At 45.7% G+C, this 56,218-nt stretch carries 59 protein-coding genes; 14 read left to right on the plus strand and 45 right to left on the minus strand.

The genetic code is table 11. From position 1 onward, the window contains the following. The 4 genes from OMP94_RS00005 to OMP94_RS00020 form a co-directional block, all read right to left on the minus strand. The coding region (locus OMP94_RS00005) for an ABC transporter transmembrane domain-containing protein (protein ID WP_266274649.1) at positions 1 to 1,041 on the minus strand (1,041 nt) is incomplete at its 3' end. After that, positions 1,038 to 1,463 carry an ExbD/TolR family protein gene (locus OMP94_RS00010; RefSeq protein WP_266274651.1) on the minus strand — a complete coding sequence of 142 codons (426 nt, stop codon included), beginning with the start codon at positions 1,461 to 1,463 and terminating at the stop codon, positions 1,038 to 1,040. The genes OMP94_RS00005 and OMP94_RS00010, both read right to left, overlap by 4 nt. Beyond that, the gene (locus tag OMP94_RS00015) at positions 1,460 to 2,095 is read right to left on the minus strand and encodes a MotA/TolQ/ExbB proton channel family protein (RefSeq protein WP_266274656.1); all 636 of its coding nucleotides are present in this window, start codon (positions 2,093 to 2,095) and stop codon (positions 1,460 to 1,462) included. The genes OMP94_RS00010 and OMP94_RS00015 overlap by 4 nt, the downstream gene beginning before the upstream one ends. A 54-nt stretch (positions 2,096 to 2,149) precedes the next feature. Further along, positions 2,150 to 4,417: a DNA internalization-related competence protein ComEC/Rec2 gene (locus OMP94_RS00020; RefSeq protein ID WP_266274658.1), complete on the minus strand. Its 2,268-nt coding sequence runs from the start codon at positions 4,415 to 4,417 to the stop codon at positions 2,150 to 2,152. A gap of 43 nt (positions 4,418 to 4,460) precedes the next feature. Between OMP94_RS00020 and OMP94_RS00025 the strand changes: the two genes are divergently transcribed. Then, complete coding sequence (locus tag OMP94_RS00025) at positions 4,461 to 4,985, plus strand: DUF2062 domain-containing protein (protein WP_266274660.1); 525 nt, start codon at positions 4,461 to 4,463, stop codon at positions 4,983 to 4,985. On the opposite strand, the gene lolD is transcribed toward OMP94_RS00025, so the two are convergent. From lolD to rpiA, 3 genes are read right to left on the minus strand one after another with little or no spacing between them, the layout of a single operon-like run. After that, positions 4,975 to 5,655: a lipoprotein-releasing ABC transporter ATP-binding protein LolD gene (gene lolD, locus OMP94_RS00030; protein ID WP_266274664.1), complete on the minus strand. Its 681-nt coding sequence runs from the start codon at positions 5,653 to 5,655 to the stop codon at positions 4,975 to 4,977. The two genes, OMP94_RS00025 and lolD, sit on opposite strands and share 11 nt — an antisense overlap. Then, positions 5,648 to 6,895: a lipoprotein-releasing ABC transporter permease subunit gene (locus OMP94_RS00035; protein ID WP_266274666.1), complete on the minus strand. Its 1,248-nt coding sequence runs from the start codon at positions 6,893 to 6,895 to the stop codon at positions 5,648 to 5,650. The genes lolD and OMP94_RS00035 overlap by 8 nt, the downstream gene beginning before the upstream one ends. Before the next feature lie 48 nt (positions 6,896 to 6,943). Beyond that, the gene (gene rpiA, locus OMP94_RS00040) at positions 6,944 to 7,609 is read right to left on the minus strand and encodes a ribose-5-phosphate isomerase RpiA (protein WP_266274668.1); all 666 of its coding nucleotides are present in this window, start codon (positions 7,607 to 7,609) and stop codon (positions 6,944 to 6,946) included. Between the two features lie 112 nt (positions 7,610 to 7,721). On the opposite strand from rpiA, the gene ilvA reads away from it, so the two are divergent. After that, positions 7,722 to 9,236 (plus strand): threonine ammonia-lyase, biosynthetic, encoded by a 1,515-nt coding sequence (gene ilvA / locus OMP94_RS00045; protein WP_266276406.1) that lies wholly within the window; start codon positions 7,722 to 7,724, stop codon positions 9,234 to 9,236. A 2-nt stretch (positions 9,237 to 9,238) separates the two neighbouring features. Here ilvA and OMP94_RS00050 read toward each other — a convergent pair whose 3' ends face one another. Then, positions 9,239 to 9,940, minus strand: coding sequence for an SIMPL domain-containing protein (locus OMP94_RS00050; protein ID WP_266274670.1), 702 nt, complete (start codon positions 9,938 to 9,940; stop codon positions 9,239 to 9,241). Positions 9,941 to 10,086: 146 nt separating this feature from the next. On the opposite strand from OMP94_RS00050, the gene pgl reads away from it, so the two are divergent. Genes pgl through apaG form a run of 3 tightly spaced genes read left to right on the plus strand, consistent with a single transcriptional unit; the run spans position 10,087 to position 12,146 of the window. Then, on the plus strand, positions 10,087 to 10,797 hold the full coding sequence (gene pgl, locus OMP94_RS00055) for a 6-phosphogluconolactonase (protein WP_266274672.1): 711 nt from the start codon (positions 10,087 to 10,089) through the stop codon (positions 10,795 to 10,797). 3 nt (positions 10,798 to 10,800) lie between these two features. After that, positions 10,801 to 11,769: a glucokinase gene (locus OMP94_RS00060; RefSeq protein WP_266274674.1), complete on the plus strand. Its 969-nt coding sequence runs from the start codon at positions 10,801 to 10,803 to the stop codon at positions 11,767 to 11,769. Further along, positions 11,766 to 12,146, plus strand: coding sequence for a Co2+/Mg2+ efflux protein ApaG (gene apaG / locus OMP94_RS00065; RefSeq protein WP_266274676.1), 381 nt, complete (start codon positions 11,766 to 11,768; stop codon positions 12,144 to 12,146). Before OMP94_RS00060 ends, apaG begins: the two co-directional genes overlap by 4 nt. On the opposite strand, the gene OMP94_RS00070 is transcribed toward apaG, so the two are convergent. Continuing rightward, the gene (locus OMP94_RS00070; RefSeq protein WP_266274678.1) at positions 12,147 to 13,055 is read right to left on the minus strand and encodes a pentapeptide repeat-containing protein; all 909 of its coding nucleotides are present in this window, start codon (positions 13,053 to 13,055) and stop codon (positions 12,147 to 12,149) included. It lies immediately after the preceding gene. A gap of 39 nt (positions 13,056 to 13,094) precedes the next feature. Between OMP94_RS00070 and OMP94_RS00075 the strand changes: the two genes are divergently transcribed. The 3 genes from OMP94_RS00075 to OMP94_RS00085 all read left to right on the plus strand — a co-directional run bounded on the left by OMP94_RS00075 (position 13,095) and on the right by OMP94_RS00085 (position 17,001). Continuing rightward, the gene (locus OMP94_RS00075; protein ID WP_266274680.1) at positions 13,095 to 14,708 is read left to right on the plus strand and encodes a flagellar hook-length control protein FliK; all 1,614 of its coding nucleotides are present in this window, start codon (positions 13,095 to 13,097) and stop codon (positions 14,706 to 14,708) included. Beyond that, positions 14,705 to 14,998 (plus strand): EscU/YscU/HrcU family type III secretion system export apparatus switch protein, encoded by a 294-nt coding sequence (locus OMP94_RS00080; RefSeq protein ID WP_266274682.1) that lies wholly within the window; start codon positions 14,705 to 14,707, stop codon positions 14,996 to 14,998. The genes OMP94_RS00075 and OMP94_RS00080 overlap by 4 nt, the downstream gene beginning before the upstream one ends. Before the next feature lie 119 nt (positions 14,999 to 15,117). Continuing rightward, entirely contained in the window at positions 15,118 to 17,001 is a 1,884-nt protein-coding gene (locus OMP94_RS00085) for a putative bifunctional diguanylate cyclase/phosphodiesterase (RefSeq protein WP_266274685.1), read from the plus strand. Here the strand turns inward: OMP94_RS00085 and OMP94_RS00090 are convergent. The 24 genes from OMP94_RS00090 to OMP94_RS00205 form a co-directional block, all read right to left on the minus strand. Next, the gene (locus OMP94_RS00090) at positions 16,998 to 17,372 is read right to left on the minus strand and encodes a DUF2802 domain-containing protein (protein WP_266274687.1); all 375 of its coding nucleotides are present in this window, start codon (positions 17,370 to 17,372) and stop codon (positions 16,998 to 17,000) included. The genes OMP94_RS00085 and OMP94_RS00090 overlap by 4 nt on opposite strands. A 23-nt stretch (positions 17,373 to 17,395) precedes the next feature. After that, complete coding sequence (locus OMP94_RS00095; RefSeq protein WP_266274689.1) at positions 17,396 to 17,575, minus strand: hypothetical protein; 180 nt, start codon at positions 17,573 to 17,575, stop codon at positions 17,396 to 17,398. Positions 17,576 to 17,581: 6 nt separating this feature from the next. After that, a complete protein-coding gene (locus OMP94_RS00100; protein WP_266274691.1) occupies positions 17,582 to 18,058 on the minus strand; it encodes a chemotaxis protein CheW in 477 nt (158 codons plus the stop codon). Positions 18,059 to 18,151: 93 nt separating this feature from the next. Then, entirely contained in the window at positions 18,152 to 18,766 is a 615-nt protein-coding gene (locus OMP94_RS00105) for a chemotaxis protein CheW (RefSeq protein ID WP_266274693.1), read from the minus strand. Then, positions 18,759 to 19,556, minus strand: coding sequence for a ParA family protein (locus OMP94_RS00110; protein WP_266274695.1), 798 nt, complete (start codon positions 19,554 to 19,556; stop codon positions 18,759 to 18,761). The genes OMP94_RS00105 and OMP94_RS00110 overlap by 8 nt, the downstream gene beginning before the upstream one ends. Then, positions 19,553 to 20,464 (minus strand): flagellar motor protein MotD, encoded by a 912-nt coding sequence (motD, locus tag OMP94_RS00115; RefSeq protein WP_266274697.1) that lies wholly within the window; start codon positions 20,462 to 20,464, stop codon positions 19,553 to 19,555. The genes OMP94_RS00110 and motD overlap by 4 nt, the downstream gene beginning before the upstream one ends. 2 nt (positions 20,465 to 20,466) lie before the next feature. Beyond that, positions 20,467 to 21,207 carry a flagellar motor protein gene (locus OMP94_RS00120; RefSeq protein WP_266274699.1) on the minus strand — a complete coding sequence of 247 codons (741 nt, stop codon included), beginning with the start codon at positions 21,205 to 21,207 and terminating at the stop codon, positions 20,467 to 20,469. Between the two features lie 7 nt (positions 21,208 to 21,214). Next, entirely contained in the window at positions 21,215 to 22,237 is a 1,023-nt protein-coding gene (locus OMP94_RS00125; protein ID WP_266274701.1) for a protein-glutamate methylesterase/protein-glutamine glutaminase, read from the minus strand. A gap of 9 nt (positions 22,238 to 22,246) precedes the next feature. Beyond that, positions 22,247 to 24,226, minus strand: coding sequence for a chemotaxis protein CheA (locus OMP94_RS00130; RefSeq protein ID WP_266274703.1), 1,980 nt, complete (start codon positions 24,224 to 24,226; stop codon positions 22,247 to 22,249). A 12-nt stretch (positions 24,227 to 24,238) separates the two neighbouring features. Further along, on the minus strand, positions 24,239 to 24,970 hold the full coding sequence (locus OMP94_RS00135) for a protein phosphatase CheZ (protein ID WP_266274705.1): 732 nt from the start codon (positions 24,968 to 24,970) through the stop codon (positions 24,239 to 24,241). Between the two features lie 18 nt (positions 24,971 to 24,988). Further along, positions 24,989 to 25,378 carry a chemotaxis response regulator CheY gene (cheY, locus tag OMP94_RS00140; RefSeq protein WP_266274707.1) on the minus strand — a complete coding sequence of 130 codons (390 nt, stop codon included), beginning with the start codon at positions 25,376 to 25,378 and terminating at the stop codon, positions 24,989 to 24,991. A gap of 16 nt (positions 25,379 to 25,394) precedes the next feature. Then, positions 25,395 to 26,120 carry an RNA polymerase sigma factor FliA gene (locus tag OMP94_RS00145; protein ID WP_416240440.1) on the minus strand — a complete coding sequence of 242 codons (726 nt, stop codon included), beginning with the start codon at positions 26,118 to 26,120 and terminating at the stop codon, positions 25,395 to 25,397. Between the two features lie 6 nt (positions 26,121 to 26,126). Continuing rightward, positions 26,127 to 26,999: a MinD/ParA family protein gene (locus OMP94_RS00150; RefSeq protein ID WP_266274711.1), complete on the minus strand. Its 873-nt coding sequence runs from the start codon at positions 26,997 to 26,999 to the stop codon at positions 26,127 to 26,129. Then, positions 26,992 to 28,188: a flagellar biosynthesis protein FlhF gene (flhF, locus tag OMP94_RS00155; protein ID WP_266274713.1), complete on the minus strand. Its 1,197-nt coding sequence runs from the start codon at positions 28,186 to 28,188 to the stop codon at positions 26,992 to 26,994. Before flhF ends, OMP94_RS00150 begins: the two co-directional genes overlap by 8 nt. A gap of 12 nt (positions 28,189 to 28,200) precedes the next feature. Then, on the minus strand, positions 28,201 to 30,282 hold the full coding sequence (gene flhA / locus OMP94_RS00160; RefSeq protein ID WP_266274715.1) for a flagellar biosynthesis protein FlhA: 2,082 nt from the start codon (positions 30,280 to 30,282) through the stop codon (positions 28,201 to 28,203). A gap of 3 nt (positions 30,283 to 30,285) precedes the next feature. Further along, positions 30,286 to 31,425: a flagellar biosynthesis protein FlhB gene (gene flhB, locus OMP94_RS00165; RefSeq protein WP_266274717.1), complete on the minus strand. Its 1,140-nt coding sequence runs from the start codon at positions 31,423 to 31,425 to the stop codon at positions 30,286 to 30,288. Beyond that, positions 31,418 to 32,200, minus strand: coding sequence for a flagellar biosynthetic protein FliR (gene fliR, locus OMP94_RS00170; protein ID WP_266274719.1), 783 nt, complete (start codon positions 32,198 to 32,200; stop codon positions 31,418 to 31,420). Before fliR ends, flhB begins: the two co-directional genes overlap by 8 nt. Positions 32,201 to 32,203: 3 nt before the next feature. Then, on the minus strand, positions 32,204 to 32,473 hold the full coding sequence (gene fliQ / locus OMP94_RS00175; protein ID WP_266274721.1) for a flagellar biosynthesis protein FliQ: 270 nt from the start codon (positions 32,471 to 32,473) through the stop codon (positions 32,204 to 32,206). A 1-nt stretch (position 32,474) separates the two neighbouring features. Continuing rightward, the gene (fliP, locus tag OMP94_RS00180) at positions 32,475 to 33,206 is read right to left on the minus strand and encodes a flagellar type III secretion system pore protein FliP (RefSeq protein ID WP_266274723.1); all 732 of its coding nucleotides are present in this window, start codon (positions 33,204 to 33,206) and stop codon (positions 32,475 to 32,477) included. After that, positions 33,206 to 33,613: a flagellar biosynthetic protein FliO gene (fliO, locus tag OMP94_RS00185; protein ID WP_266274725.1), complete on the minus strand. Its 408-nt coding sequence runs from the start codon at positions 33,611 to 33,613 to the stop codon at positions 33,206 to 33,208. The genes fliP and fliO overlap by 1 nt, the downstream gene beginning before the upstream one ends. Next, the gene (fliN, locus tag OMP94_RS00190; RefSeq protein ID WP_266274727.1) at positions 33,610 to 34,080 is read right to left on the minus strand and encodes a flagellar motor switch protein FliN; all 471 of its coding nucleotides are present in this window, start codon (positions 34,078 to 34,080) and stop codon (positions 33,610 to 33,612) included. The genes fliO and fliN overlap by 4 nt, the downstream gene beginning before the upstream one ends. Further along, the gene (fliM, locus tag OMP94_RS00195) at positions 34,077 to 35,099 is read right to left on the minus strand and encodes a flagellar motor switch protein FliM (protein ID WP_266274729.1); all 1,023 of its coding nucleotides are present in this window, start codon (positions 35,097 to 35,099) and stop codon (positions 34,077 to 34,079) included. The genes fliN and fliM overlap by 4 nt, the downstream gene beginning before the upstream one ends. A 2-nt stretch (positions 35,100 to 35,101) precedes the next feature. Further along, complete coding sequence (locus OMP94_RS00200) at positions 35,102 to 35,608, minus strand: flagellar basal body-associated FliL family protein (RefSeq protein WP_266274731.1); 507 nt, start codon at positions 35,606 to 35,608, stop codon at positions 35,102 to 35,104. Positions 35,609 to 35,656: 48 nt separating this feature from the next. Next, positions 35,657 to 36,055: a flagellar basal body-associated FliL family protein gene (locus OMP94_RS00205; RefSeq protein ID WP_266274733.1), complete on the minus strand. Its 399-nt coding sequence runs from the start codon at positions 36,053 to 36,055 to the stop codon at positions 35,657 to 35,659. An 85-nt stretch (positions 36,056 to 36,140) separates the two neighbouring features. Here OMP94_RS00205 and asd point away from each other — a divergent pair, with 85 nt between their 5' ends. Next, the gene (asd, locus tag OMP94_RS00210) at positions 36,141 to 37,025 is read left to right on the plus strand and encodes an archaetidylserine decarboxylase (protein ID WP_266274735.1); all 885 of its coding nucleotides are present in this window, start codon (positions 36,141 to 36,143) and stop codon (positions 37,023 to 37,025) included. Between the two features lie 70 nt (positions 37,026 to 37,095). Here the strand turns inward: asd and zwf are convergent, their stop codons facing one another. Continuing rightward, positions 37,096 to 38,565, minus strand: coding sequence for a glucose-6-phosphate dehydrogenase (gene zwf, locus OMP94_RS00215; protein WP_266274737.1), 1,470 nt, complete (start codon positions 38,563 to 38,565; stop codon positions 37,096 to 37,098). 76 nt (positions 38,566 to 38,641) lie between these two features. Between zwf and glgA the strand changes: the two genes are divergently transcribed. Both glgA and ppc read left to right on the plus strand, forming a co-directional pair. Continuing rightward, a complete protein-coding gene (gene glgA, locus OMP94_RS00220; RefSeq protein ID WP_266274739.1) occupies positions 38,642 to 40,102 on the plus strand; it encodes a glycogen synthase GlgA in 1,461 nt (486 codons plus the stop codon). Between the two features lie 12 nt (positions 40,103 to 40,114). After that, positions 40,115 to 42,949, plus strand: a complete 2,835-nt coding sequence (ppc, locus tag OMP94_RS00225) for a phosphoenolpyruvate carboxylase (RefSeq protein ID WP_266274741.1) — start codon at positions 40,115 to 40,117, stop codon at positions 42,947 to 42,949. Here ppc and OMP94_RS00230 read toward each other — a convergent pair. The 7 genes from OMP94_RS00230 to trxA all read right to left on the minus strand — a co-directional run bounded on the left by OMP94_RS00230 (position 42,946) and on the right by trxA (position 49,549). After that, positions 42,946 to 44,151 carry a DEAD/DEAH box helicase gene (locus OMP94_RS00230; protein ID WP_266274743.1) on the minus strand — a complete coding sequence of 402 codons (1,206 nt, stop codon included), beginning with the start codon at positions 44,149 to 44,151 and terminating at the stop codon, positions 42,946 to 42,948. The two genes, ppc and OMP94_RS00230, sit on opposite strands and share 4 nt — an antisense overlap. Before the next feature lie 73 nt (positions 44,152 to 44,224). Further along, positions 44,225 to 45,094, minus strand: a complete 870-nt coding sequence (locus OMP94_RS00235; protein WP_266274745.1) for an EamA family transporter — start codon at positions 45,092 to 45,094, stop codon at positions 44,225 to 44,227. After that, a complete protein-coding gene (locus OMP94_RS00240; RefSeq protein ID WP_266274747.1) occupies positions 45,094 to 45,609 on the minus strand; it encodes a DUF411 domain-containing protein in 516 nt (171 codons plus the stop codon). The genes OMP94_RS00235 and OMP94_RS00240 overlap by 1 nt, the downstream gene beginning before the upstream one ends. 1 nt (position 45,610) lies before the next feature. Next, entirely contained in the window at positions 45,611 to 45,820 is a 210-nt protein-coding gene (locus tag OMP94_RS00245; RefSeq protein ID WP_266274749.1) for a hypothetical protein, read from the minus strand. Between the two features lie 39 nt (positions 45,821 to 45,859). Beyond that, positions 45,860 to 46,951, minus strand: a complete 1,092-nt coding sequence (locus tag OMP94_RS00250) for a TRAP transporter substrate-binding protein (RefSeq protein ID WP_266274751.1) — start codon at positions 46,949 to 46,951, stop codon at positions 45,860 to 45,862. A 16-nt stretch (positions 46,952 to 46,967) separates the two neighbouring features. Beyond that, positions 46,968 to 49,130 carry a DNA helicase II gene (uvrD, locus tag OMP94_RS00255; RefSeq protein WP_266274753.1) on the minus strand — a complete coding sequence of 721 codons (2,163 nt, stop codon included), beginning with the start codon at positions 49,128 to 49,130 and terminating at the stop codon, positions 46,968 to 46,970. Between the two features lie 92 nt (positions 49,131 to 49,222). Beyond that, the gene (trxA, locus tag OMP94_RS00260; protein WP_266274755.1) at positions 49,223 to 49,549 is read right to left on the minus strand and encodes a thioredoxin TrxA; all 327 of its coding nucleotides are present in this window, start codon (positions 49,547 to 49,549) and stop codon (positions 49,223 to 49,225) included. A gap of 100 nt (positions 49,550 to 49,649) precedes the next feature. Between trxA and rhlB the strand changes: the two genes are divergently transcribed. Genes rhlB through OMP94_RS00275 form a run of 3 tightly spaced genes read left to right on the plus strand, consistent with a single transcriptional unit; the run spans position 49,650 to position 51,922 of the window. Then, complete coding sequence (gene rhlB, locus OMP94_RS00265) at positions 49,650 to 50,945, plus strand: ATP-dependent RNA helicase RhlB (protein ID WP_266274757.1); 1,296 nt, start codon at positions 49,650 to 49,652, stop codon at positions 50,943 to 50,945. Further along, a complete protein-coding gene (locus tag OMP94_RS00270; protein WP_266274759.1) occupies positions 50,932 to 51,261 on the plus strand; it encodes a hypothetical protein in 330 nt (109 codons plus the stop codon). The genes rhlB and OMP94_RS00270 overlap by 14 nt, the downstream gene beginning before the upstream one ends. Then, positions 51,248 to 51,922 (plus strand): hypothetical protein, encoded by a 675-nt coding sequence (locus OMP94_RS00275; protein WP_266274761.1) that lies wholly within the window; start codon positions 51,248 to 51,250, stop codon positions 51,920 to 51,922. Before OMP94_RS00270 ends, OMP94_RS00275 begins: the two co-directional genes overlap by 14 nt. Here the strand turns inward: OMP94_RS00275 and OMP94_RS00280 are convergent. Genes OMP94_RS00280 through OMP94_RS00295 form a run of 4 tightly spaced genes read right to left on the minus strand, consistent with a single transcriptional unit; the run spans position 51,919 to position 56,157 of the window. Continuing rightward, complete coding sequence (locus tag OMP94_RS00280) at positions 51,919 to 53,085, minus strand: UbiH/UbiF/VisC/COQ6 family ubiquinone biosynthesis hydroxylase (RefSeq protein WP_266274763.1); 1,167 nt, start codon at positions 53,083 to 53,085, stop codon at positions 51,919 to 51,921. The two genes, OMP94_RS00275 and OMP94_RS00280, sit on opposite strands and share 4 nt — an antisense overlap. Further along, complete coding sequence (gene ubiH / locus OMP94_RS00285) at positions 53,082 to 54,293, minus strand: 2-octaprenyl-6-methoxyphenyl hydroxylase (RefSeq protein ID WP_266274765.1); 1,212 nt, start codon at positions 54,291 to 54,293, stop codon at positions 53,082 to 53,084. Before ubiH ends, OMP94_RS00280 begins: the two co-directional genes overlap by 4 nt. Before the next feature lie 7 nt (positions 54,294 to 54,300). After that, positions 54,301 to 55,608 carry a Xaa-Pro aminopeptidase gene (gene pepP / locus OMP94_RS00290; protein ID WP_266274767.1) on the minus strand — a complete coding sequence of 436 codons (1,308 nt, stop codon included), beginning with the start codon at positions 55,606 to 55,608 and terminating at the stop codon, positions 54,301 to 54,303. Further along, complete coding sequence (locus OMP94_RS00295; protein ID WP_266274768.1) at positions 55,609 to 56,157, minus strand: UPF0149 family protein; 549 nt, start codon at positions 56,155 to 56,157, stop codon at positions 55,609 to 55,611. Between the last annotated feature and the right edge of the window lie 61 nt (positions 56,158 to 56,218).

Raw genomic sequence — 56,218 nt, forward strand, 5'->3', positions numbered from 1 at the left:
GCGGTCATATTGAATATCACCTTTGGCACGCTCCATATGACGTGTGCCGTTATCTACTTCAGTTTCTTCATCAAGCAGCGAAAAAATACTATCCGCAGCAGCAATACCCGCTTGCAGTTTGGCGTTGACCTTGGTCAGACGTTTTAATGGTGTCAGCAACATCATCATGGCAGTAACAAATGAGATAAAGCCACCCACAGAAATTTCTTCAAGTAACTGTGGCATGGTGGCGATATAAATCACCAACGCCAAACCGCAAGCCGTGATCAACGCAATCAAAGGCTGGCTAATCGCATCAGTGGCGATTTTTTTCATTTGCTGGCTACGGTTCTGCTGATTGACCTTGTCAAAACGCTTAGCTTCATATTGTTGACTACCAAAGGTTTTCACCTCTCGGTGTCCGTCAATGATCTCGCTAGATACGTGACTGACGCTACCCATAGAGTTTTGAATATTTTTACTTAAACGGCGGAAACGAATGCTGACCACATACACAAGAAAGGCGACAAATGGCACGGTGATAAGAATGAATAGGGACAAGAAACCGTTGAGATAGAACATCCAAATCAACAGGCCAAGAATAGTCAGACTGTCACGGATCATGGTCAGTACTGCATCGGTTGCTGCACCAGCAACTTGTTCAACGTCGTAGAGCAATTTGGACATTAGTTGACCAGACGTACTGTGGTCATAGTAGCTGGCTGGTAACATCAGCAGCTTATTAAACATCTCTTCACGTAAGGTTTTAATGACATTACGTGCGATCCAACCTAAACCATAAGTGGTAAAAAAGTCAGCAAAACCACGAACTATAAACAGGCCAATAATGGCAAAAGGAATCAACACGATAACGCTACGATCGCGTTCAACAAAACCACCATCCATTAAGGGTTTCATCACCATCGCAACGCCAGTTTCAGTCGCGGCGTAGACAATCATGGCGATGATGACAGCAACAAAGGCAGGCCAATAAGGTTTTACATATTTCAGCAGTCGCTTGTACAACTGCACAGCGCTCATTTCGTCGTTTTTTTCGGTCATTTATTTTCGTTCTGTGTTTGTCTGGTCGCCAATGTTAGGCGGCTATAACCAAGTTGTTGCGCAACATCCATGGCGGTGACAATTTGTTGGTATTCGGCAGCCGAGTCGGCACTGATGATGATATGTGGATCAGCAATATCACCAACGGCCGCACGCAAGGCATTTTGGAAGTTGTCACGATTATTGACGATAAGCGGTGAGTTATTGATTAATACATCACCATTTGCCTGAATCACGATATCAATAGGATCAACCTGTTCAGCCAATGGTTCCCCAGTGGCTTGTGGCAAATCGACTTTTAGAGAGGTTTCACGGATGAAGCTCGTCGATATCATGAAAAACAATAACAGCAAAAACACAACGTCAATCATCGGTGTTAGATTGACATCTGGCTCCTCTGAATAACGTGGCAGCAGTTTCATGAGTTTTTGGCCTCATCGGGATCAAACTCACGGTCACCATGCAAAATCTCGATTAATTGCATGGCTTGTTCTTCCATATTCACTACAAGGCGATTAATTTTGCCACGGAAATAACGGTAGAAAATGACACTTGGAATTGCGACAACCAAACCTGCTGCGGTAGTGATCAATGCTTCAGAAATACCGCCAGCCAAGGTCTCAGGGTTACCTACACCTTCTGTTGTGATAACTGCAAAAACCTTGATCATACCGACCACGGTGCCAAGCAAACCAATCAGTGGCGAAATTGCCGCGATTGTTCCCAAGGTATTGAGATTCTTTTCCATCAATGCGGTGACATGACGGCCGGTGTCCTCAATACTTTCTTTTGTGATATCACGTGCAGAGTTACGGTCTAATAAACCCGCCGCCAAGATGCGACCAAGCGGGGAGTTTTTTTGCAGGTTTTTGATACGTTCTTGATCAACCTGGTTATAACGAAGCCATTGCCAAATTTGGGTGATTAACTCAGGAGGGGCAATGCGTTTGGTCTGAAGACTCCAGAAGCGCTCAGCAATAATCGCAATTGCAATTATTGAACAGGCAAATAAGGGAAACATTAGCCAGCCACCGGCTTTAAACAATTCCAGCATGGTTTCGAGTCCTGCAGTCTTAAAAAATTGACACCATGATACGTGAAAAAGCGTTTAGTCAGTAGCGTTGGCGCGCCATAGTCTCCTGTCATAAAGCCGCCACTGGATTGGAGTAAATGTTTTGGTGTTATCCAGGGTAAAGATTAAGGCGCCACTCTTTGCAGTATTAAACAGCGGAATTGATCGTTGTTGATACCGCTTCACAACATCAGGTGCAGGAAAACGATAGCGATTATTATAGCCACTGGCGACAATAGCAACCTTGGGCGAGACGGCATTAATAAACGCCTCAGACGATGAGCTTTTGCTGCCATGATGCGGCACTAACAAAACATCTGCAGCTAATTCATCAGGCTTATTCTTAACCAAATATTGCTCAGCCTGACGCTCAATATCACCGGTCAATAAAACACTGCCAAACTGGTTCGAAATTTTTAACACACAAGAACGCTCGTTGGTTGAGCCTGAGGCATTTTTTTCTGGGTGCAGGAACATAAAGTTGACCTGATCCCACGACCATTGATAACCAGCGTAACAATCATTTGCCATCGATAATCTTTCAGGCGCACTGGTGAATTGCTGCGTGACAGGGATATTGTCTATAAGCGAATGGGCACCACCAATATGATCATTATCACCGTGACTGATGATGAGCTTATCGATAGTTTGAGTACCTCGGTATTGCAAATAGGGGATAACCACGGCATCACCGGTATTGAATTCACCAAAAGCGGGGCCAGTATCAAAAACCAGTGTTTTAGATTTGGTTTCGACAACGACGGACAAGCCTTGCCCCACATCTAGGACTGTCAACCTGACCGTTCCTAGTTCAGGTTTATCTGGCAAAAAGGAAAGGCTAGGCAGTAATAAAACTAGACCAAGCCATCTTGCCGGCCATCCCTTTGGCGCTAGTAACCAGACAAAACCAATTAGACTCAGCAAAAGTGCTGGCCATGATAATTCGGGAGTTTGCCAAAGAGCGTTTGGCGAGCCAGCGAGGTATTCCAGTGGCCACCAAAGCCCAGATAGTAAATAGTCAGCTAGCTGCCACAGTGGCTGGCTCCAACTTGGCAGAATAGCCATGACTGCCAAACTTAACAGTAACAAGGGCACAACAAGCAAACTAACAAAAGGCACAGCAAAGAAATTCGCAACCGGCGAGAGCAGGGCGGTGCTATTAAAAAAGATAAACAAAAATGGTGTCAGGCCAATCGCAATCCAAATATGGACAGTTGCCCAATGCCATTTACTGGTTGGGTAACGGTTCTGGCTGACATAAATAATGATGCTGACCGCAGCGAAGGAAAGCCAAAACCCTGGTGATAAAACTGCTAGCGGATCCCAAATTAATACTGCCAATAAGGCTACCGAAAGCATTTGATAACTTAACACCCGACGGCGAATTAAGATGGCACTCATTGCTACAATAACCATGATGAGTGCTCTTTGGCTAGGAACCGACATCCCTGCTAATAGGGCGTAAATCAGAGCAAATAAAATCGCAGTCATCGCACCAAATTGCTGAGCCGGTAATTTGAGACATAGTCTAGGGATGCTTGACCAAAACCAGCGCCCTAAAAAGAACCCAAGTGCGGCAGCAAGTCCGATATGTAACCCTGAAATTGCTAATAAGTGACTGGTGCCGGTATTACGAAGTACATGCCATTGTTCAGGTGACATATTCTCTCTGTAACCAATGGTGAGTCCTTCGACTAAAGCCCGTTGAGGCGAGTCAGCCATATTGGCGTGTAACATCGAGAGTATTTTTGCCCGCCAGACATCAATATTGAACCACTTGGCTTCTGTTAAGCGATGATTATCCTTAGTATCTCGAACATAACCAGTTGCGCCAATTCCTTGTTGGAATAACCAACCTTCATAATCAAAACTGCCGGGATTCACCATACCGTAGGGCGGTTTAAGTCGAACCTTTAACTGCCAAGTTTCGCTTGTTTGCGGAATTTTTTTTGGTGGGTAATACCAATTAAGACGAATCAGATTTGGTAATTGAGCAGAGTTATTTTCTGGTGAAAAGAGAAATCTGAGACGATTGGATTCTTGTTGAGGTAAATCAACGACTGTGCCAGTGATACTTATATCTTTTCCAACCAGCGTTGTTGGTAATGTTTGTTGAAGTGTAAACCAAGCAGTAAAACTCGCCCAACACAAAGCAATACAAAAGCTTAATAGCCAGCTCAGTTTCTTATGGGTGGCAAAGAGCAATACCAAAGCAACAGCTAACCAGATTGGCCAACTGGGTAGGCTCGCTAGCTGTGAAATAACAACACAGCCCAGTAAAAACGCGATGGCAGAGTAAACCATATATCCCTATAATGGCTGCGTTGTTCAGTTAGACTGAGTCGCAATGCCTCGTAAATTCCTAAAAAGAATCATGCCAGATCACAACACGATGCGCGAACATCCGCACTTACAGCGGTTCGGGCAGCGTATTCTTGATCCTAAGCTTTGGCACTTAAATCGCAAACGTGTCGCGCTTGGTGTGGCAATTGGCTTATTTATTGGCTTGATACCATTGCCATTGCAGATGTTAATTGTGGTGCCCATCGCATTGCTTATCAGAGCGAATCTGCCATTTTCGGTGATGGGCGTTTGGATCACTAATCCTTTAACCGTCGCGCCAATCTACTACTTTGAATATAAGTTGGGCGCCATGATTTTGGATATGCCGATAGGGCAATATGCCTTTAGCTTAAGCTGGGAGTGGTTTAGTCGGGAGTTTGCCATGATTTGGCAGCCACTGCTGTTAGGCTCATTTATCTGTGCCACAGTAGCCGCCATTTTAGGCGTGATTTTTGTGCGTATCGCTTGGCGCTTAGTCGTTATTCGTAACTGGTTACAGCGTAAAAAGAAAGTACTGTCTAAAGACTAAGCTTACCGTCAACTAAGGTATAAACCTTATCCATTCTGGCCGCCAGTTGGCGATCATGTGTGACAATTACCAGCGCTGTATTCATCTGCTGATTTAATTCCATAATCAAATCAAAAATTCCTTCAGCAGTCCGATGGTCCAGATTACCTGTAGGTTCATCAGCCAATAAACAAGCTGGATTGGTGATTAACGCCCTAGCCAGAGCCGCACGTTGGCGTTCACCACCAGATAACTCACTTGGCTTGTGCGCTAAACGGTGACTTAACCCGACTTTTTCCAACAATGCTTCGGCCGCTTTTTTGGCTGCCGATGGTTTCTGACCACCAATTACCAATGGCATCGCCACATTTTCGACTGCACTAAACTCGGGCAGCAAGTGATGAAATTGATAAACAAAACCTAGTGACTGGTTACGCAATTGGCTCAACTTACCAACAGATAATGCTGCTAAAGATTGGCCTAATACTTCAATATCACCACTAGTAGGGCTATCTAGACCACCTAATAAGTGCAGCAGCGTACTTTTACCAGAACCAGAACTTCCGACAATCGCAATACGATCGCCGGCGTTAATGGTTAAATTAACATCGCTCAGAACCGGGGTTTCCAACTGGCCATCTTTATACCGTTTGGCCAATTGCCGGCAAACAAGAACAGGCGTATTAGTCATAACGTAAAGCCTCAGCCGGACGTACTTTTGATGCACGCCATGATGGATAAATTGTAGAAAGCACAGACAAGACGAATGCCGTGATACCGATCACGGTGACATCATGCCATTGCAATTGAGACGGTAAGTCACTGATGTAATAGACGTCAGCTGGTAGGAATTGATAGCCCAGAATTTTTTCAATCCAAGCAATGATGTTGGAAACATTCAGCGCTAACGTCACACCACCGATAATGCCGAGCAGGGTACCAATGAGCCCAATTACTACCCCTTGAACCATAAAGATTCCCATAATGCCGCCGGGAGACATCCCTAGAGTACGAAGAATCGCAATATCAGCGCGTTTGTCAGTCACCATCATGACTAAGGTTGATACGATGTTAAAAGCGGCCACAGCAACAATCAGCATCAAGATCACAAACATCACGGTTTTTTCGGTTTTTAATGCCCGGAAAAAGTTAGCGTGTTGATAAGTCCAATCTGCAGCGCGGTATTCCGGCGGTAAACTCATCAAAACATCACGAGTGATTTTTGGTGCTTGATAAACATCATCTAATTGAAGACGTAGACCACTCACACGGCCCGGAATACGGAATAGCGTTGCAGCATCTTCAATGTGCATGATGGCTAAAGCACTGTCGTATTCATACATGCCGATTTCAAACACACCAATAACATTCAACCGCTTTAGACGTGGAATAACGCCAGCAGGGGTCGGCGTAACATGAGGGGTGATCACGGTGATTTTATCGCCCGCCGTCACGCCCATCGCTATCGCTAGGTCTTTACCAAGGACAATGCCAAACTCGCCTGCTTTCAAATCGGTGAGTTCACCAATAACCATCTTGTCACCGATGGTCGAGACTTTGGGCTCTAAAGCAGGGTCAACACCACGAACCATACTGCCGCGTACTTTACTGCCTTGATTGAGCATTGCCTGACCTTCAACGAAAGGCGCACTGCTTTCAACGCGAGGGAAACCATCAATTTGTTTTTCGAGGGTTTGCCAGTCACGTAACGTGCCATCAGCACCCGTGACCCAAGCATGGGAGGTCATGCCGAGAATACGTTCACGTAACTCTTTTTCAAAACCATTCATCACAGAAAGAACAGTGATTAGGGCGGCGACACCTAAGGCCACACCCAGCATGGAAGTCAGTGAAATAAAGGAAATAAAGTGGTTACGCCGTTTTGCTTTGGTATAGCGTGCACCGATATAGACACTCAGTGGTCTGAACATAATCAGCTCATGTAAAGAAAGGCCGGTGAGTCACCGGCCTTAAACTAGTTAGGATTTTGCGTGAACAGTCTTGGTACCGTCTTCACTACCCAGAAGCAGTACATCAGCTGGACGCATGGCAAACAAGCCATTAGTCACTACACCAACGATATCGTTCAGTGTTTTTTCTAATTTAATCGGTTCCATCACTTCCCAACCATGCACGTCTAAGATGACATTGTGGTTATCAGTGATAAAACCTTCGCGGTAAACAGGTTGACCGCCCAATTTGACGATTTCACGTGCGACGTAGCTGCGCGCCATCGGAATAACTTCAACTGGTAATGGGAATTTACCCAAAACATCAACCAATTTGCTGGCATCCGCAATACAAACAAATTTGTCAGCAACTGCTGCGATGATTTTTTCACGGGTTAACGCACCGCCACCACCTTTGACCAGTTGCAGGTTGTGGTTAGACTCATCGGCGCCATCAACATAAACCGCGACTTCACTAACTTCGTTCATGTCAAAAACTTGAATGCCGTGCGCTTTTAGACGCTCTGTTGATGCATTTGAGCTAGAGACAGCACCTTCGATGCGGTGTTTGATTGTCGCAAGCGCATCAATAAAGTGATTGACCGTTGAGCCAGTGCCAACACCAACTACACCAGATGTAGTGATGTATTCGAGCGCAGCCCAAGCTGCTTGCTTTTTCATTTCATCAGCAGTCATTGCTAATCCTTTTACTTTGTTACAGGCAATTTAGCCGGCAATTATAGAGATAAAACCTCGGCAATGGTAACGTACACGCTTTGTAATGTTAAATGACGCCATGCCCAAGCCAATGCTGACCGAATATGTAGAAAAGATCCTCAAAGCCCGAGTGTACGATGTCGCCATCGAAACGCCACTCGAGCCAATGCCACGCTTATCAGCAAGGTTAGACAATCAGATTTTGCAAAAGCGTGAAGACTTACAACAGGTGTTTTCGTTCAAATTGCGTGGCGCTTACAACCGGATGAGTCACCTGACCGCTGAGGAGCGTCAAAAAGGCGTGGTTGCAGCTTCTGCTGGTAATCATGCGCAAGGCGTTGCTTTAGCGGCAAAAAAAATGGGTATCTCGGCATTAATCGTGATGCCAAAGACCACACCGCCAATTAAGGTTGAAGCGGTAAGAGCTTATGGTGCCGAGATTGCATTACATGGCAACAGTTATGACGATGCATATGCCTACGCACAAGAGGCCGTAGCAAAACAAGGTCGGGTATTTATCCATCCTTATGATGATCCTGAGGTCATTGCCGGTCAGGGCACGATTGCGATGGAAATCATGCGTCAGCATCCGGAACCGGTATATGCCATTTTTATTCCTTGTGGTGGCGGTGGCATCCTCGCCGGCATGGCTGCGTATATCAAAGCTTTTTGGCCACAGATCAAAATTATTGCGGTTGAGCCAGCCGATGCAGCGAGTTTGAAAGCAGCATTAGATGCAGGTGAGCGTGTCACTTTAGATCAGGTCGGTTTATTTGCTGATGGCACTGCTGTTCGCCAAGTGGGTGAAGAACCATTTCGTATTGCTCAGCAAACGGTAGACCATGTGGTCACGGTTGATACCGATGAGATTTGTGCGGCTATCATGGATATCTTTAATGATACTCGTAGCGTGGCAGAGCCTTCTGGTGCTTTAGCCGTGGCGGGTGCAAAAAAATATCTGACCAAAAATGGCCTTAAAGATAAAACCGTTGTCGTCATCAATAGCGGTGCCAACACTAACTTTGATCGTTTGCGATATATCGCTGAACGCTCAGAAATTGGTGAACGCCGAGAAGTTCTTTTTGCAGCGACCATTGATGAACAGCCTGGTAGCTTTCAACGTTTTTGCAAAACCTTAGCCGACCGCGGCATAACTGAATTTAATTATCGTTTTGCCGACCAGCAGCAGGCACAAGTATTTGTTGGTGTTCGTATGAGTGGCCGGGATGAAGAGCGTCAAATGCTTTTCGAAAGCCTAGATAAAGCAGGTTATCAGTGGGTGGATTTTACTGATAATGAAATGGCCAAGCTGCATGTTCGATATATGGTTGGTGGTCATGCTCCACAGGCGGAAAATGAACGACTGATCCGCTTTGAGTTTCCAGAGCGACCTGGGGCATTGCTGCGCTTTTTAACCCATATCGGCAAACGCTGGAATATCAGCTTATTCCATTATCGTAATCATGGTGCGGCGTATGGTCGTGTGCTGGTGGGAATTCAGGTAACGCCGGAGTTTGATGCTGAATTCCAGCAGTTCCTTGATACGCTGGGCTATAACTATTGGCATGAAACCGATAACCCAGCGTACAACCTGTTTTTAAAATAACGTTAGTTGAGTTTGCTGCCGTCGGTAATCAATTGGATCTGACCGTTAACATCAACGGTCACTTCATTGCTACCAGCTTCAATTGCAACAGGGGTTGATTTAACCATGGCGTCCATACGCATACCGGCAGCTTCCATGTAGCGTGGCGCATAGCCACCTTGGTTGACGGATAAGCTAACGAGTTGGTACCCATTTGCTGCAAATTGTTCTTGAATTGCTTGGGCTTGTGAACGGAATTTTTCGATAGCCTGTTTTGCCAATTCTTGGCGAGTCGCTTCTAAACGCTCATCAGAAATTGAAAACTGCATCGACTGAATATTGCCATAGGTTTGCAACTCAGCCAGTAACTCGCTCATTTGGGTAAAGTCACCACTTTCTAAGTGCAAACGCTGACTGACTTGCCAGTTGGTAATACGACCCTCCTTGTAAATTGGCTGAGTGCTGTAACCTTGGGTTTGGATGTCTACATTTTTATATGCCTTGGCAACCCGAATAGCATCTTGGGCACTTTTGTTGACTGCTTCACCAAGTTTTGCAGTATCCGTTCCGCTGCGGATGATCTGCAGGTAAGCTGTCACTTCATCATTACTGACTTCTGTTTTTGCATTGGCACTGAGATTAATTAAGTTGTAGTGAATATCTTGGTCAGCTATCGCACTCATGCTGAATAACATGGTGAAAACAAACAGCAGATTTTTGAACATATATCGCTCCCTGTGGGGTAATAAAACAATTAAGGCAGTTTTGAAACTTGCCGTAGCGGGTTGACCACTGCAAAATTAACGTAATCTCTCGGGCATGTCATGTGTCCGGATCGCAAAATTAAGTAAAAAAATAAAAAGGAAGATGGATGAAAGCTCAAGCCAAAATTCTGCCCGATGCGGCGCAATTAATTACAGCAGCGACAGAACACTTTGTGGCCACAGCACGAAATGCCATTGCTAAACGAGGTGTTTTTTATGTTGCACTGGCTGGCGGTTCAACCCCTAAAGGCCTGTACGAAAAATTAGCCACAGAACCCTATCGTCAGCAGATTGACTGGTCGCGTGTGCAATTATTTTTTGGTGATGAGCGTTGTGTTCCTGCTGATCATGATGACAGCAACTATAAAATGGCGCGTTTGGCGATGTTAGATGCGCTGCCAATTCCTGCCGAAAACATCCATCGCGTGCCAACAGAAGCAGGTGATGCGACAACAGCTGCTGAGGCTTATGCCACAACGCTTAAGCAGGTTATGGCTGACGCGAACTTTGACTTAGTTTTATTAGGTTTAGGCCCAGATGGTCATATCGCATCACTGTTCCCTGAAACACCGGCTTTAACAGTTACCGATACATTAACTACTAGTGTTTATGTTGAGAAGTTTGATTCATGGCGTGTGACCTTAACGTATCCGGTCATTAATGCGGCGAAACAAGTCATTGTCTTTATTGCCGGTGCTGCGAAAGCCGACATTGTTAAAGACATCACCACAGACGCAGTGACAGGTTTGCCTGTTCAACAGTTAGCACCTCAAGGTGAATACTTCTGGTTTATGGACCAAGCGGCAGCTGGTCAATAAGCTATGGCAACACTGCTGGCTGCAGATATTGGTGGGACAAAAACCTTAATTCAGTTGCAGACTGTTGAAGGTGAGGTTGTTTTTCATCAAGAGTTTGCCAGCAGTGATTTTGCAAGTTTTGATGATTTGCTTGGCGATTTTCTAAGGCAGTTAGCGCCTGAGAATCTGCCAATTTCTTCTGCTTGTTTAGCTATTGCCGGGCCGGTTGCCAATGGACATGCCAATGTGACAAATCTGCCTTGGCAAATCAGTGCTGATGCACTTTGCCGTGATTTCGATTTGCAACAGGTATTGTTAATCAATGACTTTGCTGCAGTCGGTGAGGGGATTGCCTGTCTAACCGACGATGACTTATTGGTTTTGCAAGAGGCTGAGCCTGATTCAGCGGCGCCAAGAGCCGTTATTGGCGCGGGCACCGGGCTTGGTCAAGCGTTTTTGACACCTCAAGCTGATGGCTGGCAAGTTTGGGCAACAGAAGGTGGGCATTGTGATTTTGCGCCTAACAATGCCACACAACAGCAATTACTGACATGGTTATTTAGCCAATATCAGCATGTTTCCTATGAGCGATTAGTCTCGGGTATGGGGCTTGAAGCTATCTATCAGTTTATCGCTCAGCAAACAGGTAGTGAGGTCATTCATCTATCGGCCTCAGAGGTGAGTTTACGTGCTCAACAAGGTGAACATCTTGCAGAACAAGCATTGCAATTGTTTATTGATATTTATGGCGCTCAGGCCGGTAATTTAGCCTTGACAGTGATGCCGAGAGGCGGGCTATATCTTGCTGGTGGTATCGCTGCCAAAAATCAGACAGCTTTTGTTGATGGCCGGTTTATGCAGGCCTTTTTGGCTAAGGGGCGTATGCAATCATTACTCACCTCAATTCCCGTTTATTTAATTAAAGCCACTGATGTTGGTCTAAGAGGGGCGGCATTGCTTGCGCAAAAAGCCCTGTATAATAATTCGCTATGACAGATCAAATAAACAATATTAATGTTGCCGTAGAGGCAACCTACCTTGATGATGAATCAGATCCAGCAAAGGCACGTTATTTATTTGCCTATACGATCACTATCAAAAACCAAGGCCAATTAGCAGCGCGTTTATTGTCACGCTATTGGAAAATTACTGGTGGTGATGGTCATGAACAAGAAGTCGAAGGTGATGGTGTCGTCGGTAAGCATCCCTATTTAGCGCCAACTGAAAGCTTTACTTATACCAGTGCTGCCATGTTGGATACGCCAGTTGGCATGATGCAAGGCCATTACACAATGCTAAATGATGACGGTGAGCGTTTCGCAGTTGATATTCCGCCGTTCACTTTGGCAGCACCCCAAAAATTACACTAGCTACAAACAGTCGCCGACACTTTGTGGCGCACAGATGCGGCCATCTATCCAAATCGTTTGATTGAGAATGGTGTTGTCTAGCACAACACCACCGAGATTAGCACCACGTAAATCTGCAAATGATAAGTCGGCAGCTGTTAAATCACTGTTGCTTAAATCGCTATTTCGTAAATCTGCGCCTTTAAGTTGAGCTCTTGATAAGTCACTGTAACTTAAATCATTGTGACTTAAGTCGGTATACATCAGGTTGGCATTTGAGAAATTGGTATTTAGCAAAATGCTGCGGCGTAACACACCATTGCGGATATTGCTGCCACTGAGATTTTTCGATGTTAAATCCATCGGTGCTAACACACAGTTTTCCCAGTTTACACTGGGTTCAGCTGACGCCTCGCAATCGGCATTTGTTTCTGGAATGGATGTGGGATAAAGAATTGCGGTCATAAAGATAGCAATGACAATAAACACCAAAATACAGATTGGCCAAAACCATCGCTCGTGTTGAGCCCGATAGCCGGCGAGTAATAATGTTCTTAATTGCCTCTGGGCAATGACTTCATGAGGTTCACGCGCTCGGCGTTGTTGAACCCGCTGCTGAATTTCGGCTTCGGTCGCTTCTTGGTTTTGACGACGATCAAAGCCATCACGCTCATCAAGGTAGCGTTTTGCTTGTTCATTATCAGCCGGCAATATCGAGGTCGGTTCTGCAACCGTTAATTCCAGAATATCGCCAATGGGACGCCAATGCGCGCCATCTTCACTGACTTCGTCTTGCGCCTGTAAGCGACCGAGTAGCCAATTACTTTTTATAAGCGCCAGCGTAAATGGTCCTTTTACTTCACCATTTTGCCGGGTAAACCATTTTTGTCGGTTTGTTCGCATCTTGCTGACTTTCTTATCAGAATCCATTGCTATACTAGCATTGAGCTATCAAAAAGGGTGTAAGCCATGCAGGTGACCATAGCGCCAGCGGCTGACAATAAAATTCAACTTGCAGAGCCTACGCAAATATTGCGTGGCATAGCTGTGGGACAACAAGTTGAAGCCGTTGTTACCCAAAATGCTCAAGCCGGGCAGTTGGTCACTTTACAATTGGCAGATAGGCAAATCCAGATTCGTGCGGAAATTGCCCTCAAGCAGGGGCAAACATTGGTGCTTGAGCGTTTGTCCTCAAACGAAAGTGCTGCACTTAAATTATTATCACTGCTACCTGCCCCCGCTCAAGAAATGCCGCCTGTTGCTTTGAAGCCTGGTGTGCAAATTCCTGTTGAAGTCATGAAAATATTCGCGCAACAAAATGTACTGGTGAGGCTCTTAACACCATTGCCAAATATGTCTAGCGAAGTTGAAGTAGATATTTCTCAGCTTCCTGTAGCGCAGAGAAATATTCGCGCTGGTGATAATTTAGTTATGGAAGTGATTAGACTTCAGCCGTTAAGTATTGCACTGAAAATGCCACCACCAGTGGATGTACCAGCATTACAACGCCAGCTTCTCCCTCAAGTTACCACGCCACCTGCGAAGTTATTAGGGTTAATGACGCCTGTTAGTGAGCCTAACCTTCAACGTTTAGTTCAACCTGCTATGACTCAGTTGCTACAAGCAGTGCCTCCAGTTCAGGTGGTACAAACACCGGAAGGATTACAGCAAGCGGTCAGACAATCAGGTGTTTTTTTAGAGTCACAAATCGCTGCGCAAACCCCTTTAGTTAGAGACTTAAAAGCAAACTTACTCACCTTAGCTGCAGCTTTAAAAACAGCTTTACAAACACCTAATGTGGCCAATTTAACCTCGAGCCAAGTAAATCAATTACCAGAGGTGGTTCGCCAAAATTTGGTAGCCATATTGAGTCAGCCTCAAGGATTACAACAGTTACCCGGGCAAGTACCGAGTTTATTAACCAGTGTCGGTAAAACGCCAACACAATTAATCATGCAACTTTTGGCAGGGCAAACAACCTTGTCAGCGTTACCGCAGCAGTCATCATTAACTCAGCCTGCCCAGACGCTGCCCCCGGTTATTACTCCGCCAAACCAAACGGTGCCAACTCAGGTAGCGGAACTGGCACGGTTGCAATTGTTATTGCGAGAAGTGGAAAGCACATTGGCGCGTGTGCAGCTAAATCAGCTATCAATGCTTAGAGATGTTGATACCAACCCACCAACAGCGCAGACAAATCAATTATGGCTGACAGATTTGCCGGTGAGAGACAAGCAACAACTCCAATGGTTACAACTGCAGGTTGAGCGTCAGGCTAACAAAGAAAAATCTCATGCAGAGGGCGAAGATCATTGGCAGGTAACACTTAATCTAGACACATTGACGTTAGGTAAATTGCAGGCGGCAATCAGTTTGCAAAGTCATTCAGTTCAGGTCATTTTGACTGCCGACTCAGCAGATACAGTGAAATTATTGGAAGAAGACTTGGACTGGCTTTACGCCAAGCTGGCGGCATTAGATTTAACTGTTGGGCAATGTCGTTGTCGTTTGGGGGAGGTGGAGTGGTTGACGCCTGTACCTGATGAAGAGCAGAACCAAGCCTTGTTGGATATTTCCGTATGAGTCGCGCTAAACAACCTTTACGTGCCATCGCACTGCAATACGATGGTGAAAATGCACCAACAGTTTCGGCGACGGGAGAAGGTGCGCTTGCCGAAGAAATTATCAGAATTGCACGCGAAAATAATATTCCACTTCGGCAAGATGCGGATCTCACCGCATTATTAAAAGATTTACAGTTAGGTGAGGAGATCCCGCCGGTGTTGTATCGCGTGATAGCGGAAGTCATCGCTTATGCCTACTGGGTTTCGGGCAAAGTCCCTGTTACTAAAGGGAAAAATTCAAAAATGTGATGCGCGTCACATTGTTGCACATGGTTGATTGTAAACACCTTATCGCAAAGAAACTTTATAAACAGCATTACAAAAATGCTATTAAGTGTTGATTTTAAAATATAAAACGGCTATTTTCATTGGCAAGTCAATGTCCGGATGCTGATGATAACGCCGTGGATGAAGCGCCAATACTTAAACGGGAAGTGTCGACAGTGAAAGCTGTAACGACAGATGCGCCGTTAACAACAGCGGATGTTTCACATTTGCTGGATAAAACCATCTTGTTGGCTGGTGATAACGCCGCGGATTTGGTGTTCCTGCAAACTATGCTGTCATTGAGCGGCTTTCGTCGGGTATTTGTTGCTAATGGTGCTGATGATTTGATGCTGGCTATGCGGCATGCTATCAACCAAGAAAAATGTGACATCGATCTCGTTATCCTCGATACCCAGCTAAGTGGTATTACCCCCCAAGATTTACGTTTAACCCTTGATCAATTTGATGAGTGGCGATTAATTCCCATTATCGCGCTGCGTGCCCAATCACAATGGGACCATGCACAAATCCTGACAGATTTAGGCCATGGTGTGACGAGCCTCTTATATCGTCCATTGACTGCTGAAAGCTTGCCGCCAACAGTGATGACAGCTTTGGCGGTCAAACAAGAGCGTGATCTGACCTACCAGAAGCAACAACAAATCGAAGATGAAAATGCGCAGTTAAAAGTGATGGAAGCGCGTTTACAGTTTTCGGTCAATCATGATGATTTAACTGGACTCGCCAACCGACGGCGTTTGGAACATGCACTTGAACTTAGCCTGACTCAAGTTCGACATTTTCATACATCGAGTGCTTTGTTTTACATTGATCTTGATAGCTTTAAGGTACTCAATGATGCCGAGGGACATGAAGCTGGCGACAATTTGTTAGTTCAAGTCGCTAATTCACTGAGGCGTTTCTTTAAAGTGCAAGATACGCTGGTGCGAATTGGCTCAGATGAGTTTGCGGTATTAGTCGATAACCTTGATAGACAAACGGCATTAAATCGCGCTGAGGGCTTAAGAAACCTATTTGATGGTTATAGTTTTGAACATCATGGTCATCAATATCATTTGTCAGCCAGTATCGGGGTTAAATGCATTACTGATAGTGACAAAACTACCGTAGGTGAAGTGTTATCACACGCTAATCAAGCCTGTTATACCGCGAAAAAACGGGGAAGAAATAGGGTCCATGTTTATAGTCCTGAAGATCGTGAAATGCATACACTGCGGCACAGCGTTGAGTGGGCACCAAGAATTCGCGCTGCTTTAAAGCAAGGTCACTTTATCCTCGCGTTTCAACCCATTTACGGTTTGTCAGAGGAGCGAGTGAATCATTACGAATGTTTAATTCGTATGCGTGGCGACGATGACACTTTGTATTACCCGAATGATTTTATTCCTGTCGCTGAAGCAATGGGCTTAATTCATCAAATTGATCTTTGGGTGGTGAATCGAGCGTTTGATTTAATGCGAACCCTACCAAATGATATTTCTGTTGCAATTAACTTGTCGGGAAATATTTTCCTAGATCAGAACTTATATCCGCTGGTGAAGCGCAAGTTAGCAGAAACGGGCATTGATCCATCACGGATAGTCTTTGAGATTACCGAAACATCTGCAATTTCAAATTTTGAACAATCTAAAAAAATGGTGATTCGCCTGCGAGAATTAGGTTGCCGTTTTGCTTTAGATGACTTTGGCGCTGGTTTTAACTCTTACAGTTACCTAAAACATTTCCCAGTCGATATTTTGAAGATTGATGGTGGTTTTATTATCGATCTTGATAATGATCCAGTTGATCAGCTACTTGTGAAGTCGATGATTGATATTGCCCATAGTCTGGGCAAAAAAGTTGTTGCTGAATATGTTGAGCGGGCCAGCACTATGTCGCTGCTTAAAGCCTATGGCGTTGACTTTGTTCAAGGCTACCTCATTGGTAAACCGCAAGCCGGTTTACCCAGTCCTGAAGACGTTTAATGTAACTCACCGCCGGGCTGTTGTAGACCATGCAGGCGACTGATTAATCTCGCTTCTTCATCACTAAGATTACAGTTATCCACGATTTGATCGACACTCACGCCTTTACGTGCAAGGCGAATAGCATGCTCATAACCTTGCTGGCGGCCTGTGCCAACATCCAGTGTATTTTGCTGCTCTTTGAGTTTATTGAGCGTTTGCTCAAATTTTACGACACGTTCATCAGCGCCTACAGCCGCCGCACATAATCCAGCAAGTTGTTGTTCCAGTGCGATGATCTGTGCACTTTGGGCTTTATGCAGACGATAAAAACGCATGGCCATTAAGCCGATTAAGACTAAAGTCAAGCCAAGTAAACTGTATATCAACATATCAACGCTCCCATTTGGCGTGATCACACATATTCATCAATCAGGTTTTCTGGTGGTCGCCGTTTTGGCGGCGGCTTTTTTTCCTCGGCTGTTGGTTTATCCCGAGGTGGGGTGTCAGGTTTTTGGCGATGATCGTCAGCTGAGGGATCAATCGGCAAACCCGGACTTAATGGCTGCGTCGGTCCAATTTCGTCGGCAGCCATAATGCATTAGTAACTTGCTAAGTCAGCGATTTCATCATCGCTGAGTAGTTTGTTAACATCGACTAGTATCAGTAATGATTTATCGCGACTACACACACCTTGGATAAACCGCGAACTGTCATCACTACTCACATTAGGGGCTGAATCGATTTCTGACTGGTGTAAGTAAACCACTTCAGTGACTTTATCGACCAACATGCCGACAACATTGCCTGCGACTTCAACGATAATGATTCTTGAAGCATCATCAGGCTCAATGCTTGGCAAGTTAAAGCGGCGACGTGCGTCAATCACTGTGACTACATTGCCGCGTAAATTAATAATACCGAGTACATAATCAGGCGCACCGGGTACCGGTGCAATTTCTGTCAGGCGCAGTACTTCCTGCACTTGAATGACATTAATGCCATAAGTTTCATCTGCCAGATGATAAGTGACCCACTGTAATACGGGATCGGTTATTGCGTTATCTTGTTCGCTCATCAGTTTAGTCCTTAGCCAATCAGTTTCTGACTGTCGCCAATTTTATGACATTCATAACTGAAAATATTAATGCACGCTTTGTGCCAGCTTAAATTATAACGCTTTGAGTAGTGCGGGTAAGTCCAGAACATGGGTTAAACCAGAGAGTAGGGTGCCAGAGAACCATGGTCTTTGACCGGGTTGGCGCCATTTGCAATCTTCTTCTGTGATGGTCATGACTTTTTTGACGCTAGTGACTGCAAGTCCCCAGCGTTTATCATCAACTAACAAAATATAACGAGCTGGGCGCTGGTCTTGTGATTCTGGCTGTAATACCACCGATGGGTCCACTACTTGGGTATGTAAGCCGGGCTGGCTTAATAATCCAATGTAATGGGCAGGTTTATCGGCAATTTTATGTAGAGGTGTTTCAGGCCACTTTTCGATGCCATTGAGTTGTTCAAGTGGCAGCGCAAGTGAGATGCCTTGAACTTCGAAAATCAGTGCCTGAAATGGCGTGCTGATGGTCGGTTCAACAGGCGCTGATTCTTCAGACTGTTGATCATTAATGACCTCAGGGGGATCTATAACTACGTCAGTTGTTAAGGGAATACTTGGCGCTGGAGACGTCTCAACTAATTCATTAGTTGTAATGCTTTCGTTCAGCATATCTTGAAGATACTGCTGTAAGGCATCTTGATGATCTAATAAACGTTTTGGTTCAGACATAAGCTTGCGCCACAGTTTGTTCTGTTGTCTTTTGCAAATATTTTAGCAAGCTTGAATAGGCTTCGCTCCCACGTGACTCCGGCGCGATAATCGGTAATGGAATACCGGCTTTGCTGGCATCACGAAAGCGTGTGTCTTCCGGAATATTTTGTGGCCATATCGCGTCAGGATATTGCATCTGTAATTGCAGTAAACTCTGGTTGGCTGCACGTGTCCGTTTATCGTACATCGTTGGCACAATCACATAAGGAATTTTTTGCCGGCGGGAATGATTAATCATTGCCATGGTATGCAGCATCTTCTCTAGGCCTTTAATGGCTAGAAATTCTGTCTGTACCGGGATTAATAGTTTGTCACAGGCTGCGAGGGCATTAATCATCAAAACCCCGAGCATGGGGGGACAGTCAATCAGCACGTATTCAAAACGATCTTGTAGATGTTGCAACGTTTGTTTGATGACCAAACCCTTGCCACTTTGTACGCCGAGTTGTCGGTCTAATGTCGCCATTGCGGTTGCCGCTGGCAACAAAAATAAATTGGGTACCCGTGTTTTCTTGAGTGCTTGCAAAATAGCGCTATTCGGATTGCTGTCTAACTGTTGAAACAGCGTGTAAATACTGCTTTCAAGTTGGTCTGGGTCGTAGCCAAGATAGGTGGTTAATGAACCATGTGGATCCATATCAAGCACTAAGGTGCTATGACCTTTTTGGGCCAATATGCTGGCCAGGCTAATAACGCTTGTTGTTTTACCCACACCACCTTTTTGATTGGCGACAGCCCAGACAATCATGGCGTTTCACCATCAATTAGTGTGTCTATCGGCGATTCAATCGGGTTGATAATATCCGGTAAGGTAATGATGTCATCGTCATTGAATACATCTATGTTGCGGCGGCTTTCTGTGCCACCCAAAATAACAAGAACAACACGGCGATTTTTTTGGCGACCTTCTTCAGTACTGTTATCAGCGATGGGTTTGAATTCACCATAACCAATAGCTGCCATGCGCTCCGGATCGATGCCATAGCGGCCTAATAAATTAACCACGCTGGCGGCACGAGAAGCTGATAATTCCCAGTTTGAGGGAAAGCGTGGCGTGCTTATCGGAATATTGTCAGTAAAACCTTCAACTTGAACCGGGTTGGTGCCAGCAACCAAAACATCGGCAATCTGACCAATGACGGGCACGGCTTCATTTGCCAGTCTTGTTTCGCCGCTACCAAATAAAAAGTTGGATTTGATTTCAACTTCAAGCCAACTTTCGCCTTGTTTTATAATCACATCTTCATTTTCAATCAATATCGAAAGCGCACTGGTCAGTTGTTCATTAAGTTGATCAAGTGTTTGTGCTTCAGGCCCGGATCCATCGGTACCGGTGTCAATATCAACAGGCTCAGGCTTTTGTGGTATCTCAGGTAATTCGATTTCATAGTAGGTATTATCGGGGGCACTTGGTTGTGCCAAAACAGGACCTTCACCGCGGCTTAACTCACCCACCTGAATCGGATCTACACTGCGGTTAGGGCTGGTAAAAACACTTTCCAGTGTTTCTGACAAAACACGGTATTTGCCTTCATTCACTGAGGAAATGGCGTACATCACCACAAAGAATGCAAAGAGCAGGGTGATGAAGTCAGCATAAGAAACTAACCAACGTTCGTGATTTTCGTGCTCTTCGTGTTTTTTACGCCGTGCCATATTTAGCCCAAGTAGGCCTGCAAACGGCTCTCAATATTTCGTGGATTATCACCATCAGCAACACTGATGAGTCCATCAATCAGCATCATCTGTAGTTCAGAGCGACGTTGAATTAACGTTTTAAGCTTATTACCGATGGGTAAAAATAATAAGTTAGCGAAGCCAACACCATAGATGGTTGCCACGAATGCAACCGCAATACCTGAACCGAGGGATGAGGGATCGGCAAGGTTACCCATTACATGAATCAGACCTAATACCGCACCCAAAATACCAATTGTTGGGGCATAACCACCCATAGCTTCATAAACTTTGGCTGCAGCGAGATCGCGAGTTTCCATTAAATCGAGATCAGTTTCCAAAATCTCACGAATCAGTTCACCTTCAGCACCATCTGCGATTAATTGCAGACCTTTTTGGGTAAATAAATCGCTTTCTTCTAAGGCCAAGCTTTCTAGTTTTAGTAGCCCTTCACGACGAGCAACTTGATTCCATTCTAGAATTTTGGCTAATAAAGTGTCAGCCGACTGCACGGGCGGTTTGAATACCCAACTGGTAATTTTCAATGCCCGCATAAATGTTTTCATCGGGGTTTGTAGCATCACCGCACCAATAGTACCGCCCAGTACAATCAGTAATGCAACAGCATTGAGGATAGTCTCGAGGTGACCACCTTCAAGATGCTGGCCAACGACGATAGCGCCGAAGCCTAATAAAATGCCGAGAATGCTGAGAATATCCATAATTCGATTACATCGCCGCTAATTGGTGACCAATATCGTTTAAGGCCAGAATTTTATCGGCTACACCGGCCTTGGCTACCGCCATAGGCATGCCATAGATAGTGCTTGTTTGTTGATCTTGTGCCCATACGCTACCGCCCAAAGCATGCATTTTTTTACTACCTTCACAGCCATCAGAGCCCATACCAGTCAAAATGATAGTTAACGTGCTGGCAGGACAAATTTTGCTTACAGAAGTTAGTGTCACATCAATGCTAGGTTTATAGGTTTCGGCTTCGTTGCCACGTTCAATTTGTAAATAAAGTCGCCCAGTGCGACCTTTGAGTTCTAATTGATTACCCCCTGGAGCGAGGTAAGCGACACCTGCCTCCAGCGTATCATTGTTTGCCGCTTCTTTGACTCTTATCTGGCATTGACTGTTAAGCCTTTCAGCAAATGAGGGTGTAAAGGTGGCAGGCATATGCTGCAATAAAATGATCGGGTAGGGAAAGCTCGCAGGTAACTGACTTAATACTTTTTGCAGAGCGACTGGCCCCCCAGTAGAGGTACCTATCACGACGAGGTCGAGTTTTTTGTGAGTGCGTGATGCTGTGTTTGCTCTGGCAGTGCTTTCATTATTGAGATGAGCTGCTTGGCTAGGGCGAGCATTAGTGACCAACTCATAAATACGATCACATAGCTTTTTTTGAGACTCTGCTAGATTTTCAAATCGTTTAGGCAGAAAGTCCATCGCACCGGCTTCAAGGGCATCGAGAGTGGCTTTTGCTCCTTCTGTTGTCCAAGTAGACAACATCAACACTGGCGTTGGCCTGCGGCGCATAATTTGCCTAACCGCAGCAATGCCATCCATCACCGGCATTTCAAGATCCATGGTGATGACATCTGGGCGATGTGTGCTAGCTAATTCAACGGCTTCCTTACCATCTGAAGCGGTAGCAACAACTTCAAGCCGGGGATCATCATTAATGAAGTCGGTCAGGCGTCGCCGAAAAAATGCTGAATCATCAACAATGAGAACTTTTACTGTCACGCTATTCCTTTAGTATCCGCGGTGGGCATAGGCTGCCATGAGTTCTGGAAAGTCCAGAATCAGCGCTATACGGCCGTCACCGGTAATAGTCGCGCCAGCGAGTCCTTTAGTCCCATGCAGCAATGCACCCAATGGTTTGATAACCACTTCTTCTTGTCCAATCAACTGGTCAACAACAAAACCAACCTTTTGTGTACCGACATTCACAATAACAACATGTTCGGTTTCTGGTTTTTCAACGTCACCAATGTCACGTGTTAACCATTTTCTTAAATAGAATAGCGGTAAGGCTTTATTCCGAACCATGACAGTTTGTTGACCATCAACAGTATTGGTTTTTCGTAGGTCGAGATTAAAGATTTCATTAACGCTGACTAATGGGAAAGCGAAAATTTGGTTTCCTAACATCACCATCAGTGTTGGCATGATTGCCAAGGTCAATGGGACTTTAATAGATAGAATTGTGCCTTTGCCAACCTCAGATTGAATATCAATCACACCATTTAATTTGGCAATACTGGTTTTAACAACATCCATACCGACGCCGCGGCCAGAGATGTCTGAAATCTCTTGTTTCATCGAGAAGCCGGGGGCAAAAATCAACGCAAAACACTCTGACTCAGTAAGGCGCGATGCGGCATCTTCATCCATCATGCCTTTTTCAACAGCTTTACGACGCAGTATTTCTGGATTCATACCGGCACCATCATCAGAGATGGTGAGTAAAATATGATCACCTTCCTGAGCGGCCCCTAAGATGATTTCACCCGTTCTTGGCTTGCCAGCGGCTTCACGAACATCCGGCATTTCAATGCCGTGATCGACTGCATTACGAACTAAATGCACTAATGGGTCAGCAAGTGCTTCAACCAAGTTTTTGTCTAAATCGGTTTCTTCACCACGCAGTTCGAGATTGATATCTTTTTTCAGGTTACGCGCCAAATCTCGGACAACCCGTGGGAAACGACCAAAAACCTTTTTGATCGGCTGCATACGGGTTTTCATAACTGCTGTTTGCAGATCCGCAGTGACGACAGCCAGATTATTGACGGCCTTAGCCATTTCTTCATCTTCAAAAGCGGCTTCGAGCGTATTAATGCGGTTACGAACTAAAACCAGTTCGCCAACCATATTCATAATTTCATCTAGTCGCGCGGTATCAACACGCACACTGGTTTCAGCAGCAGGAGCTGCCGGCTTAGCTGGTGCTGCTTTATCTTTTGCGGCTGGTTCAGCACTTGGCGCAGGAGTAGGGGGTTCCGCTTTAACTGCCTCGACTTTAGGCTCTGGTTTCGGCGCAGGAGCGGGTTGTGCTGCGGCTTTCTTACCTTGTAATTCATCTAGGAGTGCTTCGAATTCCTCCTCAGTCATCTCATCATCAGCTGCAGCTGAGCTCGAGCTTGCAGGTGGTTCAGGAGTAGCAGGTTGTGATGCACTGCCGGGAGCATTATTACCGTGTAACTGGTCAAGTAGTGCTTCAAACTCGTCATCGGTAATATCATCACTCGCGCTTGCTGAGATCTCAGCTGCCGGTGCTTCAATAACTGGCTCTGGTTTTGGCGGTGGAGGCGGCGCAGGTTGCGCGGCTGGAGCTGGTGCATCACCATCAAGATAAGATGACAAATGACTTAAGATCGCTGGATCAGCTGGGCTTGGAAACTCGCCACCTTTCACTTCGGCAAACATACCATTCAAGCTATCCAGGACCTTGAGGAAAGTATCCATCATGTCGGCGTCAACTTGACGCTCACCCTGACGCAGCAGATTAAAAACGTCTTCGCCTTTATGACACAAGGTAACCATGGCTTCTAAACTTAAAAAGCCAGCGCCACCTTTGATGGTGTGAAATCCCCGAAAGATCGCATTCAGCAGATCGCTGTCTTGCGGTTGCGACTCTAGGGCAACAAGTTGCTCATTGAGGCCATCGAGGATTTCCTCAGCCTCAACCATAAAGTCCTGGAGAATTTCATCATCAGTATCCAGCGCCATACTCGCTTTCCTTTAGAAGCCGAGACTCGACAATAAGTCGTCGACATCATCCTGGTTGTTAACCACATTTGCCGGTTTATCTTTTTTGATTTGCGGCCCTTCGGCTTTCAAGGGATCAACTTTTTCTGGGCTGGGGGCAGACTCGGGTTGACCAGCGAGTTTCACCAGTCTAATCAAGTTGTGTTCTACCTCTTCTACCAGTCCAATAACTTGCCGTAAAACTTGTCCAGTTAGATCCTGAAAACCCTGTGCCAGCGTTACTTCAGACAGATTGTGATGGATCTGACTGGCGTTCGTGCTGACCGACGGCAAGTAGGCTTCAATTTCACGACTTAATTTGCGAAATTCTTCAGCAGACATTTCACGATTACGAAAACGTTGCCAACTTGCATCAAGTTTAGCGGCAGTATTCTGTAATTCATTAGCGAGAGGTAAGGTTTCATCAATGAATCCCAAAGTTTTGTGAGCAGCGGCTTCCGTCGTTTCAATGACGTAATTAAGCCGATCACGCGTATCGGGCATTTCTTTTTGTGTTAAATCGACCAGACGACGATCGACTTTAAAATTATTCAATGCGTCGTGGAGTTCGCGGGTAAGTTTGCCAACTTCTTGAAAAAGTTCGGTTTCACGACTTTCGCTTAGTTTGGCAAGCTGCGTTTTTGCAGCAGCGTCGTCATCTTGTTCCAGCGCGGTTAACAAGGCGCGGGCGGCTTCTATTTGGGCCGCTTTCATTTCTGATCGCATAAGTCACCTTGTGTTAGCTTATTGGGCGTTAATTCGTTCGAAGATTTTTTCAATTTTTTCTTTCAAGGTTGCAGCGGTGAAAGGTTTGACAATATAGCCATTCACACCAGCTTGCGCTGCTTCAATGATTTGTTCACGCTTGGTTTCAGCGGTCACCATTAACACAGGTAATGTTGATAACTTTTCGTCTGCACGAACGGCTTTCAGCAAATCAATACCTTGCATGCCAGGCATGTTCCAGTCTGTTACCAAAAAGTCGATACCACCGGCTTGTAAAATCGGTAGGGCAGTCAAACCATCATCGGCTTCCTGTGTGTTGTGAAAGCCAAGATCCCGCAACAGGTTCTTGATAATCCGGCGCATTGTGGAAAAGTCATCCACAATGAGGATCTTCATATTTTTGTCCAAAGTCGTACTCCCAAAATCACTGTAACCAGTCGCGTAGTTTACCGCGTAGTCTCACCACTGTTTGACTGTGGATCTGACTGACTCGCGATTCGCTGACACCCAGCACTTCGCCAATCTCTTTTAAATTTAATTCTTCATTATAGTATAGGCTCATCAGCAGGCGCTCACGCTCTGGCAATGTATCGATTGCCTCGGCCAAAGCCTGTTGAAAGCCACTATTTTCAGTATCGGCCTCTGGTGAGTCTGGGACATCACCTAAACCTTCACTATCTGCTAATTGATTATCTGTCAGTTCATCAAGGCTAAATACCTGGTGGCCTGATGAGGCTTGTAATTGTTGATGATATTCCTCAAGGTCCAAACCCAGCGCCTTGGCAATTTCATTATCATGCGCAGGGCGACCTAATTGCTGCTCAAGCTGTTGCATTACTTCAGCAATTTCACGCGCTTTTCGATGCACTGAGCGTGGCGCCCAATCATTACGACGAATTTCATCAAGCATCGCGCCGCGTATACGAATGCCCGCATAAGTCTCGAAGCTTGCCCCTTGGCTGGCATTGTATTGGTGAGACGCATCAAGCAAACCGATCATGCCTGCTTGGATCAAGTCATCAATATCAACAGTGTGGGGGAGGCGAGCGATTAGGTGATAGGCAATCCGTTTAACCAACGCGCCATGCTGTTTGACCAGTTCAATCTGAGACTGGCCTCCGGCATATTGTTGATAAATAGATGCATTCATCATTGTTTAGGCGGTTTCCATGCTGGCTCGAATTAAGCGTTCAACAAAAAATTCCATGTGTCCACTGGGTGCTTTTTTCACTGGCCAGAACTCAATTTTCTTAGCCAAGTGCGTAAAGGCAGCAGCTGATTTACTGCGTGGCACATAATCAACAACACTTCGTTGTTTCTTGATAGCCCGGCGTAAATCTTCATCAAATGGGACAATGCCCATAAAGTCGAGCGTCACATCGAGAAAACGGTCACAAACTAAGGCAATTTTATCAAATAACTCACGGCCTTCCTGCACACTGCGCGTCATATTGGCAATGATATGAAAGCGCTCGACACCATGCTCACGGCTAAGTAATTTGATGAGGGCATAAGCATCGGTAATTGAGGCAGGTTCATCACAGACGACGACAATAACCTCTTGAGCTGCTCGGCTAAAGCTAATCACACTGTCAGCAATACCCGCAGCACTATCAATCAGTAACACATCAATGTGTTGTTCCAACTCACTAAAGGCCTGAATCATGCCGGCGTGTTCAGCAGGCGTAAGTTCAGCCATTTTTTTCACGCCAGAAGCGGCGGGGATAATCTGTAATCCAGCAGGCCCTTCAACCAAGATTTCACTCAATGTTTTGCTGCCATCTAACACATGCAGCAAGTTAAATTGCGGGTGGAGGCCAAGCATGACATCAATATTGGCAAGACCAAGATCGGCATCGAGCAATACAACTTGTTTACCTTGAGAAGCCAAGGCTACCCCAAGGTTTACGGTTACATTGGTTTTACCGACACCGCCTTTACCACTTGCAACAGCGATCACTTTAACGGGACGTGCCGTTTGTTGCATTTGGCGAAGGCCTGCGGCCTGATCTTGGGGTGCTTCAGCCATAGGCGGCAAAACCTCCGTAACTAGACACCGTATGAGGGTCTGGATTGTGTTGAGCAGACTGCATCAGTTCACTGGCTTGGTTAACCAAGCTGTTTGGACGAGCTAATGACAGATCCTCTGGAACTTGTTGGCCGTTGCAAATATAAGCCAATGGCAATTGATAACGAATCATTGCTGAAACGGCACCACCCAAGCTGCCAGCTTCATCTGTTTTGGTCAAAATACAGCCATCTAAATTTAAATGTGAGAATGCTGAGATCATATCATTGAGCGCACTGTTTTGTGTGGTCGCAGATAGGGTGAGTAAGGTACGAATTTTTGCAGTCTGCTGATGCAGCATGGCAAATTTTTCAGTGAGTCGCATATCACGTGGATTCATACCTGCAGTATCGATCAGGATAAACCGGCGATCAAGCAGATCACTCAGTGCTGTTGCTAATTCTTGGTGATTTTTAGCCACTCGAACTGGTACACCTAGGATACGGGCATACGTCCGTAACTGTTCTTGTCCCCCAATGCGATAACAGTCAGTGGTAATTAAGGCGACGTTTTTAGCACCATGCTTCAATGCACAGCGAGCAGCGATTTTTGCAATCGTAGTGGTTTTACCCACACCTGTTGGACCGACTAATGCAGTGATACCACCTTGTTCAATCATGTCGTGTTGTTGCAATGGGATTTGGGCGGCAAGGCGGCCTAGCGATTGACGCCATGCTGTTTCCAAATCATCAATACCTGCTGCTTGTGAAACCAATTGTTTTGCCAGTTCCACATCCGTACCCATATGAAGATGACGTTTTAACAACTGCATTTGCGTTGGGCTTTGGCGAGCCATGTCTTTCCACGTCAGATCTGACAGTTGGTTCTGCAACATATCGCGTAAGCCGGCAATTTCTTTACGCATCTGAACTAGCGTTGGTTCTTGCGACCAGATGTTTTCTTGGCGCGGTGCGCTAACTTGTGGTTGTCTTGGTTCTGGCTCTATCTCAACGCTCGGCGTTTCCTGACGAGATTGTGACACGGGTGCTTGACGACGAAATTGTGACTCGTCGTAATCAGTTGCTGCGACAATCTCAACACCACCATCGACCCGAGTATTCGACAGAATAACGGCATCAGGGCCCAATACATCGCGAACTTCGCGAATAGCCTGACGCACATCTGCAGCCTGGAAACGTTTTATTTTCATAGCCTAACCTCTCTAGCGGCCAACATTGGCGACAATACGAATCTGTTTGTCATCCGGTATTTCGTTATAGGAAAGGACATGTAGCCCAGGAATGGCGTGACGGATAAAACGAGAAATCCAACCACGTAAACCTGCCTGTACCACCAAAATCCCAGCTTCACCCGCCATTTCTTGGCGTTGTGCCGCTTCCTGTAAGTTACGGTGCATGTTTTCAGCAAGGCCAGGTTCGAGACTGGCACCACCTTCACCGGATGCTTGTAATGTTTTTAGCAATATTTGTTCCAGCTCAGGGTCAAGCGTGATGATTGGGAGGTCAGATTTTGTGCCATTGATGTGTTGGACGATAGAGTGAGCCAACGACATCCGAACGGCAGCGGTAATGGCTTCAGGATCTGGGTTACGCGCTGCTTGCTCAGAAATCGCTTCAGTAATCGTGCGAATATCACGAATGGGAATATTTTCTTGTAGCAGATTTTGCAGGACTTTTTGCACTGTACCGAGTGGAACTGTATCAGGTACCAAGCCCTCAACCAGTTTCGGCGCGATCTTGCCAAGGTTATCCAATAGATGTTGAACCTCTTCACGGCCCAAGAGATCGTGTGCATGGTTTTGCAAAATTTTACTGAGGTGTGTTGCCACAACGGTGTCAACGTCAACAACCGTATACCCTTGAGCTTGAGCGGTTTCACGTTGCGCAGAATCAATCCAAACCGCTTCTAAACCAAAAGCAGGATCATGGGTGTGGATACCATCTAACTGACCAAATACCTGACCGGGATTAATGGCAAGCATCCGATCTGGGTAGACTTCAGCTTCACCAAAAGTCACCCCAAATAAGGTGATGTGATAAGCGGTCGGGGAGAGATCAAGATTATCTCGGATATGAACTGGCGGAATTAAGAACCCCATTTCCTGAGAAATTTTCTTACGTATCCCTTTGATACGATTCATTAATTGACCCCCTTGGTTTTTATCAACCAATGGAATCAGGCGATAACCCACTTCAAGACCAATCGGATCAACAGGGCTAAGATCATCCCAACTAAGTTCACGTTGCTCTTTTGGTTGTTCGGCAGCCTCTGGTTTTTTGACTTCTTCAGCGGTGGCAACTTTTTGACGTTGTGACATTAACCAAGCACTACCACCACCAGCGCCAGCCAGTAGTAAAAACGGCAGGTTTGGCATACCTGGAATCATACCTAGGCCGCCAATAATGCCCGAGGTAATGGCTAAGGTTTTTGGTTCTTTAAATAACTGACCAAAAATCTGTTTGCCCATGTCTTGTTCGCTGGTTGAACGAGTGACCAGCAAGCCCGCTGCAGCAGCTAATAACAATGAAGGGATTTGGGCAACCAAACCATCACCAATGGTCAGTAAAGTGTAGTTATGCGCTGCTTCACCAAAGCTGAGACTGTGCTGTAGGGTACCGATGATAAGACCACCGATAATGTTGATAAACAGAATCAAAATACCGGCGACAGCGTCACCTCGGACAAACTTACTGGCACCATCCATCGAGCCGTAAAAGTCTGATTCCTGCATGATTTCTTCGCGTCGTTCACGTGCTTCATCTTGGGTAATCAAGCCAGCATTCAAATCGGCGTCAATCGCCATTTGTTTACCGGGCATAGAATCTAAGGTGAAACGAGCGCTGACCTCTGCAATACGTGTGGCGCCTTTGGTTACAACAACAAAGTTGATGATGACCAGAATGGCAAACACCACCAAACCGACGGCGTAGTTACCACCAATTACGAACGCACCAAAGGCTTCAATGACATCACCGGCTGATGCCGTCCCTGAATGGCCTTCGAGCAAAATGATTCGAGTAGAAGCCACGTTTAAGGCTAAACGTAGCAGGGTGGCAATTAAAAGAATGCTGGGGAAAGCTGCAAAATGCAGCGGTTTCAACACATAAACACTGGCGAGAACGATGACCAGTGATAATGCGATATTAAAAGTGAACAACATATCCAGCATGAAGGCTGGGAGTGGGATAACCACCATGGCCAGTAAGGCCACCAGTAACATTGGTGCGGCGACATTGCCGCTGAGCATGGAGCTAAAGCGGCGGCTCATGGTCATATTTTCCATTTACTACTCGTCTCGTCTGAGTTCGTCCGGTATCGGTAACTCCTCCGTATTCAAGTGCGGTTTATTTCCACCACGGTTGCGGTATCGACGCAGCTGGAATACAAAGGCCAGTACCTGCGCTACTGCAATATATAGACCAGATGGGATTTCTTCGCCGATTTCAGTGTTATAAAAAATAGCCCGAGCTAATGGTGGTGCTGACAATTGGGGTACATCATGACTCTGACCAACCATACGAATTTGCTGGGCAATCAGATCGGCACCCTTAGCAACTAGTACTGGTGCCCCTGATTTTGTTTGGTCATAACGCAGGGCTACAGCATAGTGAGTTGGGTTGGTAATAATCACGTCAGCCTTTGGTACGTCTTGCATCATGCGGGCTTGTGATAATTGAATTTGCATGCGACGGATACGGCCTTTGACCTCAGGACTACCGTCAGTTTCTTTATGTTCGTCTTTGACTTCTTGTTTTGTCATCTTCAATTGACGCTGATGATTCCATTTTTGGAAGGGAACATCGATCAGCACAATTAAAATTAAGCTGGCACAGATCGCCAAAAACCCCCACAACACGATGTAACCTAGCTCGGCCATGGCAGGGACGACTTCCTGACGACCAAGTGTCAATAATTGGTCACGAAATCCCCAAAGGATCAGCGTGCCGAAGAAACCCACCAATAAAAACTTACCCAGTGCTTTACCAAGTTCGACCAAACCTTGTGGGCCAAAAATACGTTTAAAGCCTTTTAGAGGGCTGAGCTTTTCCATTTTGACGCCCATGGCTTGGGCCGAAAAATTCCACCCCCCGATAAACGCGGGTGCCGCCAACGCAGCGATAGCGGTTGCTATCAAAAACAGTCCTAAGTCGAGCGCCATGATTTTTACTGCCTGCCAAAACGTATTGGCCATGGCATGAACATCAAACAACATGCTGCGGTCGAGTGAGAAGCCAAGCACCATGGTGTCGGTAAGGCTTCGTATTAAACCTTCACCAACAAAAAACATGGTCACGGCACTTACCATGAGTACCATCAGGGTAGTGAGTTCTTGGGAGCGGGGAACCTGGCCTTTTTCTCGCGCCTCCTGCAGGCGCTTGGCGGAGGGCTCTTCGGTACGTTCTTGACCGCTATCTTGCTCAGCCATTGCTTTGCACCAATTGACGGGTCATTTGCAGCATTTCTTCAGATAAATGAATCAGATGCTGACCAACTAGCGGCAATGTCACCAACATAATGACAAAGCCAAGAATAATGCTCATCGGGAAACCGATAGAGAACGGGCTAATTTGCGGGGCGGCGCGCGACAAAATACCAAACGCCAAATTGACCATGGTCAACGAACCAATAGCTGGTAAGGCAATTAACACCGCAGCTGCATACATCCAACTACCGAGTAGCGCGACATCCCGGAAAGAGTCGATTGCTAAGCCCCCCGCACCAATCGGCATCGTGATAAAACTCTCTGCCAACACCTGGATCAAAACAAGGTGACCATTAATGCTGACAAAAATCAGGCTGACAAAAATAAGGTAAAACTGACTGATAACAGGGACCGTTTGACCGTTTTGTGGGTCAACTAATGAAGCAAAACCAAGCCCCATCTGCATCGCAATAATTTGCCCGGCAATAATGAAGGCATTAAATAAAAGTTGCAGCATAAAGCCAATGCAAACCCCAATGAGAATTTGCTGAGCTATCAGTAATAAGCCTTCGGCACTGATGGCATTTACCTGCGGCATCGGCGTATTAATAGTTGGCACGACAACCATAGTGATAACTAATGCCAATAGCAGGCGAAAACGGGTATTGATGTAATTGGCACTGAAAATTGGTGCGGCCATTAACATGGCGCCAATACGGATAAACGGCCAGAAAAAGCTGCCGATAATACCGCTGAGTTCTGCCAGCGCGAAGTTCATAGCCTAACCAATAAGGTAGGGGATGTTTTCGAAGATACGCAGCGCATAATTGACGACCATATTCAGCATCCATGGTCCGGCAAACATCAGTACGAGAATGGTTACCAACAATTTTGGAATAAAGCTCAGCGTCTGTTCGTTAATAGACGTTGCTGCCTGAAACATACTGACTATCAAACCGGCGATGAGCGCTGGCATCAAAGTGACCAAGATCAACAAAATGATCACTTCCAAGGTTTGATGCATAACGGTGATGACGGTTTCAGGAGTCATATCAGATATAGAAACTTGACGCTAAGGTACCCATCAATAAAGCCCAGCCGTCGATTAATACAAACAGCATAAGTTTGAAAGGTAACGAAATAATCATCGGTGACAACATCATCATACCCATTGCCATTAAGACACTGGCAACCACCAAGTCGATGATGAGAAAGGGCACAAAAATCAAAAAGCCGATTTGGAAAGCGGTTTTTAATTCACTGGTGACAAAGGCTGGTAACAGCAAACTAAAAGGCACATCTTCCGCAGACTCTAGTGCCTCATAGCCACCAATTTCAGCAAATAACTCAATATCACTTTCTCGTGTCTGGGCGATCATAAAATCATGAAAAGGGCCACTGACGGCTTGAATTGCCTCAGTTGCTTCCATATCACCATCAAGATAAGGTCGAACACCATTTTCATAAGCACTGCCAAACACCGGGTGCATGATAAAAATCGTCAAAAATAACGCTAGGCCAATCAGAATTTGGTTAGATGGTGTGGATTGCACGCCCATCGCCTGACGCAGAATAGCCAGTACGATGATAATGCGAGTGAAAGAGGTCATCATCAATAACGCAGCTGGCAACAAGGTCAGCACGGTCATTAAAGCGAGAATTTGTAGCGTCAGTGAATAACTTTGGCCGCCATCTTCATTGGTGGTTAGGGTTAATGCCGGAATGCCCGGATCAGCCATGGCAAGCAGCGGGCTAAACAACAATAAAGCCAAAATAAAACGCATTACTTTTCTCGCTGCTGTTGTAAAAAGTGTTTGAGTTTGTCGGCAAATACAGGTGTTTGGTTATTTGCGTTCATATCTAAAGGGGTATCGAGCGTTTGCAGCAAGTTAACGTTTTGTGGAGTGACGCCCAATAATATTTGTTGATCACCAACTTGTACCAATACTGCTTTTTCTCTTGGGCCAAGGGGCAGGGCGGCAATCACCTTAAACTGTCTTTGACCCAAACCATGCCATTGTTGACTGCGTTTCATCAGCCACGCCATACCGGCAATTAATAGTAAGACAAGGATGAGGCCTAATAATGTTTGCAATAAGTTACCAGCATCAACACCGGGTGTCGGTGCCGCAGCCGTCTCAGCAACTGCGAGAACGGGCAAACTTAACAGGAGAGCAAACAGTTTTTTCATCGTAGCTTTTTAATACGTTCAGCAGGGCTGATGACATCGGTCAGACGAATACCGAACTTGTCATTAACGACAACCACTTCACCGTGAGCAATCAGCGTGTCATTAACCAAGACATCCATTGGCTCACCCGCCAGTCTGTCTAACTCAACGACAGAACCTTGGCTCAGTTGCAGTAAGTTGCGGATTGGAATTCGAGTACGACCGATTTCCATTGAAATCGTGACCGGAATATCCATCACCATATCTAAATTGACGTCACTGCGTGGTTTACCACTGTCATCTAGTTTGGTCATTGGGGCAGCTTTAGCATCGACTTTAGGCGCTGCATTTTGTGCTTCGCTGTCAGCTTGCTCTTCAAGTGCTGCAGCCCAGTCATCCTCTGCACTGCTATCAGTGACTTGTTCTTCTAATGCGGCAGCCCATTCGTCGGCCAGATCTTGGTCGGGTTGTTTAGTATCTTCACTCATTTTTGAGTTACCTTTTTCATCTGGTAATTAGGTGTCGGATCTTTAGGGTGTTCAATGATTTTGGTGATTTTTAATGCAGCTTTATCGTTGTGTTCACCGTAATTAGCACGAAACATCGGCACATCTTCAACCATGGCAACAAATTCATCAGCCATTTCAATAGGAATGATGTCGCCAGCCTTGAGGTTTCTGAGCTGTTCTAAGGTGAGTTTAGCCTGTGCTAACGTTGCTGAAAGTTGTACCTCAGCAATCATTAATTCTTCACGCATAGAGCGTCCCCAACGACCATCGTCAGCACTGCGATCACTTTGTAAACCGGTATCGAGTAGTTCACGAATTGGCTCTAACATGGAGTAGGGAAGCGTGATGTGTAAATCACCGCCACCACCATCTAACTCAATGTGAAAGGTTGAAATAACCACTACTTCACTTGGGCTAACAATATTGGCGAACTGAGGATTAACCTCGTGATTTACAAAGTCGAATTTTACCGGCATGACCGGCGACCAAGCTTCTGTTAGGTCTTCAAAACACAGATTTAAGACCATGCGAATAACGCGCAATTCGGTTGCGGTAAATTCTCGACCCTCGATACGAGCTGGGAAGCGACCCTCACCACCAAAATAGTTATCTAGTAGGGTAAATACCAGCTTGGGCTCAAACACGACAAGGCCAGTACCACGTAATGGGTGGAATTGAATGAGGTTCAAACTGGTGGGTACGAACAAAGTATGCACGTACTCAGAAAACTTCATCACTTGTACGCCACTTACCGAAATTTCGGCAGAGCGACGCAACATATTGAAGAGGCTGATACGTAGATAACGGCCAAAACGCTCATTAATCATTTCAAGCGTTGGCATCCGTCCACGAATGATTCGCTCTTCATTACCAAAGTCATAACGGCGCGGCTTACCATGCTCGTCGAGTTCGACTTTTTCGGTTTCAAGATCACCGTCGCCAAGCCCGTTTAACAGAGCATCGACTTCGTCTTGAGAGAGAATATCGTGAACGGCCATAGTTATTGCATTACCAGACTAGTGAAATAGACGGCTTCTAATTGTGTGACATTGCCGGTTAGGGTTGTAAGTTGTTGGTTGATGGTCGTTAACGTTGCATCTTGTAATGCACGTGTACCCTCAGTTGTACTCAATTCGTCATAATTTTGACTGTAAAACAACAATAGCAACTCATGAATAATGGCTGGCTCATGTAAAGCAAAAGCATCGATGACTTGTTGCTCTCGCGCCATTACTTTCATTTTGACTTGTAGGTAACGAACCGCATTATTGCTTTGCTGAGCAAAATTAATAATAAGTGGGTCACTGACTTCGTAATAGATAGGTGCAGCCTTTGGTGCTTCAGCGCTTTCAGTTGTTGCATCATCGTTAGCCGTGTCATCACCCATTAAAAAGAATGCAGCACCAGCGCCAACCAGTACCAGCACGATGACTGCAATAATCAGCACCAGCTTCTTTTTGCTTTTTGCTGGTTTGATTTCGATGTCGTCTTTTTGTTCTTCTGCCATGTGACTTGTCCTTTCAACTACATTAGTTAAAGCAATTAGCGTGCCTGATTATTGCCAAATGAAACCAGTGAAATAGACTGCTTCCAAATTACTGTTATTAATTTCTCGTACAAAAATCTCATTAATAACACTATAGGCTTCGAGTTGAAGTGCGTTTCTTCCCTCAAGGCTGCTAATGGTTTCCATGCTTTGATCAGCGAATAAAATCCGCAGGCTATCTTGAATCATCGGTAAATTTGTTTCGGCGTTTTGGATGATTTGTGGGTCGCTAGATTTCAAAGCGACTTTGATTTGCAGAAAGCGGGCTTTCTGTTCACTTTGCCGTAGAAAATTAATATTGAAGGGCTCTTGAATACGGTAATACTGGCTGGTTGCATCACCTTCGGCTGCCTGTATCGACAAACTAAACAGGCAAAACATCAGTAACACTATCAGTGGGTGCTTCATGGCTTGCTATACTCCTTGTCTGGCCGGGCTATCTTCAACTAAGCCCGATTATGACAAGCTTGGATTGCACACGAAAGGGGTTACCTTGCAACACGCACCTGATAAGGCTGCATCGACAGCCGACGCCACAGTCAAAGATAAATGGCTGACATTGCCACAGTACTTGATACCACAGCATGTTTTATCAACATTAATGCATCGTTTATGTCGTTGCCGATGGACGTGGCTAAAAAATATGATGATTCGTTCAATTATCAAACAATATCAAGTAGATATGTCTATTTCGCAGCAGCAAGATATTACGGCATTTGAGCATTTTAATGCGTTCTTTACGCGTTCATTATTGCCAGATGCAAGACCTATTGCAGCATCAGAATTGGTTTCCCCTGTCGATGGCCGTATTAGCCAGTTGGGTGATATTGTTGATGGTCGGATTGTGCAGGCAAAAGGGCAGGACTACAGCGTATTAGAGTTATTAGGTAATGATAATGCGATGGCGGCGCAGTTTAATGGTGGCCAGTTTGCAACGATTTATTTATCGCCACGTGACTATCATCGTATTCATATGCCTTGTGCCGGTAAGCTGACACACATGCGTTATATCCCCGGGAAATTATTTTCGGTTAACCCAAGAACCGTTCGAACGGTACCCAGAGTATTTGCTCGTAATGAGCGTTTAGTGACAGTTTTTGATACCGCATTTGGTCCTGTTGCCGTCATCTTAGTGGGCGCTATTTTTGTCGGCAGTATGCAAACTGTTTGGCATGAAGGTGAAATTACGCCGCCATATGGTAAGCAAATTCAAAACTGGCAATATCAGCCTGATGATGTCACTTTGGACAAAGGTGAAGAAATGGCCCGTTTCAACATGGGCTCAACGGTCGTGTTGTTATTACCTGAAGGGGCGCCAGCTTGGTTATCAACACTAGTGGCTGATAAAGCGATGGTGATGGGCGAAGCATTAAGTTAAGCAAACTTGCTTTAGCCAAAAACAAAAAAGCCGGCTTTCGCCGGCTTTTTTATTAGTCTTACTTTAATACTTAGACGTTATTACGCCATGCATGGCATGGGTTGTCTTGTAATTTAGAGACTTCTTCTGGGCCCCAAGTACCCGCTGGGTAGGTGGCAACGTGTGATTTATCTTGTGCCCATTTTTCTAAGACAGGATCAACCACTTTCCAAGCGAGGTTAACTTCATCTGAACGCAGGAACAGTGAACGATCGCCTTGAATGGCATCAAGAATCAACGCTTCATAAGCATCAAGTTTATGTTTGTTGTCTTCGTGTTCAACAGTCTCCAGGCCGACAGTGTGCGAGGTTAACTCCAGACCAGGCTGCTTAGATTGCAGCTCGATACGTAAAGTATTGTCAGGCTGTAAGCCCATCACAATCCAGTTTGCGTGGCTATCGCCAATGTCAGTGTCTTTGAACAATTCTTGAGGTGGTTTTTTGAAGCGAATCGCAATCATTGCTTTCGATTCAGGCATACATTTACCAGTACGAAGGTAGAAAGGAACACCTCTCCAACGCCAGTTATCAATGTAGATCTTCATCGCAGCATAGGTTTCGGTGACGCTGTCATTAGGTACTTCTTCGTCATCTAGATAACCAGGTACTGATTTACCGTTTACTTCACCGGCTGCGTACTGACCACGAAATGCGTGTTGGTCAACAGCATCAGTAGTGATTGGGCGAATGGCTTTGAGTACTTTTACTTTTTCGTCACGCAGTGATTCGTCACCTAAATCTGCTGGTGGCTCCATGGCAACTAAAGCCATAACTTGTAACAAGTGACTTTGGATCATGTCGCGTAATGCACCAGAGGTATCGTAATAACCGGCACGACCACCGACACCTTGCTGTTCTGCATGGGTGATTTGAACATGATCAATGTAGTTACGGTTCCAAAGTGGTTCCAACAATAGGTTGGCAAAACGGAATACAAAGATGTTTTGTACGGTACCTTTACCCAGATAGTGGTCAATCCGGTAAGTTTGTTGCTCGGTGAAGTTACGACGTAACGTTTGCTCTAATTCGTTAGCGCTTTTCTCGTCGTAGCCGAATGGTTTTTCAACAACTAAGTGGCGCCAGCCTTCGTCTTCTTTGTTTAAGCCAACGGTTGACAGTTGATCGCCAACTACGCCGAACAAAGACGGGCTGATTGATAAGTAGAAAACGATATTTTTCGAGAAGCCGTTTTGTGGATCATTTAGTTGATCCGCTAACACTTGGTAGCTAGCTGTATCGTTAATATCGTTTTGGAAGTAACTAACGCGGCTTAAGAATGTATCCAAAATGTTTTGGTCAACACCGCCACGGGCTTTAACTGAAACATATTCTGTTACCAGCGCATGCCAATCCTGTTGTGTGCTTTCCTTACGGCCCATACAAATGATTTTTGTTTCTGGGGTAAGGCGATTTTCAGCTTCCAGATGGTACAACGCTGGTAGCAGTTTCTTCTGTGATAGGTCGCCAGTGGCGCCAAAAATAATGATGGTACAAGGTTGCATGTTTTCTCCCGTTGCAGGCTGTGACTGTCGCCGTGAGCGTATATAATTCTCCAATTGTACAATTTTGGAGTTACTCGTGCGAAAAATTCTGTTTGCCAGTAGTGAAGTTACCCCGTTAATGAAAACCGGCGGACTGGCAGACGTCTCCGCGAGTTTACCAATAGCACTGCATGAACAGGCACAAGATGTGCGAGTTGTCATGCCCGCATACCGCAAAACCCTTCAACGCGTTGGTGATTATAAAAAAGTCGCCACGATTAAAGTGAATGCGCACTATGCGCCAGTTCATATTCTTGAAACCGTTTTGCCTGATAGTGATGTTATTTGCTGGTTGATTGATTCTCCAGATCATTTTGATCGCGACGCAGGGCCTTATGGTGATGAAAATGGTCATGACTGGGCAGATAATGCGGCGCGTTTTGCTTTATTCTGCCGCGCGGTAGTGGCGATTGCGCAGGATCAGGCTGGTTTGGATTGGCAACCTGATCTTGTGCATTGTAATGATTGGCAAACCGGCTTAGTGCCAGCACTGTTAAGTTTCCAGCAGCAACGGCCAGCGACGATATTTACTATCCATAATTTGGCTTACCAAGGCTTATTTAGTCGTGACGTGTTTGATATTTTGGATTTGCCAGATGCCTTGTGGCGTATGGAAGGTATCGAGTTTTATGGTCTGATGTCGTTTATGAAAGGTGGTCTGGCTTATGCCGACCATGTCACGACTGTCAGCCCGACTTATGCAGAAGAAATCTGTGAGTATGAGTTTGGTTACGGGCTTGAAGGCTTACTTCAGTGGTTAGCTGACGAAGGCAAACTGACGGGAATCGTCAATGGCATTGATACCAAGGTTTGGGATCCAGCCACTGATCCTGCTATCGAAAAAAATTACAGCGCAGCGACCATTCGTTTTAAAGCTGCCAATAAACAAGCGCTGCAACAATATTTCGGTTTACCGGATAGCCCAAAAACATTGATGATGGGCTTGGTCAGTCGTTTGGTTGCCCAAAAAGGTGTGGACTTATCGATTCAAGCTATCGACCGTTTGATGTCGGAAAATGCTGATATTCAATTGGTCTGTTTAGGAAGCGGTGAAGCAGGATTAGAGCAAGAACTTCGGGTGTTGCGTGCGCGTTATCCTGACCGTGTCGGTTTACAGTTTGGTTATGATGAAAACTTGGCACATCAAATCGAGGCGGGTGTTGATGTCTTTTTGATGCCCTCACGATTTGAACCCTGCGGTTTAAACCAGTTATACAGTTTGCGATATGGCACGTTACCGGTGGTTCGCAATACAGGTGGTTTAGCTGATACAGTCATTGATGCGACCGAAGACAATCGTAAAAACAATACTGCGACAGGCTTTATATTTTCAACAGCGACCAGCGACGCTTTGGTCGAAAAGTTATATGACGTTATCGCGCTTTACGAACATCCACGCCTTTGGCGTCGAATGATACTCACTGCAATGCTGCAGGATGTTAGCTGGGCAAAGAGTGCCAGCCGTTATCTGGATTTATATAAACAACTTACAGCATAAAAGGTTATCAGTATGGAAACGCAATTTTCTCAATTGGAAGCGTTACCCCTTTTAGATGACAAAGACCTGCGCCGGCATGTCCGCTTTTTGGTGGACTTACTCGGCGAGGTGATTGCCGAACGTTCAGGCGACACGGTTTATCAGGCGGTAGAACAACTACGTAAAGGTTTTATCCGACTACGTAAAAATGATGATCCGCTGTTGCGTAATCAGCTGATGGCGCAAATCGGTGATTTAGATGCACACACACTAGGTGAAGTGGTTCGCGCTTTTAATCTCTACTTTAGCTTGGTGAATACCGCTGAAGAGGCATACCACTATCATAATCGACAGTTACAACTGCGTAATGGTGGCAATCTCTGGCACGGTTCTTACCTCGATACGCTAACGCAGCTGAAACAAGAAGGTGTGACCTTGGCGCAGCTTAAGGGTTTATTGGGAAAACTGGTCTATATGCCCGTTTTCACAGCGCATCCCACCGAGTCTAAACGTCGTACCGTCATGGAAGTTTTACGACGGGTGTTCTTGTTTGATGAGCAGCTCAATCACAAGCCACTGACAGGATTTGATGAACAGCGAATCCGCCGTGAGTTAAAACAACAAATCCAACTGTTGTGGGCGACAGACGAAGTCCGTGCAGTGAAGCCAACAGTTCGTGATGAAGTCAAAAATGGCCTTTATTACTTCAATGTCAGTTTGTTTAATGCGGTGCCACGCAGCTATCGAAATCTTGAAAATGCCATCCGCCGAGTTTATGCCGATGAGTTAACTGATTCGGAGCCGGTGCGAATTCCACATTATTTACAATTCGGTTCATGGATTGGTGGTGATCGTGATGGCAATCCTTATGTCACTGCACAAACCACCGAAATGGCCGTCATGCTGCAAAAGCGTGTGGTGATTCGTCGTTATCATCAAGACGTCACCGATTTGATGTTTACGCTGACGCAGTCGCAGCCGTTATGTCAGGTTAATACTGCACTAGCCGAGGATTTGGCCGAGACGGAAGCGCGTTTTAGTAAAGCGTTTGCAACCAATCCAAGTCGTTTTATCAACGAGCCATATCGTCGTAAGTTGTACATGATGCGCTATCGCCTCGAAGACAATTTACGCCTGCTTCAACAGTATTTTCATCCTGAGCAACGAGTTGATGCCTTAGGCGCAGCGTATGCCGATGAGCGTGAACTGCTGGCAGATTTATACTGCATTCAAAAATCACTTATTGATAACGGTGATAAAGCCGTTGCCAATGCACAAGTTAGTGATTTGATTCGATTGGTAGAAACCTTTGGTTTTTACTTATTGCATCTGGATGTCCGTCAGGAATCTTCACGTCATACTGATGCGGTCGCTGAAGTGTTAGCGCAAACCGGTTTAAACCGTGATTATGCAGATAAGACCGAAACAGAGCGTCAGCAAATCATTAGTGAATTACTGCGTCGCCCACATTTACCAGATATCTATGGTGATTTGCAGCCACAAACCGAAGAAGTCTTAGACTTGATGCGTTTAATGGCGCGCCTTAGAACAGAAGTTAGTGAGCAGGCATTTGGCCACTATGTGATTTCAATGACACATGAAGCCAGTCATATTCTTGAAGTCATGTTGTTGGCACGATTTGCGGGGCTAGTAGGGCAGGATGAAGAAGGCTGGTTCTGCCATATTCATATCGCTCCTTTATTTGAAACCATTGAAGATTTGGCGCACATTGAACCGGTCATGTCTGCGCTATTTGATAACCCCGCTTATCGGAGTTTGCTCAAAGCATCGGGTAATCGACAGGAGGTTATGCTCGGCTACTCCGATTCTTGTAAAGATGGCGGTATTTTGGCCTCGGCTTGGCATTTGTACCAAGCGCAGCAAAAAGTCAGTGAGTTATCAGAAAGATTTGGTATTGCTTGTCGGATGTTTCATGGTCGAGGTGGTACTGTTGGCCGTGGCGGCGGTCCTACCCATGATGCGATTTTGGCCCAACCGCCAGGTACGGTGCAGGGTCAAATCAAGTTCACGGAGCAGGGCGAAGTGTTGTCGTTTAAATACGGTAATACTGAAACCGCAGCTTATGAGCTTGGTATGGGGGTATCAGCGTTAATTAAAGCGAGCCGCAGTCTCGTCACTGATGCGCGTCGAGAACCTGCTGAATATCACCAGATCATGTCGCAGTTGGCGGCCTACGGTGAACAGCATTACCGACGTCTGACAGAGCAAACGCCTTACTTCTTGGATTATTTTTACGAAGCTTGCCCAATTACCGAAATTGGTTTGATGAACATTGGTTCAAGACCGTCACATCGTAAAGCCGGTGATCGTTCTAAATCTTCTGTTAGGGCGATAGGCTGGGTATTTGCTTGGGCGCAATCTCGACATACTTTGCCTGGTTGGTATGGCATTGGTTACGCGCTCAATACTTGGCTGGCACAAAACCCAGAAGGACTGCCCTTACTAAAACAAATGGTTCAGGATTGGCCATTTTTCAGAGCTTTATTAAGTAATACGCAAATGTCAGTCGCTAAAGCAGATATGGATATTGCCAAGCAATATGCAACGCTTTGTGGTGATACCGAAAAGTCGCTGGGTGTTTTATCGATTATTCGTGAGGAACATCAACAAACGACCGATGAAGTGTTGATGGTGGTTGATGCCGAAAAATTATTATCAGAAAACCCGGCATTGGCTTTATCACTGCGTCGCCGAAATCCGTATCTTGACCCGCTGAATCATATTCAAATCATGCTACTACGTCGTTATCGACAGGCTGAAGCAGATGGTGAAGATACCCAGCAGTGGCGTGATCCACTGCTGAGAACAATCAGTGCGATTTCACAAGGAATGCGAAATACGGGTTAACGGTCCGTCTTAGAAACGTAACGGGCTTTGTCTTTCGGTTTAGACAATGCCTTGTTGCTTTTAGATTTGGGTGCTAAGCCTTTACGTTTACAGACTTTGAGCTTTTTACCAATGTGATGTTCAATACGCTGCAAGTTTTTCTGGTCGTTAGGTTCAACCAAGTTAACGGCATAACCCGTTTTTTCAGCACGGCCAGTACGACCGATACGGTGAATATATAAATCACCACGAAATGGCACATCAAAGTTAATGACGTGACTGATATCGGCAACGTCTAAACCACGGGCAGCAACATCAGTTGCCACCGTCACTTTAATTTGGCCGCTACGGAATTTGCGAATGCGTTCACGACGCACTGACTGGTCAAAATCACCATGTAGCAATTGTGAAGACACATTGCGAGATTGCAGCCAATCGTTCACACGCTCAGCACGTTCTTTTTTGTTGCAGAAAATCAGTGCACGGGTGCAGTCTTCGGACTCAATAAATGACATCAAAAGCGCTTGTTTATGTTCAAGGTTGTCACACAGGTAAACTTCTTGAGTGATGTTTTGTGCTTGCTGATTGGCCGCTTGTAGCAGGATTTCTTGTGGATCTTTCAGCAGTTCTTCCGCAAAAACTCTGACGCCACTACCCGCTAATGTCGCTGAAAACAGGCCAGCCTGAAAACGTTGACCAATCTGGGCCAAAATATTCAATACATCAGGGCCTTGCCCCATATCGAGCATACGGTCTGCTTCATCAATGATGACAAGCTCGATACCAGTTAAATCAACAGAATCATCCGTGGTTAAACCCAACAGTCGGCCAGGGGTGGCGATAATAATGTCGCAATCTTTATCTTGTGCGTGTTGCACCTGCGCCCAAGGTGATGCACCACCAGTCAACATCGCAATAGTTGGCTTGAATGATTGCCCCAATTGATGAAAAACATGCTGAATTTGAAAGGCGAGTTCACGCGTTGGTGCCAAAACAAGAAATTGCGCTTTGCCTGAGCGGTTAGGTTCATCCATCAATTTTTGCAAAATCGGTAGGACAAATGAGGCTGTTTTACCCGTACCGGTTGCGGCACAGGCAAGGACATCTTGCCCAGACAACAGGGCTGGTATAGCTAATTGTTGCACCTCGGTCGCTTTGGTAAAACCGACGCGTGCAGCGCTAGCTAAAAGGGCATCATCTAAAAATAAATCTTCAAATTGCATGGGAATATCTTAATCAGAAATAACCGGTCTACGGTTTAAGGCTTGCATATTATCAGCCCCGCTTGGAAAAATCTCAGGCGTTCAACACCAACAGGCAACCCACAATCATGACAGCACAGGCTGCAAGTCTGCGCCACAAGTGTCCTTCATGAAAAATGCGATAACCCAAAAATACCTGTAGCACCATGCTCAACTGAAAAAGGGCGAGGGCATATGCGATGAGTAATCCTTCAAAAAGCATCATCGTGCAATATTGCATAGCGAATATCAGCACGCCGAGCAGGATAAAGTCTTTTAAGTTTTTTTGACTTTGCTGCCAATCGGCTTTGAGAGATTGTTGACTAAAAACACTGTAAATCAAAGCAGCTAAAGGCAGGCCAATCAAACACCAAAATACCGTTGTGGCTAGAGGGCCGCTGGTCATGACTGCATTTTTGAGTGGTAGTGTACCCACGGAAAATAACAAGATAGACAAAAATCGTAGTTGCACACCGCGTTGACTGAGCAAACTTAACAAACGGTTATTGCCCGCTGATTTCGGAGGGAATAGCAGCACACTGCCTGCGACGATAATGGTGATACCGGTAAAGCCTATAACGCTTGGCACTTCGCCTAAAAATAACAATGCTAATAGGGCTGAGAAGACGACCTTATACGCGTTGAGTGGACCAAAAACAGACAAATCTGTTTTCGATAATGACATCACCAATAACAATGTGCCGGCCATATCCAGTAATGCGGCTAAGGTAATATTGAGCCAAAAGTCAGGCTGGATTTCGGCAAAAGTAATGAGGCTTATCAGAGGCAGGCTGATCGCAGCCAAAATCAAGTAACCACCAAGCGTGATGTAGAGTGGCGATAAGCCACGATGGCTCATTTTCTTTTGAAAAATATTTCCCGTAACGGACGCAAGCATCCGGCCAATAAGCCAGAAAAACTCCATTACTCGGCTTGGTCTACAACGACTTGATATTGGTTGTTAGCGTCAGTTTGATAGCGCTGATAGATTGAAAAATTGTCGGCTTTATCAAAAGCAAAAACCGCAAAGCGGTCTTTACGAGCACCCATTTCCATACCAGGCGTACCAACAGGCATCTGTGGTACCGATAAGCCAGCAATATCTGTTGGTTTATCAATCAGTAATTGTTTGATGTCATCAGCTGGGACATGGCCTTCGATAACATAACCATCAATGACTGCGGTATGACAAGAGGCCATACGAACAGGCAGACCAAGTTGTTGTTTAACGGTCGTCATATCACTACGAATTTGATCGTCAACGGCAAAGTTGTGTGCTTGAAGATGTTCTATCCACTTATGACAGCACTGACAGTTGGCATCACGATAAACCGTGATTTCTTTAGCGGCAGAAAGTGATAAACGTGCTTCATCCCACTCACTACTGAACGCGGTTAATGGCAGTAGCAGTAATGCGGATAAAATTAACCGTGCAAACATATTATGGATACTCAATGAAAATGTCGGGGTCTTTACTTTGTTTTTCCACAAAGTCGAGTGCGGCAACCACAGCTCTTTCCTTATTGGCATCGAACTCTTGTGGCAACACATTTACATGCAGTGATTTTGCCTGCCAGTTTGGCTGTTCAGCTTGAGCTGTAAGTGATGGATTAAGCCAGACTTGAGCACCCGGCTCAATGTTATCTAACATCTCGGTTAACCCTTGGGCTGTAAGAATAATAACGACCATTTATTTTACGTCGAGATAGGCTTCTTCAGAAATTTCGGTCCAGGTTGCATCCTGTTCACGAAATGCCTGATAGGCGTCATACACTTCTTTAAACTTGGGATTATTTGCCGCTTCTTCGACCAAGGTTTCTTCGGTCAAAGACTTTAAGCGCTGCATCACATCATCTGGAAATGGACGAATATCAACACCGCGGTCACGTAATTCACCTAATGCGACCGCATTGAGATATTCCATCTCAGAGGCCATTCGTAGGTTTTCAGCCATAGCAGCATTTTCAATCATGGCTTGTAAGTCAGGTGGCAACAATGCCCAAGCGCGACTATTAATACTTAACTCAAGAACGGCTCCAGGTTCATGCCAACCAGGGTAGTAGTAGTGATCGGCGGCACGATATAAACCTAAACGCTGATCATGATAGGGGCTTATCCATTCGGTCGCATCAATGGTTTTGCGTTCAAGTGCCGTATACACCTCGCTCCCGGCAAGTAGCACAGGGTTACCACCGGCTTTGGCAAAAACTTTACTGCCAAGACCTGGGATACGCATTTTCAAACCATCGAGATCGGCAACAGAGTTAATTTCCTTGTTAAACCAACCCCCCATTTGGATGCCAGTATTTCCGAGTGGAAATGCCTTAACATTGTATGGCGCATAGACTTTGTCCCATAACGCCTGACCGCCACCAAAATAAATCCAAGCGTTCATGCCGCGAGGGTTCATACCAAAAGGTACTGTTGAAAAGAATTGCGCTTCAGGGACTTTGCCTGCCCAATAATAAGCGCTGCCATGGCCCATTTCGACGGTGCCTTGAGATACTGCATCAAACGTTTGCAGCGCTGGGATAAGTTCACCACCGGCGTAAACATTGATTTGTAAACGGCCATTGGACATTTCTTCCAATTTCTCGGCAAAACGCTCAGCACCTTCCTGAAGCACAGGAAAGCCCGGCGGCCAAGTCGTGACCATTTTCCAGCGATAAACTTTGCTGGTATCTATGGTGCCATCTTCGTTGGTGGCATCAGGTGGACTACAAGCTGTAATACTGAGTCCTGCGATGAAAAGACAAAACAGTTTCAGACGTTTGCTGAGCATACTGATTTCCCCGAGTTTAGAGCGTTTCCAGTTTGGCATAAGCCAGAACAAGCCACTTACTGCCGGCCTGCTTGAAGTTTACTTGGACTCTGGCATGGCTGCCCGAGCCTTCGGTATCGACAATGACACCGGGACCAAACTTCTGGTGGTGTACCTGTTGTCCAGGATGAAAGCCGCTATCATCAGCTGATTTAGTGTGGCTGGCAAGTCTACCACCTGATAATGCACCGACTTGTTGACGTTTTCGAACCTCATGAACGCGATCAGCTGGTATTTCTGCTAAGAAACGTGATGGACGAGGATGCATTTCCTGACCATATAAATAACGCGACTCGGTGTGCAGTAAATACAGCGTTTTACGGGCACGAGTCATGCCGACATAACAAAGACGACGTTCTTCAGCGAGGCGAAGTGGATCTTCTGCCGATTTTTGGCCGGGGAATAAACCTTCTTCCATACCGACCATAAAGACCAGTGGAAACTCCAGACCTTTGGCTGAGTGTAATGTCATTAACTGCACGCAGTCTTGCCATTGGTCAGCTTGATTGTCACCCGCTTCTAATGCAGCGTGCGCTAAAAAAGCATCCAGCAAAGGCATCTCTTCTTCAGCATCGGCGCGCATAAACTCACGGGTAGCGTTTATCAGCTCGTCCATGTTTTCAATGCGACCTTGGCCTTTTTCGGTTTTATCTTTACCAAAAAATGCCCGTAATCCACTTTCATCAATCACCAGTTGCGTAAGTTCATGCAACGGCATGTCACTATCAATAGGTGTTAATGAGTCAATTAATGTCAGGAAACCGCCCAGCGCATTCGCTGCTCGTGCCGGCAGTAATTTTTGTTCGAGCACGGAGATCGCGGTATGCCAAAGTGGTTGATCAGTTTCTCGGGCAATTTGTCTTAATTGCGTTAAGGTGGCAGCACCGATGCCGCGAGTTGGCGTATTTACAACGCGTTCAAAAGCGGCATCATCACGACGATTAGCAACCAGTCGTAAATACGACAGTACATCTTTAATTTCAGCACGCTCGAAGAAGCGCAGACCACCATATACGCGATAGGGGACAGCAGATTGCATCAAGGCTTCTTCAATTACCCGTGACTGGGCATTGGAACGATATAGCACCGCACAATCTTGACGCTGACCACCCTGTGCCCCCCAGTTTCTGACTTCCTGAACGAGATATTGCGCTTCATCACGTTCGTTATAGGCTTGAAACAGCTGTACCGGCTCACCGTCACTGTCCTCTGTCCAAAGTTGTTTTCCTAGGCGTTCGCTATTATTGGCAATGACCGCATTGGCAGCCGCCAGAATATTGCCTGTCGATCGATAATTTTGTTCTAAACGAACGGTATTAGCATCAGGATAATCTTGGTGAAATTTCTGGATATTTTCGATTTTGGCACCACGCCAGCCATAGATAGACTGATCATCATCACCGACGATAAATAGATGACCACGCTCACCAGCTAATAATCTTAACCAAGCATATTGAATGGTGTTGGTGTCTTGAAACTCATCCACCAGAATCTGCGAAAAGCGCTGCTGGTAATGACTCAGAATATCTGGTCGTTTAAGCCAAAGTTCATGACATCGCAGTAGCAATTCACCAAAATCAACAACACCGGCTCGTTCACAAGCTTGTTCATAGGCTTGATAGATGCTGTGCATGGTTTTGCTATAAGGATCGTCACCAACATGAATATTGGCGGCTCTTAGGCCTTCATCTTTTTGCGCATTGATGAACCATTGCGCTTGTTTAGGCGGCCACTGGGCTTCATCAAGTTCTAATGTGCGGACGATTCGCTTCAGCATTCGCAACTGATCATCGCTGTCTAGAATTTGGAAACCTTGCGGTAAATTGGCGTCTTGCCAATGTGATCTGAGTAAACGGTGGGCGAGGCCATGAAAGGTACCAACCCACATGCCACCAGTTGGATAGCCCAACATTTCTTCAATTCGGCCACGCATTTCGGCAGCAGCTTTATTAGTAAAAGTAACGGCTAAGATATTGGCTGGCGACAAACCCTCAGCCTGAATCAACCAAGCAATTCGGTGAACCAGGACGCGGGTTTTGCCACTACCAGCACCAGCAAGAATTCTGGCGTGACTTAAGGGCGCGGCGACAGCTTCACGCTGTGGCTTATTCAGATCGTTTAAGAGTTCGGATACATCCATCAGAATACGTATAACGCTAACGTGAGGACGCCAGCTTTAGATGTGATAGACACATTTATCCCCGCGGTGAGCGGGGATAAGTGCGTAAAGAATTAAATGTTGCTGTCGAGGAAAGCAGCCAGCTGCGACTTTGTCAGTGCGCCGACTTTAGTGGCTTCGACTTCACCATCTTTGAACAACATCAAAGTTGGGATACCACGGATACCGTAACGAGGTGGGGTATCTGGATTTTCATCGATATTCAGTTTGCAGACACGGAGTTTGCCAGCGTATTCGTCGCTGATTTCTTCCAGTACAGGTGCAATCATTTTGCATGGACCACACCATTCAGCCCAGTAATCAACAAGTACCGGTAAATCTGACTGCAACACTTGGCTGTCAAAATCGCTATCGGTCACATTCGTGACGTTTTTGCTCATGTTTTATCTCCAGTGGTAACTAAAGTATCGGACCGCTATACTCGCAGACCAACAGTAAGCAACATTTTTTCTTATCAGTACAGGTATTGCAAGTATTTATATGACCGCTCATCTCAGCGACACACGATTTTCATCACTGCCATTGCACACGCATCTGCAACAGGGACTGAGTGACGCCGGCTTTGAATTTTGCACACCTATTCAAGCCCAATCCCTACCTTTATTACTGGCAGGTAAAGATGTCGCGGGTCAGGCCCAGACCGGTACCGGTAAAACCATTGCTTTTTTATTGGCCACTTTACAGCGGCTTTTAGAAGATGGGGATAACGAAAATCAAAAACAACCCCGTGCATTAATTTTGGCACCAACACGCGAATTAGCGATTCAAATTGCCAAAGATGCGACTTTACTGAGCAAATATGCAGGTTTGCGGATCGCACTGGCTCATGGTGGTAAGGATTATCAAAAGCAACGTGACGCTATTAGTGATGGTTGTGATGTGTTGATCGGCACGCCGGGCCGGTTGTTGGATTATCATAAACAACGTGTATTTGGTTTGAAGCAAATCCGTGCCATGGTATTGGATGAAGCGGATCGTATGTTTGATCTGGGCTTTATTAAAGATGTGCGTTATTTCTTAAGACGCATTCCCGCACCAGGGCAACGACTCGGTATGTTGTTCTCGGCAACACTCAGCTACAAAGTACTTGAGCTTGCTTACGAGCATATGAATAACCCAGAAAAGGTGCAGGTTGCCCCTGAAAAAGTGATGGGTGACCGAATTGAAGAATCGGTTTTCTATCCCGCGAATGATGAAAAAATTCCGTTGTTGTTGGCATTAATTAAACGCATTGAGCCAGCCCGCGCCATCGTGTTTGTGAATACCAAACATACTGCAGATTCCGTTTGGGGATACCTTGAGGGAAATGGCTATAAAGCAGCGTTATTGTCAGGGGATGTACCGCAGAAAAAACGTGAGCGGCTGTTAACCCATTTCCAAGATGGCGAGTTTCCATTTTTGGTGGCAACTGATGTAGCGGCACGTGGCTTACATATTCCAGAAGTGAGTCATGTTTTTAACTTCGATTTGCCTCAAGATAGTGAAGACTATGTCCATCGTATAGGCCGAACTGCCCGAGCAGGCGCGAGTGGTACGGCGATAAGCTTTGCTTGTGAGGAGTATGTGTTTTCCTTACCTGATATCGAGGAATACATTAAACACAAGCTTCCTGTCGCCTCGACAGCGGATGAAACGCTAACAACACCGCAACCTGCGATTAAACCTGAGCGAAATCCATCAAGACATCACCATGCTGGTAAAAATCAATCAGGCGATGGCAAAAAACGTCCACGTCGTCGGCCTAAAAAGACAGTAAATTCGGATGCAAATCAGTAATCAGCCGTTAGGGATTTTTAGCCCCAAACCGGTTGATAACAACAACCGTCTACCCGTTGTTGTAACCCCAGAAAATCGCTTTACGCCAACGACGGCTAATGAAGCGCCAAACCCTCGTCAACAGGTGATACCTGTTAACACGACACAGGATAGTCAACAAGCACGGTTCATCCGCACTTTAGCTCAGTTAGATAATGCTGAGTTTTTACCGACGTCAACACCCCGAGCTTTACCTGCGCCGGTATTAAGTTATCTACAAATTGCCAATTTGCCTGACCGTGATTCATACAGTGGATTGATCGATGAAATGGTTTAGCTTGCTGCTGGTTAGTTTGTCATTAATGGCTTGTACACAGGTCCCCGTTAACCCGGTAAAACAATTTGGTAAAAGCACGGTTGATGAAATTATTGAGCAACATCAGCAGCGGGTTATGCAGGATTTGAAAACGTTAACTCTAAAACTGTATCGTCGTAACCCAAGTGAACGTCATGATCGTGGTAAACGTACTCTCGAAGATAGTGTGGCGAGATTGTTTAACTACCCAGCCGATGTCGGTTTTGCTAAATGGAAAGACACCAAACCGACAGATATTTTGCGAGATGCATTAAGCCCTGATTACCAAGGTGATAGGGTGCTGGCATTTACCGTAGGGATGCGTCGAATGTTAATGGCCTCATATAACAATCAAACTGAGTTTTATTACCTCACTGAGATCGATGCTCAAAAGCTGTACAACAGTGCCCGTAATATTGAAATTGCGGCATGGTTGTTAGCAACGAAACGCAAAGAAAATGGCGATAGAGTATTACTGAGTGACAGTGTACAAAGCCTTGAGCGGAACCTTAGCTTTCAGCGTTTAATTGGCGGAATGATTGCCACGCAAGAAAATCTCGCTGAAATCATTGCCAAGAAAGAAGGCCGCGTGGTGAAAAGTATTGTGGTGCAGGCAGCCTCAATGGCGTTTTTGCCGATTTAGTTGCCCGTCGCGTGCTTGGCCAGCCGGTTTTTCAAGAAATCAAACTGATTTACTTGGTTGAGACCAAATTGTCGAAGCGAAGCAATGCCTGGCAACTGACTGGTAAAAAGACGATTAAAACCATCTAAGCCTAATTGCATCAGCGTGTTTTCCGCCAATCTCGCCCGTTGGTATTTTTTTAAGGTATGCAAGCTATCAATAGCGCGATGATGTTTTCTGGCCTCAGAAATGACTTCGGCTAGTTTTACCGCATCTTGAAAGCCTAAATTCACCCCTTGACCGGCGAGTGGATGGACACTATGCGCCGCATCCCCAACGAGTGCGAGACCTTGCTGCACGTAAGTCTCAGCATGTTGCAGTATTAATGGAAAAGCAGTACGTTTAGATATCAGTTTTACTGCACCTAGTTTGAAGTCAAAAGCTTCTGCTAATTGCTTACAAAACGCTGCTTCATCAAGCTCAAGCATCGCGTCAGCTTCTTGATCAGGCAGACTCCAGACAATCGATGATTGATGAGCTTGGGATAGCGGAAGAAAAGCGAGTGGTCCACCAGATAAAAAGCGTTGTCGGGCACATTGTTGGTGTGGATATTCCGTTTCAACAACGGCAACCAAGCCTTGTTGGTGATATTTCCAGCCTCGGGTATTGATGCCTGCCCAGCTGCGGATTTGTGATTGGCTGCCATCTGCCGCAATGACTAATGGCGCAGTGACGGAATCACCATTTTCCAATGTAACAGTTTGCTCCGAGAAGCCTACTGCGCTAACCGGTGCAATTAATGTTATCGATTTTTCAGCTTGTAATTGACGGTAAATGGCTTGTTCGAGATGACCATTTTCAATGATATGACCAAGCCAAGGCTCACCTATTTCCGCTGCAGAAAAATCTAATTTGCTCGTTTTTTCCCATACCTGCATGGTTTCAAAAGGGCCTAAACGCTCAGGTATGAGCTGCTCCCAAACACCGATTTCAGTCAAAAATGCCTGACTTGCAGCATTGATTGCGCTGACACGTAGCTGCCATGGATCGTTAGCTTGTAACAATGCAGGAGGTCTGCTTTCTAACAAGCTAATGTGGAAATCGGTTTGTTGGGCCAGTGCTAAAGCGAGCGAACCACCCACCATACCACCACCAACAATGACGATATCGGATTGGGTTTTCATAACGATAACCCTCTCGATAAACGACTTTGTTTTTCACTAAGCCCCATACTGCTGTGGCTTAACGTTTGTTTGATGGGCGGCAAAATATCTAATAATGCTAAGGCAGCAGAGCGACCATGGCCGAGTAGGGGATTGGCATTACTAAAGAGCTTGACCAGTCTATCTGTGGCTTTGACGACTTTGTCTTGTGTCGGTAATTGCCATTGTTGGTAATCCAATAGGCATTTGGGATGACCACAGTCATGAGCATGATTTTTAATAGCTTCTGCTAACACTGCGGCATCTCTGAGACCGAGGTTAAAACCTTGGCCTGCAATCGGGTGCAAACTATGCGCGGCGTTACCTATCAGCAATACTCTCGGTTGAATAGTATTGTCAGTTTGCATCAAACCTAATGGATAACTGCTGCGTTTACCTACTTTAGTGAAATGGCCTAAACGAAAGCCAAAGCGCTGTTGCAGTGCTTGCATGAAGTTTTTTTCAGTGAGATTAAGAAGCTCTTCTTCCTGGCCACGTGTCACCGTCCACACTAAACTGCAGCGATTGTCTGACATCGGCAATAACGCTAGCGGACCGGTATCAGTAAACCGCTCAAAAGCGCGATTTTGATGAGGCCGCTCGGTGCTGACATTTGCTGTTATTGCGGTTTGCTGATAATCACGTTGCCAAGTGCCCAAGCTAAGTAGATTTCGAATAGTGGAGTGTTGGCCATCCGCCGCTACTAGCAAACGACTACGAAGTTTTTGTTGGTTCGACAGTGTTACCGTCACATAATCTGTTTCGGTCTCGACTTGGGTTACCGAGACAGGCGACATTAAGGTGATTTTGTCGTTTTGCTGCAAAGCGACATTTAATTGTTGACCAAGTTGTTTGGCGGTAAGCACTTGCCCTAATGCCGGTACTTTTGAGGTTTGTGCTGACAAACGTGTCACACCAAAATGGCCTCGGTCAGAAATATGAATATCCAAAATTGGTGTGGCGTGGGATTTCAGATCTGCCCAAAGGCCAAGTGACTGAAATATTTGTTGGGAGCCATATGAGAGCGCGATACCCCGGTCGTCATAGCTTGGCTGCGAGGTCTCGGCAATGCTATGGGTTTCAATAATGCCGACTTTGAGTGAGGTGTTTTTTAACGCCAATGCCAAGCTGGTACCTACCATTCCGGCACCGACAATTACGACATCAAATTCAGCTTCAACACTACTCATGTCGGTTTTATGCGTTCGCCATCAGTGCTTCTATATCAGCAATTTCTTTTGGTGCGGCGTCAGTTAACACGTCATGACCATCTTTGGTCACCAAAACATCATCTTCAATGCGAATACCAATAAAGTGATATTGGCTATCGACATGCTCTGGATCACGAATGTATAACCCTGGCTCAATGGTCAATACCATCCCGGGTTCTAATAATCGCCAAGCACCGCCGACTTTATAGTCACCGACATCGTGAACATCCATGCCTAACCAGTGTCCGGTGCGGTGCATGTAAAACTCACGATAGGCGGCTTCTTCGATAAGCGTTTCCAGATCACCTTTTAGAATGCCAAGCGATAACAAACCTTCTGTTAAGACGCGAACTGCGGCTTCGTGCGGTTGATTCCAATGATTACCGGGACGCACAGCATCAATGGCTGCATATTGTGCATCCAAGACTATTTGGTACAACGCTTTTTGTGCTGGCGTGAACTTGCCATTAACTGGAAAGGTGCGTGTGATATCGGCGGCGTAGCAATCATATTCCGCGCCAGCATCAATCAGCAGTAAGTCATTATTTTTTAGCTTCTGGTTATTTTCGATGTAATGCAAAATGCAGCCGTTTTCACCACCACCGACAATGGATGGGTAAGCAGGGCTACGACAGCCGTGGCGCATAAACTCATGCAGTAACTCCGCTTCGACTTCATATTCCCATTTGCCCGGAGCGGTGAACTCCATGGCGCGAATATGGGCTGCGACTGAGGCGTTTGCAGCGTGACGCATCGCTTTAATTTCTTGGCTGCTTTTGAATAAACGTAGTTCACTGAGGCTGTGTTCCAGCTCAATAATTTCCGTTGGTGAATGTTTGCCACTACGTGATGCTTGGCGTAAATGGTTTAGCCAACTGACCATACGTTGATCAAATGCTGGTTGGTTGCCCATGGTGTAGTAAACCTTTTCTTTACCTTCCATGAGACCGGGCAGAATTTCATCCAGATCGGTGATGGGATAGGCATCATCAGCAGCAAAATTAGCGACTGCGCCTTCCAGACCCTGGCGGTAGCCATCCCAAATTTCTTTTTCGAGATTACGCTCGCGACAAAACAATAAGAACTCACCATGTTCGCGGCCGGGTATCAATACCATGACTGACTCTGGTTCCTCAAAACCAGTCAGATATTGAAAGTGACTATCACTGCGGAAAGGATAGTGCACATCGCGATTGCGGATTAACTCTAATGCATTGGGCAAAACAGCAATACTGTCTCCCCCCATCAGATCCATCAAATTGCGACGGCGGCGGGCAAATTCTTGTTTGGTCATTTAGTGTTCAGTTGAGTTGTCGTTATTTTCGATAGGTTGTAATTCACCGTACAGCAAAAACAATCCCATACGGAGGTACTCTACCAATTCGGCAAAATTATTTTCGTCTTGTTCCGCTTCTACTAAATCAATATCGTCAATCTGGCTGATTTGAATAACGTCAGTAATGTATTCCTGACAGTCTTTAGACAATTTACCTTCATCTTTTAGACCAGAAGCGCCAAGACCGTATAAAAGTCCTTGGCACCAATCAGCCATTGCAGCCACACGCGAACCGAGCGGCGCATCGTCGTCTGGTAATTCCAACTGTAATTCAAAATCAAGGCTATTTAAGGCTTGAAAAGTTTCATCAAATAACGCGATCAGACTTTGTTGTTCTTCGGGGCCTGGCTTGTAATCCTCAAAAAGAGCGGTATACCAAGTGTTTCGGTTGGCTTGGCTATTGAGACAGAGGAGTCCACAAAGACTGCCTTGCAGTTCGGCAGTGGTGGTGGGGCCTTCGCTGGTCATGTTTTCGGGGGACAGCGATGGAAAATATAATTGAGACATAAAGATACGGCCTGAATTTAAAAATGTTCTTATGCACTTATTGACCGGGTCAACGGCGCAC

This window comes from Methylophaga sp. OBS3 (assembly GCF_026319325.1).
In the GTDB taxonomy this organism is placed as follows: Bacteria; Pseudomonadota; Gammaproteobacteria; order Nitrosococcales; family Methylophagaceae; genus Methylophaga.

Excerpts from the sequence above, each read along its gene's own strand:
- OMP94_RS00010 (WP_266274651.1), bottom strand. The coding sequence starts at position 1,463 with ATGAAACTGCTGCCACGTTATTCAGAGGAGCCAGATGTCAATCTAACA.
- OMP94_RS00015 (WP_266274656.1), bottom strand. The coding sequence starts at position 2,095 with ATGCTGGAATTGTTTAAAGCCGGTGGCTGGCTAATGTTTCCCTTATTT.
- OMP94_RS00020 (WP_266274658.1), bottom strand. The coding sequence starts at position 4,417 with ATGGTTTACTCTGCCATCGCGTTTTTACTGGGCTGTGTTGTTATTTCA.
- OMP94_RS00025 (WP_266274660.1), top strand. The coding sequence starts at position 4,461 with ATGCCTCGTAAATTCCTAAAAAGAATCATGCCAGATCACAACACGATG.
- lolD (WP_266274664.1), bottom strand. The coding sequence starts at position 5,655 with ATGACTAATACGCCTGTTCTTGTTTGCCGGCAATTGGCCAAACGGTAT.
- OMP94_RS00035 (WP_266274666.1), bottom strand. The coding sequence starts at position 6,895 with ATGTTCAGACCACTGAGTGTCTATATCGGTGCACGCTATACCAAAGCA.
- rpiA (WP_266274668.1), bottom strand. The coding sequence starts at position 7,609 with ATGACTGCTGATGAAATGAAAAAGCAAGCAGCTTGGGCTGCGCTCGAA.
- ilvA (WP_266276406.1), top strand. The coding sequence starts at position 7,722 with ATGCTGACCGAATATGTAGAAAAGATCCTCAAAGCCCGAGTGTACGAT.
- OMP94_RS00050 (WP_266274670.1), bottom strand. The coding sequence starts at position 9,940 with ATGTTCAAAAATCTGCTGTTTGTTTTCACCATGTTATTCAGCATGAGT.
- pgl (WP_266274672.1), top strand. The coding sequence starts at position 10,087 with ATGAAAGCTCAAGCCAAAATTCTGCCCGATGCGGCGCAATTAATTACA.
- OMP94_RS00060 (WP_266274674.1), top strand. The coding sequence starts at position 10,801 with ATGGCAACACTGCTGGCTGCAGATATTGGTGGGACAAAAACCTTAATT.
- apaG (WP_266274676.1), top strand. The coding sequence starts at position 11,766 with ATGACAGATCAAATAAACAATATTAATGTTGCCGTAGAGGCAACCTAC.
- OMP94_RS00070 (WP_266274678.1), bottom strand. The coding sequence starts at position 13,055 with ATGGATTCTGATAAGAAAGTCAGCAAGATGCGAACAAACCGACAAAAA.
- OMP94_RS00075 (WP_266274680.1), top strand. The coding sequence starts at position 13,095 with ATGCAGGTGACCATAGCGCCAGCGGCTGACAATAAAATTCAACTTGCA.
- OMP94_RS00080 (WP_266274682.1), top strand. The coding sequence starts at position 14,705 with ATGAGTCGCGCTAAACAACCTTTACGTGCCATCGCACTGCAATACGAT.
- OMP94_RS00090 (WP_266274687.1), bottom strand. The coding sequence starts at position 17,372 with ATGTTGATATACAGTTTACTTGGCTTGACTTTAGTCTTAATCGGCTTA.
- OMP94_RS00095 (WP_266274689.1), bottom strand. The coding sequence starts at position 17,575 with ATGGCTGCCGACGAAATTGGACCGACGCAGCCATTAAGTCCGGGTTTG.
- OMP94_RS00100 (WP_266274691.1), bottom strand. The coding sequence starts at position 18,058 with ATGAGCGAACAAGATAACGCAATAACCGATCCCGTATTACAGTGGGTC.
- OMP94_RS00105 (WP_266274693.1), bottom strand. The coding sequence starts at position 18,766 with ATGTCTGAACCAAAACGTTTATTAGATCATCAAGATGCCTTACAGCAG.
- OMP94_RS00110 (WP_266274695.1), bottom strand. The coding sequence starts at position 19,556 with ATGATTGTCTGGGCTGTCGCCAATCAAAAAGGTGGTGTGGGTAAAACA.
- motD (WP_266274697.1), bottom strand. The coding sequence starts at position 20,464 with ATGGCACGGCGTAAAAAACACGAAGAGCACGAAAATCACGAACGTTGG.
- OMP94_RS00120 (WP_266274699.1), bottom strand. The coding sequence starts at position 21,207 with ATGGATATTCTCAGCATTCTCGGCATTTTATTAGGCTTCGGCGCTATC.
- OMP94_RS00130 (WP_266274703.1), bottom strand. The coding sequence starts at position 24,226 with ATGGCGCTGGATACTGATGATGAAATTCTCCAGGACTTTATGGTTGAG.
- OMP94_RS00135 (WP_266274705.1), bottom strand. The coding sequence starts at position 24,970 with ATGCGATCAGAAATGAAAGCGGCCCAAATAGAAGCCGCCCGCGCCTTG.
- OMP94_RS00145 (WP_416240440.1), bottom strand. The coding sequence starts at position 26,120 with ATGAATGCATCTATTTATCAACAATATGCCGGAGGCCAGTCTCAGATT.
- OMP94_RS00150 (WP_266274711.1), bottom strand. The coding sequence starts at position 26,999 with ATGGCTGAAGCACCCCAAGATCAGGCCGCAGGCCTTCGCCAAATGCAA.
- flhF (WP_266274713.1), bottom strand. The coding sequence starts at position 28,188 with ATGAAAATAAAACGTTTCCAGGCTGCAGATGTGCGTCAGGCTATTCGC.
- flhA (WP_266274715.1), bottom strand. The coding sequence starts at position 30,282 with ATGGAAAATATGACCATGAGCCGCCGCTTTAGCTCCATGCTCAGCGGC.
- flhB (WP_266274717.1), bottom strand. The coding sequence starts at position 31,425 with ATGGCTGAGCAAGATAGCGGTCAAGAACGTACCGAAGAGCCCTCCGCC.
- fliR (WP_266274719.1), bottom strand. The coding sequence starts at position 32,200 with ATGAACTTCGCGCTGGCAGAACTCAGCGGTATTATCGGCAGCTTTTTC.
- fliQ (WP_266274721.1), bottom strand. The coding sequence starts at position 32,473 with ATGACTCCTGAAACCGTCATCACCGTTATGCATCAAACCTTGGAAGTG.
- fliP (WP_266274723.1), bottom strand. The coding sequence starts at position 33,206 with ATGCGTTTTATTTTGGCTTTATTGTTGTTTAGCCCGCTGCTTGCCATG.
- fliO (WP_266274725.1), bottom strand. The coding sequence starts at position 33,613 with ATGAAAAAACTGTTTGCTCTCCTGTTAAGTTTGCCCGTTCTCGCAGTT.
- fliN (WP_266274727.1), bottom strand. The coding sequence starts at position 34,080 with ATGAGTGAAGATACTAAACAACCCGACCAAGATCTGGCCGACGAATGG.
- fliM (WP_266274729.1), bottom strand. The coding sequence starts at position 35,099 with ATGGCCGTTCACGATATTCTCTCTCAAGACGAAGTCGATGCTCTGTTA.
- OMP94_RS00200 (WP_266274731.1), bottom strand. The coding sequence starts at position 35,608 with ATGGCAGAAGAACAAAAAGACGACATCGAAATCAAACCAGCAAAAAGC.
- OMP94_RS00205 (WP_266274733.1), bottom strand. The coding sequence starts at position 36,055 with ATGAAGCACCCACTGATAGTGTTACTGATGTTTTGCCTGTTTAGTTTG.
- zwf (WP_266274737.1), bottom strand. The coding sequence starts at position 38,565 with ATGCAACCTTGTACCATCATTATTTTTGGCGCCACTGGCGACCTATCA.
- ppc (WP_266274741.1), top strand. The coding sequence starts at position 40,115 with ATGGAAACGCAATTTTCTCAATTGGAAGCGTTACCCCTTTTAGATGAC.
- OMP94_RS00230 (WP_266274743.1), bottom strand. The coding sequence starts at position 44,151 with ATGCAATTTGAAGATTTATTTTTAGATGATGCCCTTTTAGCTAGCGCT.
- OMP94_RS00235 (WP_266274745.1), bottom strand. The coding sequence starts at position 45,094 with ATGGAGTTTTTCTGGCTTATTGGCCGGATGCTTGCGTCCGTTACGGGA.
- OMP94_RS00240 (WP_266274747.1), bottom strand. The coding sequence starts at position 45,609 with ATGTTTGCACGGTTAATTTTATCCGCATTACTGCTACTGCCATTAACC.
- OMP94_RS00245 (WP_266274749.1), bottom strand. The coding sequence starts at position 45,820 with ATGTTAGATAACATTGAGCCGGGTGCTCAAGTCTGGCTTAATCCATCA.
- OMP94_RS00250 (WP_266274751.1), bottom strand. The coding sequence starts at position 46,951 with ATGCTCAGCAAACGTCTGAAACTGTTTTGTCTTTTCATCGCAGGACTC.
- uvrD (WP_266274753.1), bottom strand. The coding sequence starts at position 49,130 with ATGGATGTATCCGAACTCTTAAACGATCTGAATAAGCCACAGCGTGAA.
- trxA (WP_266274755.1), bottom strand. The coding sequence starts at position 49,549 with ATGAGCAAAAACGTCACGAATGTGACCGATAGCGATTTTGACAGCCAA.
- rhlB (WP_266274757.1), top strand. The coding sequence starts at position 49,650 with ATGACCGCTCATCTCAGCGACACACGATTTTCATCACTGCCATTGCAC.
- OMP94_RS00270 (WP_266274759.1), top strand. The coding sequence starts at position 50,932 with ATGCAAATCAGTAATCAGCCGTTAGGGATTTTTAGCCCCAAACCGGTT.
- OMP94_RS00275 (WP_266274761.1), top strand. The coding sequence starts at position 51,248 with ATGAAATGGTTTAGCTTGCTGCTGGTTAGTTTGTCATTAATGGCTTGT.
- OMP94_RS00280 (WP_266274763.1), bottom strand. The coding sequence starts at position 53,085 with ATGAAAACCCAATCCGATATCGTCATTGTTGGTGGTGGTATGGTGGGT.
- ubiH (WP_266274765.1), bottom strand. The coding sequence starts at position 54,293 with ATGAGTAGTGTTGAAGCTGAATTTGATGTCGTAATTGTCGGTGCCGGA.
- pepP (WP_266274767.1), bottom strand. The coding sequence starts at position 55,608 with ATGACCAAACAAGAATTTGCCCGCCGCCGTCGCAATTTGATGGATCTG.
- OMP94_RS00295 (WP_266274768.1), bottom strand. The coding sequence starts at position 56,157 with ATGTCTCAATTATATTTTCCATCGCTGTCCCCCGAAAACATGACCAGC.